General features: G+C 41.8%; 49 protein-coding genes, 4 tRNA genes, 1 rRNA gene, 2 pseudogenes and 1 other annotated feature. Of the genes and pseudogenes, 24 read left to right on the plus strand and 32 right to left on the minus strand.

From position 1 onward, the window contains the following. The 4 genes from D3222_RS14615 to rluD form a co-directional block, all read right to left on the minus strand. Positions 1-79, minus strand: a 16S ribosomal RNA gene (locus D3222_RS14615); the annotation flags it as partial. A gap of 453 nt (positions 80-532) precedes the next feature. Continuing rightward, positions 533-3106 carry an ATP-dependent chaperone ClpB gene (gene clpB / locus D3222_RS14620; RefSeq protein ID WP_118986812.1) on the minus strand — a complete coding sequence of 858 codons (2574 nt, stop codon included), beginning with the start codon at positions 3104-3106 and terminating at the stop codon, positions 533-535. Between the two features lie 133 nt (positions 3107-3239). Beyond that, positions 3240-3971: a purine nucleoside phosphorylase YfiH gene (gene yfiH, locus D3222_RS14625; RefSeq protein WP_118986813.1), complete on the minus strand. Its 732-nt coding sequence runs from the start codon at positions 3969-3971 to the stop codon at positions 3240-3242. After that, entirely contained in the window at positions 3972-4949 is a 978-nt protein-coding gene (gene rluD / locus D3222_RS14630) for a 23S rRNA pseudouridine(1911/1915/1917) synthase RluD (protein ID WP_118986814.1), read from the minus strand. It lies immediately after the preceding gene. A 138-nt stretch (positions 4950-5087) separates the two neighbouring features. Between rluD and bamD the strand changes: the two genes are divergently transcribed. The 4 genes from bamD (at position 5088) to D3222_RS14650 (ending at position 8950) form a co-directional block, all read left to right on the plus strand. Beyond that, a complete protein-coding gene (gene bamD, locus D3222_RS14635; RefSeq protein ID WP_118986861.1) occupies positions 5088-5819 on the plus strand; it encodes an outer membrane protein assembly factor BamD in 732 nt (243 codons plus the stop codon). A 285-nt stretch (positions 5820-6104) separates the two neighbouring features. Continuing rightward, entirely contained in the window at positions 6105-6455 is a 351-nt protein-coding gene (gene raiA / locus D3222_RS14640) for a ribosome-associated translation inhibitor RaiA (protein ID WP_118986862.1), read from the plus strand. A 245-nt stretch (positions 6456-6700) separates the two neighbouring features. Further along, positions 6701-6820 (plus strand) — a sequence feature (Phe leader region). A 56-nt stretch (positions 6821-6876) separates the two neighbouring features. After that, positions 6877-8034 (plus strand): bifunctional chorismate mutase/prephenate dehydratase, encoded by a 1158-nt coding sequence (gene pheA, locus D3222_RS14645; protein WP_118986815.1) that lies wholly within the window; start codon positions 6877-6879, stop codon positions 8032-8034. Between the two features lie 469 nt (positions 8035-8503). Next, entirely contained in the window at positions 8504-8950 is a 447-nt protein-coding gene (locus D3222_RS14650; RefSeq protein ID WP_118986816.1) for an H-NS histone family protein, read from the plus strand. Positions 8951-10205: 1255 nt separating this feature from the next. On the opposite strand, the gene tyrA is transcribed toward D3222_RS14650, so the two are convergent. The 8 genes from tyrA to ffh all read right to left on the minus strand — a co-directional run bounded on the left by tyrA (position 10206) and on the right by ffh (position 17784). After that, entirely contained in the window at positions 10206-11327 is a 1122-nt protein-coding gene (gene tyrA / locus D3222_RS14655) for a bifunctional chorismate mutase/prephenate dehydrogenase (protein ID WP_118986817.1), read from the minus strand. A 5-nt stretch (positions 11328-11332) separates the two neighbouring features. Then, positions 11333-12427 carry a 3-deoxy-7-phosphoheptulonate synthase gene (locus D3222_RS14660; RefSeq protein ID WP_304598673.1) on the minus strand — a complete coding sequence of 365 codons (1095 nt, stop codon included), beginning with the start codon at positions 12425-12427 and terminating at the stop codon, positions 11333-11335. A 671-nt stretch (positions 12428-13098) separates the two neighbouring features. Next, the gene (locus D3222_RS14670) at positions 13099-13905 is read right to left on the minus strand and encodes an alpha/beta fold hydrolase (protein WP_118986819.1); all 807 of its coding nucleotides are present in this window, start codon (positions 13903-13905) and stop codon (positions 13099-13101) included. Between the two features lie 355 nt (positions 13906-14260). Continuing rightward, positions 14261-14614, minus strand: coding sequence for a 50S ribosomal protein L19 (gene rplS / locus D3222_RS14675; RefSeq protein ID WP_112878363.1), 354 nt, complete (start codon positions 14612-14614; stop codon positions 14261-14263). 64 nt (positions 14615-14678) lie between these two features. After that, positions 14679-15431: a tRNA (guanosine(37)-N1)-methyltransferase TrmD gene (gene trmD, locus D3222_RS14680; protein ID WP_118986820.1), complete on the minus strand. Its 753-nt coding sequence runs from the start codon at positions 15429-15431 to the stop codon at positions 14679-14681. 39 nt (positions 15432-15470) lie between these two features. Then, a complete protein-coding gene (rimM, locus tag D3222_RS14685) occupies positions 15471-16019 on the minus strand; it encodes a ribosome maturation factor RimM (protein ID WP_118986821.1) in 549 nt (182 codons plus the stop codon). Between the two features lie 18 nt (positions 16020-16037). Next, positions 16038-16286, minus strand: coding sequence for a 30S ribosomal protein S16 (rpsP, locus tag D3222_RS14690; RefSeq protein ID WP_011145581.1), 249 nt, complete (start codon positions 16284-16286; stop codon positions 16038-16040). Between the two features lie 136 nt (positions 16287-16422). Then, positions 16423-17784 (minus strand): signal recognition particle protein, encoded by a 1362-nt coding sequence (gene ffh, locus D3222_RS14695; protein ID WP_049583027.1) that lies wholly within the window; start codon positions 17782-17784, stop codon positions 16423-16425. 184 nt (positions 17785-17968) lie between these two features. On the opposite strand from ffh, the gene D3222_RS14700 reads away from it, so the two are divergent. Both D3222_RS14700 and D3222_RS14705 read left to right on the plus strand, forming a co-directional pair. Next, positions 17969-18760: a cytochrome C assembly family protein gene (locus tag D3222_RS14700; protein ID WP_118986822.1), complete on the plus strand. Its 792-nt coding sequence runs from the start codon at positions 17969-17971 to the stop codon at positions 18758-18760. Positions 18761-18808: 48 nt separating this feature from the next. Continuing rightward, positions 18809-20101, plus strand: a complete 1293-nt coding sequence (locus D3222_RS14705) for an HlyC/CorC family transporter (RefSeq protein ID WP_157975339.1) — start codon at positions 18809-18811, stop codon at positions 20099-20101. Positions 20102-20203: 102 nt separating this feature from the next. Here the strand turns inward: D3222_RS14705 and luxS are convergent, their stop codons facing one another. The 17 genes and pseudogenes from luxS to gpt form a co-directional block, all read right to left on the minus strand. Further along, entirely contained in the window at positions 20204-20719 is a 516-nt protein-coding gene (gene luxS / locus D3222_RS14710; protein WP_036814109.1) for an S-ribosylhomocysteine lyase, read from the minus strand. A gap of 152 nt (positions 20720-20871) precedes the next feature. Next, the gene (gene gshA, locus D3222_RS14715) at positions 20872-22431 is read right to left on the minus strand and encodes a glutamate--cysteine ligase (RefSeq protein ID WP_118986823.1); all 1560 of its coding nucleotides are present in this window, start codon (positions 22429-22431) and stop codon (positions 20872-20874) included. Positions 22432-22611: 180 nt separating this feature from the next. Beyond that, positions 22612-22688, minus strand: a tRNA-Arg gene (locus tag D3222_RS14720). Positions 22689-22774: 86 nt separating this feature from the next. Then, positions 22775-22851 (minus strand) — tRNA-Arg (locus tag D3222_RS14725). An 87-nt stretch (positions 22852-22938) separates the two neighbouring features. After that, a tRNA-Arg gene (locus D3222_RS14730) sits at positions 22939-23015 on the minus strand. A gap of 10 nt (positions 23016-23025) precedes the next feature. Beyond that, positions 23026-23118, minus strand: a tRNA-Ser gene (locus D3222_RS14735). Positions 23119-23511: 393 nt separating this feature from the next. After that, complete coding sequence (csrA, locus tag D3222_RS14740) at positions 23512-23697, minus strand: carbon storage regulator CsrA (protein WP_002209449.1); 186 nt, start codon at positions 23695-23697, stop codon at positions 23512-23514. A gap of 246 nt (positions 23698-23943) precedes the next feature. Continuing rightward, complete coding sequence (alaS, locus tag D3222_RS14745; RefSeq protein WP_118986824.1) at positions 23944-26574, minus strand: alanine--tRNA ligase; 2631 nt, start codon at positions 26572-26574, stop codon at positions 23944-23946. A 441-nt stretch (positions 26575-27015) separates the two neighbouring features. Further along, positions 27016-28083 carry a recombinase RecA gene (recA, locus tag D3222_RS14750; RefSeq protein WP_118986825.1) on the minus strand — a complete coding sequence of 356 codons (1068 nt, stop codon included), beginning with the start codon at positions 28081-28083 and terminating at the stop codon, positions 27016-27018. Positions 28084-28188: 105 nt separating this feature from the next. Next, complete coding sequence (gene pncC, locus D3222_RS14755) at positions 28189-28692, minus strand: nicotinamide-nucleotide amidase (protein WP_118986826.1); 504 nt, start codon at positions 28690-28692, stop codon at positions 28189-28191. A 25-nt stretch (positions 28693-28717) separates the two neighbouring features. After that, positions 28718-29872, minus strand: a complete 1155-nt coding sequence (lplT, locus tag D3222_RS14760) for a lysophospholipid transporter LplT (RefSeq protein WP_118986865.1) — start codon at positions 29870-29872, stop codon at positions 28718-28720. 62 nt (positions 29873-29934) lie between these two features. Further along, positions 29935-31824, minus strand: a pseudogene (aas, locus tag D3222_RS14765) (bifunctional acyl-ACP--phospholipid O-acyltransferase/long-chain-fatty-acid--ACP ligase); the annotation flags it as partial. Between the two features lie 99 nt (positions 31825-31923). Beyond that, positions 31924-32448: a shikimate kinase AroL gene (gene aroL / locus D3222_RS14770; protein WP_118986828.1), complete on the minus strand. Its 525-nt coding sequence runs from the start codon at positions 32446-32448 to the stop codon at positions 31924-31926. Positions 32449-32623: 175 nt separating this feature from the next. Then, positions 32624-33877: a glutamate-5-semialdehyde dehydrogenase gene (gene proA, locus D3222_RS14775; RefSeq protein WP_118986829.1), complete on the minus strand. Its 1254-nt coding sequence runs from the start codon at positions 33875-33877 to the stop codon at positions 32624-32626. 9 nt (positions 33878-33886) lie between these two features. Continuing rightward, positions 33887-34990 carry a glutamate 5-kinase gene (proB, locus tag D3222_RS14780; protein WP_118986866.1) on the minus strand — a complete coding sequence of 368 codons (1104 nt, stop codon included), beginning with the start codon at positions 34988-34990 and terminating at the stop codon, positions 33887-33889. Between the two features lie 254 nt (positions 34991-35244). Further along, on the minus strand, positions 35245-36492 hold the full coding sequence (gene frsA, locus D3222_RS14785) for an esterase FrsA (protein ID WP_118986830.1): 1248 nt from the start codon (positions 36490-36492) through the stop codon (positions 35245-35247). A gap of 14 nt (positions 36493-36506) precedes the next feature. Beyond that, positions 36507-36968, minus strand: coding sequence for a xanthine phosphoribosyltransferase (gpt, locus tag D3222_RS14790; RefSeq protein ID WP_118986831.1), 462 nt, complete (start codon positions 36966-36968; stop codon positions 36507-36509). Between the two features lie 255 nt (positions 36969-37223). Here gpt and pepD point away from each other — a divergent pair, with 255 nt between their 5' ends. Beyond that, positions 37224-38684 (plus strand): beta-Ala-His dipeptidase, encoded by a 1461-nt coding sequence (gene pepD / locus D3222_RS14795; protein WP_118986832.1) that lies wholly within the window; start codon positions 37224-37226, stop codon positions 38682-38684. 36 nt (positions 38685-38720) lie between these two features. On the opposite strand, the gene dinB is transcribed toward pepD, so the two are convergent. Continuing rightward, positions 38721-39776 carry a DNA polymerase IV gene (gene dinB / locus D3222_RS14800; RefSeq protein WP_118986867.1) on the minus strand — a complete coding sequence of 352 codons (1056 nt, stop codon included), beginning with the start codon at positions 39774-39776 and terminating at the stop codon, positions 38721-38723. A gap of 176 nt (positions 39777-39952) precedes the next feature. Between dinB and D3222_RS14805 the strand changes: the two genes are divergently transcribed. The 5 genes from D3222_RS14805 to D3222_RS14830 all read left to right on the plus strand — a co-directional run bounded on the left by D3222_RS14805 (position 39953) and on the right by D3222_RS14830 (position 45944). Then, on the plus strand, positions 39953-42253 hold the full coding sequence (locus D3222_RS14805; RefSeq protein WP_232832536.1) for a TonB-dependent hemoglobin/transferrin/lactoferrin family receptor: 2301 nt from the start codon (positions 39953-39955) through the stop codon (positions 42251-42253). A 590-nt stretch (positions 42254-42843) separates the two neighbouring features. Further along, complete coding sequence (locus tag D3222_RS14810; protein WP_112878347.1) at positions 42844-43158, plus strand: antitoxin of toxin-antitoxin stability system; 315 nt, start codon at positions 42844-42846, stop codon at positions 43156-43158. 231 nt (positions 43159-43389) lie between these two features. Continuing rightward, positions 43390-43725: a type II toxin-antitoxin system YafO family toxin gene (locus D3222_RS14815; protein WP_198672821.1), complete on the plus strand. Its 336-nt coding sequence runs from the start codon at positions 43390-43392 to the stop codon at positions 43723-43725. Between the two features lie 1037 nt (positions 43726-44762). Continuing rightward, on the plus strand, positions 44763-44966 hold the full coding sequence (locus D3222_RS14825) for a sigma factor-like helix-turn-helix DNA-binding protein (RefSeq protein ID WP_232832537.1): 204 nt from the start codon (positions 44763-44765) through the stop codon (positions 44964-44966). Positions 44967-45068: 102 nt separating this feature from the next. Continuing rightward, positions 45069-45944 (plus strand): glycerophosphodiester phosphodiesterase family protein, encoded by an 876-nt coding sequence (locus D3222_RS14830; protein WP_198672822.1) that lies wholly within the window; start codon positions 45069-45071, stop codon positions 45942-45944. A 159-nt stretch (positions 45945-46103) separates the two neighbouring features. Here D3222_RS14830 and D3222_RS14835 read toward each other — a convergent pair whose 3' ends face one another. After that, the gene (locus D3222_RS14835; RefSeq protein WP_198672823.1) at positions 46104-48029 is read right to left on the minus strand and encodes a sigma 54-interacting transcriptional regulator; all 1926 of its coding nucleotides are present in this window, start codon (positions 48027-48029) and stop codon (positions 46104-46106) included. Positions 48030-48267: 238 nt separating this feature from the next. On the opposite strand from D3222_RS14835, the gene D3222_RS14840 reads away from it, so the two are divergent. From D3222_RS14840 to D3222_RS14885, 9 genes are all read left to right on the plus strand, one after another. Next, positions 48268-48750, plus strand: coding sequence for an MSMEG_0572/Sll0783 family nitrogen starvation response protein (locus tag D3222_RS14840; RefSeq protein ID WP_118986837.1), 483 nt, complete (start codon positions 48268-48270; stop codon positions 48748-48750). Positions 48751-48780: 30 nt separating this feature from the next. Continuing rightward, positions 48781-49788, plus strand: coding sequence for a Nit6803 family nitrilase (locus tag D3222_RS14845; RefSeq protein ID WP_118986838.1), 1008 nt, complete (start codon positions 48781-48783; stop codon positions 49786-49788). A gap of 22 nt (positions 49789-49810) precedes the next feature. Beyond that, positions 49811-50890: an MSMEG_0568 family radical SAM protein gene (locus D3222_RS14850; protein ID WP_118986839.1), complete on the plus strand. Its 1080-nt coding sequence runs from the start codon at positions 49811-49813 to the stop codon at positions 50888-50890. Between the two features lie 12 nt (positions 50891-50902). Continuing rightward, entirely contained in the window at positions 50903-51466 is a 564-nt protein-coding gene (locus D3222_RS14855; RefSeq protein WP_118986840.1) for an MSMEG_0567/Sll0786 family nitrogen starvation N-acetyltransferase, read from the plus strand. Next, complete coding sequence (locus tag D3222_RS14860) at positions 51463-52518, plus strand: sll0787 family AIR synthase-like protein (protein ID WP_118986841.1); 1056 nt, start codon at positions 51463-51465, stop codon at positions 52516-52518. The genes D3222_RS14855 and D3222_RS14860 overlap by 4 nt, the downstream gene beginning before the upstream one ends. Continuing rightward, the gene (locus tag D3222_RS14865; RefSeq protein ID WP_118986842.1) at positions 52506-52796 is read left to right on the plus strand and encodes an MSMEG_0570 family nitrogen starvation response protein; all 291 of its coding nucleotides are present in this window, start codon (positions 52506-52508) and stop codon (positions 52794-52796) included. The genes D3222_RS14860 and D3222_RS14865 overlap by 13 nt, the downstream gene beginning before the upstream one ends. A gap of 12 nt (positions 52797-52808) precedes the next feature. Then, positions 52809-54146, plus strand: a complete 1338-nt coding sequence (locus tag D3222_RS14870; RefSeq protein ID WP_118986843.1) for an MSMEG_0569 family flavin-dependent oxidoreductase — start codon at positions 52809-52811, stop codon at positions 54144-54146. A gap of 652 nt (positions 54147-54798) precedes the next feature. Then, positions 54799-55134, plus strand: a complete 336-nt coding sequence (locus D3222_RS14880) for a type II toxin-antitoxin system RelE/ParE family toxin (RefSeq protein ID WP_118986845.1) — start codon at positions 54799-54801, stop codon at positions 55132-55134. Between the two features lie 2 nt (positions 55135-55136). Continuing rightward, positions 55137-55430, plus strand: a complete 294-nt coding sequence (locus tag D3222_RS14885; RefSeq protein ID WP_118986868.1) for a helix-turn-helix domain-containing protein — start codon at positions 55137-55139, stop codon at positions 55428-55430. Between the two features lie 116 nt (positions 55431-55546). Here D3222_RS14885 and D3222_RS14890 read toward each other — a convergent pair. After that, a pseudogene (locus D3222_RS14890) lies at positions 55547-56019 on the minus strand (transposase); the annotation flags it as partial. A 459-nt stretch (positions 56020-56478) separates the two neighbouring features. On the opposite strand from D3222_RS14890, the gene D3222_RS26775 reads away from it, so the two are divergent. The 3 genes from D3222_RS26775 to D3222_RS26785 all read left to right on the plus strand — a co-directional run bounded on the left by D3222_RS26775 (position 56479) and on the right by D3222_RS26785 (position 57335). Further along, positions 56479-56676, plus strand: coding sequence for a hypothetical protein (locus D3222_RS26775; RefSeq protein WP_198672824.1), 198 nt, complete (start codon positions 56479-56481; stop codon positions 56674-56676). Positions 56677-56710: 34 nt separating this feature from the next. Continuing rightward, entirely contained in the window at positions 56711-57004 is a 294-nt protein-coding gene (locus D3222_RS26780) for a hypothetical protein (protein WP_338089237.1), read from the plus strand. 148 nt (positions 57005-57152) lie between these two features. Further along, positions 57153-57335, plus strand: coding sequence for a hypothetical protein (locus D3222_RS26785; RefSeq protein ID WP_339367469.1), 183 nt, complete (start codon positions 57153-57155; stop codon positions 57333-57335). Positions 57336-57671: the final 336 nt, after the last annotated feature.

Here is a 57671-nt window from a genome sequence, read left to right on the forward strand (position 1 = left end):
TTTCCTGTTACCGCTCGACTTGCATGTGTTAGGCCTGCCGCCAGCGTTCAATCTGAGCCATGATCAAACTCTTCAATTTAAAGTTTGATGCTCAAAGAAACTGACCGTTCATTCGTAATGAATTCACTGTTGTTCACTCTTCAAGACTTTAAAACGTATTTTTTGGTGATACGGTCTTGTGAGTGCCCACACAGATTGTCTGATTAATTGTTAAAGAGCAGGCTGAATTAAAAAATGACATTCTCGTTCAGCCGGGCTGCGTATATTACGCTTTTCGCCCGCAGAGTCAAGCGCTTATTTGCTTTTTCTCTGCCTGACCCCACAATGTTTATCAGCGTTGTGTCGGTCAGTGGGGGCGCATTATAGGGCGTTCTTCGGCGCTGGCAAGCATTTAATTACAAAAAGAATCCGTTCGAACACCAATTAAGCAAAAACAATGCTAAATTGCGATTTAATGTGCAAAATGATAAAAAAAGAGGCAGTTTCCTGCCCCTTATCTCTCGTTAACTTTACTCTCTCGTTAAATATAACGTTATTGCTTTGCTACGATATGGCTATTTTCCACATCCAGAGTAATTGGTTTTCCTGGCAATAGTTGGCCGGAAAGTATCTTTTGAGCTAATGGGTTTTCAATTTCCTGCTGGATAGCTCGCTTCAATGGCCGTGCACCGTAAACAGGATCGAACCCGGCTTCTGCCAACATTTCCAACGCTTGCTGAGTAATCGTAACCTGATAACCACGTTCTTCCAGACGCTTGTATAAACGTTGCAATTGGATATCTGCAATCGCTGACAAATGCCGACGCCCTAATGGATGGAACACAACAACTTCATCAATACGGTTAATAAATTCAGGTCTGAAATTATGGCTAACAATTCCCATCACTATATCTTTCATTTCATCATAATTTAGACTACCAAAACGCTCCTGGATCATGTCCGACCCAAGATTAGAAGTCATGATTACAACCGTGTTACGGAAATCGACAGTACGACCTTGCCCATCAGTCAATCGACCATCATCCAGCACCTGTAATAAGATATTGAATACATCTGGGTGCGCTTTTTCCACCTCATCAAGCAAAATAACGGAATAAGGTCGACGACGAACAGCTTCTGTTAGATAGCCACCTTCTTCATAACCAACATATCCCGGCGGTGCTCCTACTAACCGTGATACGGCATGTTTTTCCATAAATTCAGACATATCGATACGTACCATTGCATCATCTCTGTCAAACAGGAAATTCGCTAACGCCTTGCACAACTCAGTTTTACCAACGCCAGTCGGACCAAGGAACAGAAATGAGCCAATCGGACGGTTTGGATCAGCTAATCCAGCACGACTACGGCGAATCGCATTAGAGATTGCATCGACTGCCTCATCCTGACCAATAACACGTTTATGCAGCTCTTGCTCCATGCGCAACAGTTTATCTTTTTCACTCTCCAGCATTCTGGCAACAGGAATACCCGTCCAACGAGCAAGAATTTCTCCAATTTCCGCATCAGTAACTTTGTTACGAAGCAATTTCATATGTTTACCTTCAGCTTGTGTGGCTGCGGCAAGTTGTTTTTCCAATCCAGGTATTTTTCCATACTGAATTTCAGACATCTTCGCTAAATCACCACTGCGGCGTGCCTGTTCCAGACTGATACGGGTATTTTCCAATTCCGCTTTTATGTACTGAGTACCCGTAAGGGCTGCTTTTTCAGCTTTCCATTCTTCTTCTAGTTCAGAATATTCTCGCTCTTTTACGAGCAGCTCTTCATTAAGCATTTCAAGCCGTTTTTTACTGGCATCATCAGACTCTTTTTTCAGCGCTTGCTGTTCCAACTTCAATTGGATAACCCGACGTTCCAGACGGTCCAGCGTTTCCGGTTTTGAATCCATTTGCATACGTAAACTGGCACCCGCTTCATCGATCAAGTCGATAGCTTTATCCGGCAACATACGGTCTGAGATATAACGATGAGATAATGTTGCTGCCGCGACAATTGCAGGGTCGGTAATTTGTACATGATGATGTAACTCATAACGTTCTTTCAGGCCACGCAAAATAGCGATAGTGTCCTCTACGGAAGGTTCTGCAACGTAGACTTTTTGGAAACGGCGTTCCAGCGCTGCATCTTTTTCAATATATTGACGATATTCATCCAGTGTTGTTGCACCAACACAGTGAAGTTCACCACGGGCCAAGGCGGGTTTTAACATATTACCAGCATCCATTGCCCCATCAGCCTTACCTGCACCAACCATAGTATGCAATTCGTCAATAAACAGAATGACATTACCTTCCTGTTTAGCAAGGTCGTTCAGCACACCTTTCAAACGCTCTTCAAATTCACCACGATATTTAGCCCCTGCTAACAGCGCTCCCATATCAAGGGAAAGGACTCGCTTATTTTTAAGCCCCTCAGGAACTTCACCATTAATGATCCGTTGAGCAAGCCCTTCAACAATGGCGGTTTTGCCAACCCCGGGTTCACCAATTAAGACGGGGTTATTTTTGGTACGGCGTTGTAATACCTGAATGGTGCGGCGAATTTCTTCATCACGGCCAATCACCGGATCAAGTTTGCCTTGTTCAGCGCGTTCAGTCAGATCAATAGTATATTTTTTCAGGGCTTGGCGTTGATCTTCCGCTCCCTGATCATCAACTTTTTCACCACCACGCATTTGTTCTATTGCTCTAGTGATTTTTTCTTTCGTTGCGCCAACAGCTTTCAATATGTCACTTAATGTGCCACGTTCTTCCAATGCCGCCAGAACAAATAATTCAGAGGAGATAAAATTATCCCCGGCTTTTTGTGCTAGTTTGTCACACAGATTTAAATGACGAACTAAGTCATTGGATGGCTGTACATCACCACCAACACCCTGTACCCGCGGCAAACGCTCTAAAGCCAGCTCAAGCTGATTGCTGAAACGGCCCGCATCGATTCCAATTGACGTTAATAATGGGCGAATAGAGCCACCCTCTTGTTTTAACAGTGAACTCATTAAGTGAATTGGTTCGATGAACTGATTATCATGCCCAAGTGCAAGGGACTGGGCGTCAGCGAGAGCAAGCTGGAATTTATTAGTAAGACGATCCAGACGCATAACACCTCCAATACTGTTCAGAATTTTGCTACTGGAGATTAAATGAGGCCATTCCTCAAATATTCAAGGTTATTCTGAAAAGCAAATTGTAAGATATTCTCTTATGCGCCAACGGATCGCCCTACTGGATAGGTTATATCAGCCAGATTAAAGTTGCCATACGTCCGGTGATCCCATCACGACGATAAGAGAAAAATTTCTCTTTATTACTGACAGTACACTCACTCCCACCAAAAATCGCTTTCACACCTACAGATTGCAATTTTAATTTTGCCAACAAATAGATATCCGCTAAATACTTTTCACCAAAAGGTGTAAAAGCTTGACTCAAATCAGCATGCTGGATAGTGAATGCTTCCAAAACTTCATTACCAACTTCAAATTTTTTCGCGCCAATTGCCGGCCCTAACCACACTTGGATCTGATTAGGTTTAGCTTTAAATTGAGTGATCGTATTCTCCAATACACCAGCGCATAAACCTCGCCAGCCCGCATGGGCAGCCGCAACCTCATCACCAGCAGAACTGCAAAATAGTACAGGCAAGCAATCTGCTGTCATCACAGCACAAACCTGCCCAAGAATATTGGTATAAACAGCATCAGCTCTATTATTTTCCAGTGGCTGGTCATTGAGTCTCACAACACGCGTACCATGAACTTGTTCTAGCCAGACCGGCTGCTGAGGCAGTTCCGCCATTTTCGCTAAAATATGCCTGTTTTGTTCAACAATATCAGGTTTATCACCAACATGCTTACCCAGATTCAAGCTATCATAAGGTGACAAGCCAATTCCCCCTAAGCGGGTAGAACTACAAGCTTTTACTGTCATCGGTTGTGACCAGTTTGGCAAAATAAGCGAAGTCATTTACCAATCCATTTCGTCTTTAAACGCTTCCGCATCTGCTTTTAATGCCTTAATCAGCATAACCATATCTTTAGGTAATTCCGCATGCCATTCCATTTCAATACCGGTTATCGGATGATAAAGACGCAGCATCGTGGCGTGCAATGCCTGACGATCAAAGTTACGCATTACCTCGCGGAACTCATCAGAAGCCCCTTTCAAAGGACGAGGACGACCACCATATAAAGGATCGCCCACCAATGGATGACTAATATGGGCCATGTGAACACGTATCTGGTGTGTTCTGCCGGTTTCCAGTCTCAGCCGCAGACGAGTATGTGCCCTAAAATGTTCCATTACCCGATAACGGGTAATAGCCGGTTTGCCCATTGGATGTACTGCCATATGTGTTCGTTTTGTTGGATGACGAGAAATTGGCTCTTCAACAATTCCACCCGCCGTCATACGACCTGTCGCCACCGCTTCATATTCACGGGTAATTTCGCGTAGTTGGAGTGATTCGACTAAACGAGTTTGAGCGGGAACCGTTTTAGCAATGACCATCAGCCCTGTCGTATCTTTATCAAGACGGTGAACAATGCCTGCCCGAGGGACATCGGCGATTTCAGGATAATGATATAACAGTGCATTCAATATCGTACCATCTGGATTTCCTGCTCCTGGATGGACGACCAAATCACGCGATTTGTTTATTACTAGAATGTCATCATCTTCATAAACAATATTTAACGCAATATCCTGAGGTTCCCAACGCGCATCTTCTTCAATGATGGCATCAATTGCAATTTCTTCACCTCCCAGCACTTTTTCTTTTGGCTTATTGATTAATTTGCCATTAACCTGAACTCTGTCATCCAAGATCCAATCTTTTATGCGTGATCTTGAATAATCAGGGAACAATTCAGCCAAAGCCTGATCTAAACGTTGACCGAGCTGAGATTCGGCGACTGTTGTATTAAGTCGTATTTGTTGTGCCATATATTGTTTCTACACTTACGTTGAGTTTTGACGGCAGAGCCGTTTAATTTAATATAGTGTGCTATTGTAACTCGATCTTTTGCCGGGAGCTTCATGGATAGTCTCCCAGAAAAACACTCAGAGGATAATCAACACGTGATGATACGCATGAAATATCTGGTGGCTGCCGCCACATTGAGCCTGGTACTTTCCGGGTGCGCTGGTAATAAAAATGCTGTCCCCGACAGCCCACCTGCGGAAATTTACTCTAAGGGTCAGGAAAAGCTGCAAAACGGTAGCTATGGAGATGCGATCAAACAATTGGAAACCCTCGATAATCGCTATCCATTTGGCCCCTATTCGCAGCAAGTACAACTCGATCTGATTTATGCTTATTATAAATCCTCTGACTTGCCAATGGCTCTCGCGTCCATTGATCGCTTTATACGCCTAAATCCAACTCACCCCAACATCGATTATGTTCTGTACATGCGGGGATTAACTTCACAAGCCTTGGATAACAGTCTATTGCAAAGTTTCTTCGGCATTGACCGCTCAGATCGTGATCCTGAACACGCCAGGGTAGCATTCAAGGATTTTAGCCAATTAGTACGCTATCATCCTAACAGCTTGTATACCGCCGATGCGATTAAGCGTTTAATGTTTACCAAAGAGCGCCTGGCAAAATATGAACTTTCTGTTGTGGAATATTATAACAAACGTGGTGCCTATGTCGCGGTGGTAAATCGAATTGAACAAATGTTACGTGATTACCCTGATACGCAATCAACTCTGGAAGCACTACCTTATATGAAAAAAGCTTATATACGCTTGGGTTTGACAACCCAGGCAGAGAAAGTAGCAAAACTCATTGCTGCTAATCCTGTATAAAGAAGCAGATAAACAAAACAGCGGCACCAGCCGCTGTTTTGCTTTTACTTATAAAATCCAAAAAAGACTACTTATCAGCAGAGTTGAGAAAGGCTCAACTTGTCAATAGTGTCTCATTAGACTCAATCCTGCAATAAATATTCTTCGTATTTTTATCACTAATCACAATTACTTCAACTAGTTGCCCCACGTCTGGTTAAAAGTGATTTAGATCACCTTTTTCATGGAAAAGAAATGTATGCTGAAATTATTGAAGGTGGATAATCAATAATGAGAGGTAACTATATGATAGTGAATATTACCAGCAAACAAATGGAGATTACCCCGGCAATTCGCAACCACGTAGAAAAGCGTCTAAGCAAACTAAATAAATGGCAAGTAAATCTGATAAATCCTCATATTATTCTATCAAAAGGGCCTCAAATTTTTAGAGCTGATGCAACCATAAGTATACCAAATGGTATGCTAGTTGCCGGTGCAAAGCATGAAGATATGTATATTGCTATCAATGAATTGTTAGCAAAACTGGAACGCCAGTTGAATAAAGTACAGCATAAGGGAGAAGCACGCCGGACTTACAACAGTGTTAAAGAATCAAATCTTGACCTAGAAACAGAACCAGAAATATCACAATAAAATAACAATGACTTGCCTCTAACGCGCCCAATTTGGACGCGTTTTTTGTTGACAGAAACAACAACATAAGGTTAATTAACAAAAACCACCATAAACCCTTGTCCAGTGCGGAAGGGGATATAAAGCGAAAAGTCCAAAGGACTTTACAAGGTATTGACGAATTCAAAGCAGCGAGACTCGTCGTTTCTGCCCACTGGGCTAGTGTCACAGTATATCGTTTACACAAACCATGGATAAGAAAATATAATGAATACAAGCCTGTTTTTCTTTTCTTTCTTTTTTACTTTCTCCTGAGGGAGGCTTTTGTCGTTGGAAAAAGAATGAGAAGACGAACAGCAAGCCTCCCCACCGGGAGGCTTTTTTCTGTCCATTGCAAACCTATTATTATCAGAATGTGAATAACCCATTTAGGAACTCATTTATGGATCAAAATAATTTGCTGAACATACGGAAAAAAGTCAGCGAACTTGATTTAAAGTTGCTGATTTTACTAGCAGAGCGTCGCCAATTAGCTTCTGATATTGCACAAACTAAGTTACAAGATAATCGCCCCATCAGAGACAAGGATCGCGAACGAGAATTATTAGATATTCTAATCAAAACAGGAAAAAGCTACGGACTTGATGGTTTTTATATTTCTCGTCTCTTTCAGATGATCATCGAAGATTCCGTACTCACTCAACAAGCATTATTGCAGCAACACCTAAACCAAACACCTCACGATTCAGCGCGTATTGCATTCCTCGGTCCTAGAGGTTCCTACTCTCATATCGCAGCCCGTCAATATGCTGCACGCCATTTCAATCAACTAGTTGAATGTAGCTGCCATAAATTCCAGGATATCTTCTCCCTGGTTGAAACAGGACAAGCGGATTACGGAATATTACCCATTGAAAATACTAGCTCTGGTTCCATCAATGATGTTTATGACTTGTTGCAACATACCAATTTGTCAATTGTGGGAGAAATAACTATTCCTATTGACCATTGCCTACTCATTGCAAGAGGCACAACGCTATCAGAGATCAAAACGGTTTACAGTCACCCTCAACCATTCCAACAATGTAGCCAATATATTAATCAACTCCCACATTGGAAAATTAAATATTGCGAAAGCACTGCCGCAGCGATGCAAGAAGTCGCTGAACAGAATTCACCAGAAATTGCAGCCTTAGGTAGTGAAGCGGGCGGTGCACTTTATCAGTTACAGGTTCTGGAACAGAATCTAGCAAACCAATCACATAATATTACTCGTTTCATTATTGTTGCCCGTCAGCCGATTGACGTTACAGAACAGGTACCGGCCAAAACGACATTTATTATGGCAACCGGACAGCAGGCAGGAGCACTGGTAGATGCGTTAATGGTGCTGAAAAAACATAATATTATTATGAGTAAACTGGAATCCCGCCCGATTAACGGAAATCCGTGGGAAGAGATGTTTTATATTGATGTACAAGCTAATATTCGTTCAATCAATATGCAACACGTCCTGAAAGCATTGGCGAAAATCACTCATTCATTAAAGGTATTGGGATGTTACCCAACAGAAAGTGTGATACCGGTTAACCCCTCCTGATTAAAAAGAACCGGATATTTTAATATCCGGTTCAGATTAGTAGCTTTTAGCGTTTTAACTACCAATGAAAAAATTTTTACTGGCTTTAACCTTTCGGTTTAAAGCTCTTTATCTATTCCGTAAATCCCGACTTACTCAGATTAAAGAATATGGATTATCGCTTTTCGTGCCATCCGAAAACAAGGGATTAAAAAATTTCCACTTATCCACGTAGGATTAAATACGTTTTATTTGAATGTGATAAAACCGGTGTTAATAAAAACCACATTTTATCTGTCACCACGGGTTTAAAATCCGGAAAAAAGCAGCAAACATATCACGAAAAAGAAGGCAAAAACTTTAATCATTAAAAGTAAAACAGAAATGATTAAAGCTTTTTTAAAGCAAGTAAAAAATTCGGTGTTATACTGACTTTGGAAGAGAAAACATCAGAAAAGACAAGTTTTAAATTTATTAACAAGGTGACAAAATGACAGAATTAACCATAGAACAAGAATATGAGATTGTATCAAAACACTTATCAAGAATGTCCACATTAAGAAGATTTGCTCAAACAAAAGATGTTGAATGGTTAGAAGATGTTTACAAAGCATTAGAGGTAGTCGTTCAAGACAGCAAAGAAACCTTCAGATTAATGAGTTTAGAAGTGGAACAAAAAGAACAAAAACGTTTAGAAATATTAAGACTGATTGAAGAAACCGGCCTTAATCTTAATACTATTAACATACCTATTACCCTCTCTGATTTTAAACCTAAAAAATCAAATGCAGGAAAAAGAAAGACGAGAAAACCTAAGTATCAGTTTAATGAAAATGGAGAAATTAAATACTGGTCAGGAAACGGTAAAAAACCATCAGGTTTACAAAAATTACTCAATGAAGGCCATTCATTAAATGAATTTTTAATTAAAAAATAAAAAACCTCGGAATGAGAATAGCCTCACAGGTTTAATGTCCGTTTAATATCTGTTTAATATTATTTATTTTCCTTTTTTGCTTGCATTTGCTTTTTGGGGCGATCGCAAGCGCCTTTTTATTGGTGATTAACTCGGTTATTAATCAAATAAGTGTTAAAAAAACAAGGGTAAAAAGGGGTAAAACAACTATTAAAACCTATACTATCTCAGCTCTAACAATTACCGGTTATTTATAAAAGCATCTATCAGATTAAATCCGATTCAGATTTTCTCCACCCAGATTCACTTATCATCTAAAAAGCAAGCGTTAAAGGGGGTAAAAACACGATTAAAACCTTATACCAATTAAACCCAAAAGTTAACACCATAACTTTTAATAACAATTTGAAAACTGCCCATCATAAAACTATCAGTGAAAAATAAGAAATAAAAATTGGTTTTATTAATGCTTAAAACGAATATGATTAATGCTCATTGAATGTAAAACACGACATGCCATGATGGTTAAACTTAATAAAAAATGGCATTAAAAGAGGGGAAAACAACTATTAAAATCTATACTATCTCAGCTCTAACAATTACCGGTTATTTATAAAAGCATCTGTCAGATTAAATCCGATTCAGATTTTCTCCACCCAGGTTCACTTATCATCTAAAAAGCAAGCGTTAAAGGGGGTAAAAACACGATTAAAACCTTATACCAATTAAACCCAAAAGTTAACACCATAACTTTTAATAACAATTTGAAAACTGCCCATCATAAAACTATCAGTGAAAAATAAGAAATAAAAATTAGTTTTATTAATGCTTACGCACCCCGAAAAAAAAGATAAATATGAATAGGTTTATCCGTTTACCAGAAAACACCCCTCCCAAAAAAGCCATCTTTAATAACGTTTTCAACCGGGGAGTAAACTTTTTTTTAAGCCAGTTAAATAACCAATGATAAAAACCGACGTAATAAAATCCGAAAATAAATAATTTAACCACATAAGAACTCAGTTACTTGCAGCATTATTATGTCGCACATTTACTATTACAATGCAAAGCGGCGATACCTTAAATACGCCAGTTTAAACTTGCTTTACACGATTTTAATCCGTTCAATAGCATGGCTTTTCTACGGTTTGGTTTAAGCCATTCCTCTATTTTATGCCTTTAATGTGATCTAATTTGCAAAGCCTTTCACCCTCATTGATAAAATTAAACTTATCAGCAATTTAAGCCGGATATTGTCATACCCGGTTCTTTTTAATTATTGGCGACTATCATTCGCTTGTTGAAGCAATACCCTGCTCTCTCTCATAAAATGAGGTGCATAATCCCCAAACCATTCACTAACATCTTCAAAATTGCTGACAAAAGCCCGTTTGTCTTGGTTTTCCAATATCTCTAGCGCTTGCCCAAAACTTTGATGATAACGGCGTATAAGATCAATATTCTCTGGTGATGACATAATAATATCCGCGTAAAGCTGAGGATCTTGCGCAAATAACCGCCCGACCATGATCAGTTCCAAACGGTAAATAGGTGAGGATATTGATAACAGTTGTTGTAAATCAGCACCTTCCTGTGCGAGATATTGCCCATAAGCAAATGTCGTGAAATGACGCAACGCCTGAATAAAGCTCATGTTTTTATCATGCTGTTCAGGGCTCATCTGATGCAAGCAAGCCCCCCAAATCAACAACTGTTCTAAAAACCATTGATAAGCTTCCTCTTGACGTCCGTCACAGTAAACAACAACTTGTTTTACCAAACTACCAACATCCGGCCCAAACATAGGATGTAATCCCAGCACTGGACCTTTATGCACATCAAGCATAGCTTGTAATGGTTGCTGTTTAACCGATGCCAAATCCACCAAAATGCAATGGTCAGGTAATGACGGTAAACGGCGAATAACCTCTTCTGTCAAATGAATAGGTACACTGATAATCACCATGCCCACACCCGCCAGAATCTGCTCCGCGTTAGGCCAATCTTGCGATTCCAGATTTCTGACTTCATAACCAGACAACGTTAACAAACGGCCAAATAGTTTCCCCATTTTGCCCAAGCCACCAACAATGACTATCGGCCCCAATTGAGGGCAAAGCGTTTTAAACCCTTTGTTATTCTCACTGGTGTAGGATTCCCGCATAATACGGCGCAGAATATCCTCAATTAAATCCGGTGGAACACCAAACTCTTCAGCCTCCTGCCGACGTGAAGCAAGCATCGCCATTTCTCTGTCAGGCGCATAAATTGACAACCCATTCTGACTTTTTACCTCACCAATCTCTGCAACCAATTCCAGACGTTTTGCCAGCAAACCCAGCAAAGCTTTATCCACTTCATCAATCTTATCCCGCAATTGAGATAATTCAGCCGCCATATTTATTATCCCGCTTTTTTCAGCACTGTCATTCTTTGCGACAATTGCATGCTAATTTGCTGATGTAATTTTCTTAGAACTGCCTCTGTCGTCTGCCAACTAATACACGCGTCAGTGACTGATACACCATATTTCATTTCACTACGCGGTTGCTCAGAAGATTGGTTACCTTCATTAATATGGCTCTCCAACATAATGCCAATAATAGATTGATTACCTGAAATGATCTGATCTGCGACAGAATCCACAACCAAACTTTGGCGACGAAAATCCTTATTAGAGTTACCATGACTACAATCAATCATCAAGGATGGCAATATTCCAGACTGCATCATTTGCTGCTCACATTCCATTACATGTTGGGCGCTGTAATTAGGGGTTTTACCACCACGCAAGATAATATGCCCATTGGGGTTTCCTTGCGTTTGTAATAAACACACCTGCCCCGACTGATTTATTCCTACAAAACGGTGTGGCATAGCGGCTGCGCACATCGCATTAATTGCAGTGCTCAAGCTACCATCAGTCCCATTTTTGAAACCAACAGGCATAGATAAACCTGAAGCCATTTCCCGGTGTGTCTGAGATTCTGTGGTTCTCGCACCAATTGCAGACCAACTAAATAAATCCCCCAAATATTGTGGGCTATTCGGATCTAAAGCTTCTGTTGCAAGAGGTAATCCCATTTTAACCAAACTAAGTAGTAAGCAACGAGCAATATGCAAGCCAGCTTCCACATCAAATGAACCATCCATGAATGGATCATTAATAAGACCTTTCCAACCCACTGTTGTACGAGGCTTTTCAAAATAGACACGCATGACGATGTACAAGCTATCACTCAATTCAGCAGAAAGGGCGGCCAGACGGTGAGCATAATCCAGAGCCGCATCCACGTCATGAATAGAGCAAGGACCACACACTACCAGTAAACGGGGATCACGGCGCTGAATAATGTCAGCAATTGTTTTACGTGCATTTGCAATAGCATGCAGATCATCATCACTCAGTGGGTATTGTTGCTTTAATTCTTTTGGAGTGATAAGAATTTGCTCACCACTGATGTGAACGTTATTAAGTGCATCTCTTTGCATGAACATTTTGATTTTCTCCTCAAGTTATCATTCTGTACTTATTTGTTTGTTTTTATGCATTTGACTAATAACATATCACGCATCGTAAAGAATACAATCCAAAAGTGTAAACAAACCCAAAACACTGTAAATTATTATTTACAAAAGAATGGAAAAGGCGTCAATTCAACGATAAACCTATTCTAGAACTAATTAATAAGACCAAAATTATTTCATATAGAAAAATATTAGAAATGGTTATCTTAAAATAAGATTAATATCAATAATCGCAGTTTATATTTCATATAAAGTTACCGAATGCACCCATAAAACATTAAACTATATCCAACTCGTTTTTTCATTAATTTATTAAGAGAAATAATGATATGACTACAGCTGGCTATGGAATAATTGGATGCGGATTATTTAGCACTCATCATGAAAAGAATCTGTGCCATCAGCTTCTATTATATATACCCTTCATCTTTCAAGCTGCTGCTTTGTTGGCTGCTTTCACTCACCCCAGTCACATCGTTATCTATGCTCCTGGGGATTCGTTCACTTGCCGCCTCGCTGCAACTCGAAATCTATTAGGTATAGATGAAAAAGTTTATATCGTTCTTTTAAACTCAATACACTAGAAGCCGGAAAATCCGGCCTCTTTATTAAAATATCTGTTACAAAGACTAAAATAATTATTACAAAGCTTGCTGTAAAAAAGCAATTAATTCCTGATTAACTTTATAGGGTTGCTCCAATGTGGAAATATGCCCTGCATCCTGGATAATAATATGCTCACAGTGCAATATTTCAGCCATCAAATAACCCTCCAGAGGCGGGCGAGGCGTATCTTGTTCACCCGTAATAACAAGCGAGGGAATATCTAATTTTTCCAACAAATGAGTTCTATCCTCACGCCCAAATATTATTCTCCCTAACGGAACAATACTATTACACAATATTTCCGCAGGAATGGCGACCAGACGCTGAATTAATTCATCAACCAAATGCTGAGCAGGTTGCTGGCTAAAGAAAGCGGGCACTATCTGCTGTTGCAAAACAGATTGAGGAATTGCACCAGCCTGCTCTATCACATCCAACATCGCAAAATATTTTGTATGAGTCACTTCAGGTTCTAATCCGACAAAGGTATCCATCAAAACCAGTGCCTTAACTCTGTCCGGTGCCATAGCTGCCAATTCAGTTCCCCACATGCCGCCAGCAGATAAGCCAATGATAGCAAATTCTTTAATGCCAAGTTGATCCATCAACGCCAGGTAATCCCGAGCTAAATCAACCAAAGTGCTATGCTGTTCTGGTAGCGCTGCCGAGTTTCCATGCCCCCAGAGATCAGGAGCAATCACCCGGTATTGTTTACTTAATGCCTCGATCTGAGGCTCCCACATAGTAGAATCAAACAAATAGCTATGCCCCAGTAATAACGGGAAACCTTCACCTTCATCTCGGTAAGCCATGGTTTTGTTATGTATTTGAAAAGTTTTCAAAGCAAATCCTTATAGTCAGTTAATCATGTTTAAAATTATTCTAAAACTCTCAAAATAATTGTCTTTAAGATTATTACGATCTAACAATAATATATTGTCGAATAATTTATCGATGAGTAAAAATCCCCCTTCATAAAAGGCGGCATTAATTACACGCCTAAAAGCGTAATCAAAGATCCTCTAAAAACCTGCCCGTATTTAGCCTGATTCTTCATTACAATAATCAAAAATACAGCAGAGCCAAAACCAAATTGATGACCACGCACGCAAAACGCGGTTTTAAGTTGACAATAAAAAAAGAGGCCAGCAATTGCTGACCTCTTTAACGATAACTTTCGGATGTAACGAAAGCGTATTATTTGCTGTTCAGACGCTCTTTAATACGAGCAGCTTTACCAGAACGCTCACGCAGATAGTACAATTTAGCTCTACGAACAGCACCACGACGTTTAACGCTAATGCTGTCTACGACTGGGGAGTGAGTCTGGAATACACGCTCAACACCTTCGCCGTTAGAAACTTTGCGAACAGTGAATGCAGAGTGCAGACCGCGGTTACGGATAGCGATAACCACGCCCTCGAATGCCTGCAGACGTTTCTTAGCACCTTCTACGACCCATACCTTAACTTCCACGGTGTCACCCGGACGGAATGAAGGTACGTCTTGCTTCATCTGCTCTTGTTCAAGTTGTTTAATAATGTTGCTCATAATAATTCTCTTACCCTAGGTAAACTGATATATCAGAGACATTCCCTTCGGGGATATGTCTGGATTAATGAGTTGCTTCAGTTAGATGTTCCCGTTGGAACTCTGTTAGCAATATCCTTTGCTCGTCAGTCAGAGCTAGGTTTTCCAGAAGTTCAGGTCTTCTAAGCCAGGTCCGGCCAAGCGATTGTTTCATCCGCCAGCGATTAATTTCAGCATGATTTCCAGACAGCAGAACTGGTGGAACTTCCATACCATCTAATACCTCCGGACGAGTATAGTGCGGACAATCCAGCAATCCATCAGCAAAAGAGTCCTCCTCCGCTGATGCTTGATGCCCCAGAACGCCCGGAATAAACCGAGAAACTGAGTCGATCATCGTCATTGCAGGGATTTCACCACCACTGAGCACGTAATCGCCGATAGACCATTCTTCGTCAATCTCAGTTTGAATCACCCGCTCATCTATCCCTTCATAGCGGCCACAAATCAAAATCAATTTTTCATTTGTTGCCAGATCACAAACCCCTTGTTGGTTGAGTTTGCGCCCCTGAGGTGAAAGATAAATCACTTTTGCACCTTCGCCCGCCGCAGTTTTTGCTGCATGAATAGCTTCCCGTAAAGGCTGAACCATCATCAACATGCCTGGACCACCGCCATAAGGCCGATCGTCAACGGTACGATGCCGGTCATAGGTAAAATCCCGTGGATTCCAGCATTCAATACTTAACAGGCCATTTTTCACTGCCCGGCTAGTTACCCCATAATCGGTTATTGCGCGGAACATTTCAGGAAACAGGCTAATAACCCCAATCCACATTATCGCGTCCCACTCATTTAAACCGTTTATAACCGGAGTTTAAAAACCAGGATCCCAATCTACTTCAATAGTTTTAGTAGCGAGATCGACTTTCTTGATAACCTGCCCATCAAGAAACGGAATTAGCCGCTCCTTGATACCGAATGCATCTTTCAGGTTTGCTTTAATTACCATTACGTCGTTAGAACCAGTTTCCATCATGTCATTGACAGTCCCCAAGCTATAACCTGCTGTGCTGATTACCTGGCAGCCTATTAAGTCTTTCCAGTAGTAATCACCCGTATCCAGCTCTGGCAATTGTTCTGAATCTACAATAATTTCGCAATTAGTCAGTAAATTCGCAGCATCCAGATCATCAATACCTTTAATTTTGATGATCATATCCTGATTGTGGTGTTTCCAAGCTTCCAGTTCAATGTGTTGCCACCGACCTGCCCGTTGAATAAACCACGGTTGATACTCAAAAATGTCTTCGGCATGTTCGGTGGAAGAAAAAACTCTGAGCCAACCACGAATACCATAAGTTGAACCTAGTTTTCCCAATACAATTGGGTGTTCAGGAAGTTCAAAACAGGTTTGCTTGCTCATAGTTACCACCGTGACAGATTAAGCTACTTTTTTGGCGTCTTTGATCAGTGTAGAAACACGATCAGACACAGTTGCACCCAGACCAATCCAATGTTCAATACGGTCCAGATCTAAACGCAGTGCTTCTGCTTTCCCTGTTGCAATAGGGTTGAAGAAGCCAACGCGCTCGATAAAGCGACCATCACGCGGGCTGCGGCTATCGGTCACGACTACTTGGTAAAACGGACGCTTTTTGGCGCCGCCACGAGCTAAACGAATTGTTACCATAACATCCTCATTAGTTAACAAAACAACCAGACTTCATCGAGGAACGAAGTCCGGTTGTCAGATAAAAAGCCCGAAAAGTTTACTCACTTTGGCGCAAAAAGCAATCCAAAGTGGATATTCTTCGAGACTTTATCGATTAACGGCCCATAAATCCGGGTGGCATCATGCCTTTCATACCACGCATCATTTTTGCCAGACCGCCTTTCTTCATTTTTTTCATCATGCGCTGCATTTCGTCAAATTGTTTAAGCAAGCGGTTAACATCTTGAACCTGAGTGCCAGAACCATTGGCAATACGACGTTTACGAGAACCTTTGATTATTTCTGGTTTTTGCCGCTCTTTACGCGTCATGGAATTGATAATCGCTTCCATTTTAACCAAAATTTTATCATCCATCTGGGATTTCACCGCATCTGGCACTTGAGACATCCCCGGCATTTTGCTTAACATGCTGGCCATTCCCCCCATGTTACGCATCTGCTTTAGCTGATCTAGGAAATCATTTAAATCGAAGCCGTCACCTTTTTTTAGTTTAGAAGCCAATTTTTCGGCCTGAGTGCGATCGACTTTACTTTCAATCTCTTCAATCAGGGAAAGAACATCTCCCATTCCAAGGATTCGAGAGGCAATACGATCCGGGTGGAATGGCTCCAGTGCATCCGTTTTTTCACCAACCCCCAGAAATTTAATCGGCTTACCGGTAATATGACGAATAGATAGCGCGGCACCGCCACGGGCATCACCATCGACTTTAGTTAACACCACACCCGTCAGTGGCAATGCTTCATTGAAAGCTTTCGCGGTATTAGCAGCATCCTGCCCCGTCATCGCATCAACAACAAACAGGGTTTCCACTGGATTAATGGCTTTATGAACCTGTTTGATTTCATCCATCATTGCTTCGTCAACATGTAGACGACCCGCAGTATCCACCAAAAGCACATCATAGAATTTCAATTTGGCGTGCTGTACCGCTTGAGTCACGATATCAACGGGTTTTTCCTGGGCATCGGAAGGGTAGAAATCAATACCCACTGCCTGCGCCAAGGTTTCAAGCTGTTTGATAGCGGCTGGACGATAGACGTCAGCAGATACCACCAAAACTTTTTTCTTCTGTTTTCCTTTCAGAAAGCTACCCAGCTTGGCAACGCTGGTTGTTTTACCTGCACCTTGTAGACCCGCCATCAATACGACAGCAGGCGGCTGAGTAGAAAGATTCAGTTCACTGTTAACTTCCCCCATCGCCTTAACGAGTTCATTCTGAACAATTTTGACAAACTCTTGGCCGGGAGTAAGGCTTTTATTAACCTCGTGGCCTACCGCGCTCTCTTTAACACATGAAATAAAATCACGCACTACAGGCAATGCGACGTCAGCTTCAAGTAAAGCCATGCGAACTTCGCGCAGTGTCTCTTTAATATTATCTTCGGTCAGTCGCCCACGGCCACTGATATTGCGCAATGTGCGCGATAGTCTGTCGGTTAAATTATCAAACATTGTCTCTGCTCAATTTTTAAAAATGGGCTACCTGTAAGGCGTATTCCGCAAATTATAACACGATGGAAAGGGATCTCTGCACAGAGATTCACACCGATGATTAACAACGGTTGGAGGCTATCCTTGCTGGCGGTATACTTAAGCTTTAATTCAACCTAAGACTATCGCTAAAACGACTAATGCCATGCCAGTATTTTCTATAATTTCTTCATTCGCTTATTTATTCAGCCTAGTACTGATTATTCCCGGCTTACTGCGGAAACCGAAAGGATACCGCAGGCTGGCATTACTTTCCGCGATTGTCGCTTTAATTTGTCATGCTATTGCACTTAAACACCAGATCTTCCATGTCAGCAGCGGGCAAAACCTCACTCTCCTAAACCTAGGTTCTATTGTCAGTTTACTTACTTGTATCATAATGACAATTGTTGCTTCTCACGGCCGAGCTTGGTTTCTGCTACCCATTGTTTACAGTTTTTCCATGATAAATTTGGTTTTAGCGAGTCTTATGCCAGGTGAATTCATTACCCATCTAGAGGCCAGCATTGAATTATCTATCCATATTGGGTTGGCGCTTCTGGGTTATGCGACTTTGCTTATCGCTGCATTATATGCATTACAGCTTGGGTGGTTGGATCATCAGCTTAAAAATAAAAAACTCACTTTTACGCCAGATATGCCCCCATTAATGTTCATTGAACGCAAAATGTTTCATATCACTCAGCTTGGCGTAATATTGCTAACGCTGACGCTCTGTACCGGCATCCTCTACATGGATAATATTTTCAGTCGCGAAAACATCCATAAAGCAATTTTATCTATTATCGCGTGGTTTGTTTACATTGTTTTATTATGGGGCCACTACCATGATGGATGGCGCGGTAAACGAGTTATCTGGTTTAACCTGATCGGTGCATTTACCCTGACACTCGCCTATTTTGGCAATCGATTATTACAGGAAATCATGATTTACTAAGAACATGATGTCCAATCAGTATCATCAATATTTGAAAGGAATTCCGCGTTGGAGCATGTCTCAACAAGCACATTAATTATTATTTTAATCACTATGGTCATTATCTCAGCCTATTTCTCTGCTTCAGAGACAGGTATGATGACAATGAATCGCTATCGCTTACGTCATCTGGCAAAGCAAGGGGATCGTTCCGCCCGCAGAGTTGAAGCATTACTTCGCCATCCTGAGCGGCTCATCAGCCTGATTCTTATCGGCAATAATCTGGTTAATATTCTTGCCTCAGCACTCGCGACTATCATTGGTATGCGCCTTTATGGTGATGCCGGAGTTGCTATCGCAACGGGCATTTTGACCTTTATTGTGCTGATATTTTCTGAAATTATGCCAAAGACGATAGCAGCCCTCTATCCTGAAAGGGTCGCTTTTCCGAGCAGTTTCCTGCTACGCCCATTACAGAAAATCATGCTGCCGTTAGTTTGGATGCTAAATAAAATTACCTTATCGTTAATGCGTTGTCTTGGTATCAAACACCCTACTGGCCCTAATCATGCAATTAGTAAAGATGAACTTCGCACTATTGTGAATGAATCAAATGCTAAGCTATCACAGCAAAATCAGGATATGCTGATTTCGATTTTAGACTTGGAGAAGGTCACAATCGGCGACATTATGGTTCCCCGTAATGAAATTGTTGGCATTGATATTAATGATGACTGGAAATCCATCATACGGCAGTTGACCCATTCACCTCATGGTCGGATCGTGCTTTATCGTGATTCACTTGATGACGCCATTGGTATGCTCCGTGTACGTGAAGCTTACCGGCTGATGACAGAAAAAAAAGAGTTCACCAAAAGAAATTTAATTAAAGCAGCAGATAAAATTTATTATGTCCCCGTCAGCACGCCACTTAATATCCAGTTAGTGAATTTCCAACGCAACAAGGAGAAAGCCGGGCTCATCGTTGATGAATACGGTGATATTCAAGGACTGGTCACTGTCGAAGATATTCTCGAAGAGATTGTCGGTGATTTTACAACATCAATGTCTCCTTCTCTGGCTGAAGAAGTTTCACCACAAAGCGATGGGACTATTTTAGTTGATGGGACAGCCAATATCCGCGAATTAAATAAAGCCTTTAACTGGGCACTGCCTGTTGATGGACCACGAACGGTTAATGGTATGGTGCTTGAAGAGTTAGGCGAAATACCCGCTCTTAATGTACAAGTGCAAATTAGTAAATATAATTTTGAAGTACTTTCAGTGAACGATAATGTCATTAAACAAGTTCGAGTCACTCCCATTAGCCAACTTTCTGAGCAAAAAGCACAAACAGTTTAAATCGCCACTGAAGATCAATACCGTTGGAGGCATACCACCAACCTCCAACGGCAGATTCCTGTTAATATCTCAGGAACCCGAAATACCATCACGGCTATGGAACTACACTTTCAATTCTGTCAGTTTTTCTTCTGGCAATGCCAACTCATCATTCTTATTAACGAGGACATCTGAATCAAGAATATGACGCGCAATATCCTGAGCTTCTGTCAGTGAATGCATGTGATAAGTACCGCATTGATAAATATTTAGCTCTGGGATTTGGCTCTGATCTTTCACTTTCAAGACATCAGCCATAGCCGCTTTCCACGCGTCCGCAACGCGTATTTCCGCCGGTGCGCCAATCAGGCTCATATAAAAACCTGTTCGACATCCCATTGGCGATATATCAATAATTTCAACACCCTCACCATTGAGGTGATTACGCATAAAACCAGCAAACAAATGTTCAAGTGTATGAATACCCTTTTCAGGCATAACCTGTTTATTGGGTATACAGAAACGTAAGTCAAAAACTGTGATGGTGTCGCCATGAGGCGTTTTCATAGTTTTAGCAACTCTTACGGCTGGCGCATTCATACGAGTATGGTCAACAGTAAAACTATCCAGTAAAGGCATTTCTTCATCTCCACAAAAAATTCAGATTTTTCTTCAAGCAAATGAAACCTTTTCATCTGCCGCCGGTCGTAAAGAATGAAAGACGCGTAATTATTATCCCTAATTCTCTAGAAGATCTCATTTGGCCACTTTTATTGTGGCCATTTTCTTCTCTAGCATCCTGTCTGTTGTTTCAGATACTCATCAAAACTCATCGTATCCTCACGTTCCAACGCGTCTTGTCGCTCTACGGAGGTCCTGCGTTCTATAGCGAACTGCTCGTCGCTAATAACCTCATATTCCTCATTGATCAGTTGCTGACGGTATTCATCTGCTAGTTCCAGTCCAAAACCACCAATGCCCTGACTCTTCACTTTTTCCAGCACACGGGCCGATAAAGTCAGTGATGAATCATCAAACATAGCAATTAATTCTTCGCAAACCTTTTGATACTGTGTGCCAGAACAACTATCCAATATTGTGGCAACCCGTTTCAAGTCACTAAATAACTTTTTGCCAACGTTTACTAGCGGCTCCTCCACACTTCCACAACCAAGGCCAATCATTTGCTCTGGTTTACGCCCTTCAAGGATCACTCTATTCCAATTCTTACGGCAACAATCTAATTCATCACTGCCCATTTCCGGTGCTTCGGCAAGCACACACCATATTAAGAATAGGTCAAGAAAACGAATTTGTGTTTCATTGACACCAATCGCGGCAAATGGATTAATATCCAATGAACGAACTTCGATATATTCCACTCCCCCACGCAACAAAGCATCAGAAGGCGATTCATTCCCTCTAGTGACACGCTTAGGTCGGATTGGCGCATACAACTCATTTTCAATTTGTAAGACGTTGGTATTGAGCTGAATATGTTTATCACCTTGCTTAGTGCCCAACTTAGCAAACTCGTCAGATGGCTTGTGAATCGCTTTTTTCAATCCTTCAATATAGGTATGTAGGTTATTAAACGTAATATTCAGATCGCTCTGTGATTTATTGGTGTACCCCAAATTACTCATTCTTAGTGAAGTCGCATAAGGTAGATAACAAGTTCCATCTTCTGTTCGATCAAAAAGAAAAGAAGTCTCTCTTCCACGTAAGAACGAGGAACAAATTGCCGGAGAAGCACCAAACAAGTATGGGATCACCCATCCAAAGCGATAATAGTTACGGATCAAGCGGAAATAGCCATTAGAGATCTGCTCTTTACCACTCTCTGCATCTTCAATACCAGCCCAGGCTCGCCAAAACTCAATTGGCAATGAAAAATTATAATGAACCCCGGATATGGTCTGCATCAACGCGCCATAACGATTTTTCAGTCCTTCACGGTATAAGGTCTTATAGCGACCAACATTCGATGTACCATATTGAGCCAAAGTAATGCTCTCTTCCGCATCAATAAAGCATGGCATACTTAATGGCCACATTTTTTCTTTGTCCAGCACACGCGCCGTGTGACGATGAATATCGTTAAGAAAAGAAATCGTATATTTTATATCATCACCAACTGGTGTTATGAATTCCAACAATGACTCAGCAAAGTCAGTAGTAATCCATTTATGCGTAAGCGCTGCACCAAGTGCTTTAGGATGTTCCGTTATAGCTAAACTACCATCTGAAGTAATACGCAATGTTTCACGTTCAACACCGCGACGAATTCCCTTTAAAATTGTCGGATGCGCCTCTAGCCATGATAGAGCCTTTGATACGTCCGGGATCAATTCGACCTCCCGTAGTGTTTTAGAAGAATTTTTATAAGGGTTTACTTTATCTTAAACAAGCCAAATTGTCGCTGATTAGATAGATAAGCAAAAATATTTCAGCGTCATACAGAGGGCAGGTTGGTTACGGCAACAGAAAGTAGAAAGGAAAAAGCCCTGCTGTTTAAGCAAGGCTTTAAATGGTGCATCCAGGAGGATTCGAACCTCCGACCGCTCGGTTCGTAGCCGAGTACTCTATCCAGCTGAGCTATGGATGCATGTTCAGTTTTTTACTCTGGTAAAATATAGCGGTTGCTTCGATTACCTGAATAGTACCTCGAATGGTTTCATCTCAAGGTTAAATTGGTGCATCCAGGAGGATTCGAACCTCCGACCGCTCGGTTCGTAGCCGAGTACTCTATCCAGCTGAGCTATGGATGCGTGTTCAGTTTTTTACTCTGGTAAAATATAGCGGTTGCTTCGATTACCTGAATAGTACCTCGGATGGTTTCATCTCAAGGTTAAATATGGCGCATCCAGAAGGATTCGAACCTCCGACCGCTCGGTTCGTAGCCGAGTACTCTATCCAGCTGAGCTATGGATGCGTGGTTTAAATGGCGGTGAGAGAGGGATTCGAACCCTCGATGCAGCTTTTGACCGCATACTCCCTTAGCAGGGGAGCGCCTTCAGCCTCTCGGCCATCTCACCGTACGCTTTCTTTCGAACTGTGACTCAGAACTTTTGTTTAAGCTCCTCGTCACTGCGTGGCGCACATATTACTTTCCCAGACTTATAAGTCAAACAATTTTTCTAAACCTGTGTTTGTTTGAACACTTCACACACAAGATGTTTAGTTTGACATCAAAAAGTGTACTTTGTCAGCAGCAAACTATTACACCTTCAATTAAAGTGCATGCAAATCATTATTCGCCACAATAACATAATAGGAACACGCTGTTCTTACGATAGAAAAACAAAAAAGATGGGAAAATAGACAAGAGTTTAAGAAATTAGCAAAATAAAAAATAAAAAACACCAACAGAGGTGAGATCCCTCAAAAATGGCGTCCGGTTCTGACAGAGATAGGACGCCAACTTAGAGTCAATAAGTTGTTGGCTGAGATTTTTCGGCCTGAATCCGCTGATAAATTTCTTCACGGTGAACAGAAACTTCTTTAGGGGCATTTACACCAATACGAACTTGGTTACCTTTAACCCCTAGTACTGTAACTGTTACCTCATCGCCTATCATGAGCGTTTCACCAACTCGACGAGTCAGAATAAGCATTCTTTGCTCCTTGAAAATTTAAAAGAGTCGGGTCTTTCGGTTTCCCCGCTATTATCCATCAAACACCGTGAAAACGTAAAACAATGGTATATGCTTAAAGTATAAGCAATTTTAAGCGCATTTCCTACCTATATAGTTTAGCCAAAATAAATAAATATGCGCTCAACCTTTTAACAATTTCACAACAAGATTTCAAGACACCATAAAAACAACTCTATGGTGCCCTCTAAACTCAGGTAATACCGCTTATAGCCGCGATGCTACCCACTCTTCCACGCTATCCAAAGCAGAAGGCAACGCTTCAATATCAGAACCACCTGCTTGGGCCATATCAGGGCGACCACCGCCTTTACCACCGATTTGTTGAGCTACAGAAGAAATTAACTCACCTGCTTTTATTTTAGCAGTCAGATCCTTTGTGACACCAACAATTAAGCTGATTTTATCATCACTTATAGTGGAAAGCACAATAATTGCTGAACCTAGTTGATTTTTCAGATCATCAACCATCGTTCTCAACATCTTAGGTTCTGTATTGCTTAACTGACTGACCAGCAACTTCACACCCTTTACTTCTTTCGCTTTGCTTGCTAAAGAAGAGCTTTCTTGTGCAGCCTGTTGATCTTTAAGCTGTTTAAGCTCTTTTTCCAACACTTTGGTTCTATCCAATGTCACCCGTACTTTTTCACTCAGGCTATGAATATCACTTTTCACCAATTGAGCAATATCCTGAAGTAAATCAACCTGTTGATGTACAGATTCCAACGCTTTTTTACCTGTAATTGCTTCGATCCTACGGATACCCGCAGCCGTTCCAGATTCAGCAACAATACGGAACAAGCCAATATCACCGGTACGATTTGCATGAGTCCCTCCACATAATTCAGTGGAAAAACCCCTTATTGACAGTACACGGACTTGCTCTTCGTATTTTTCACCAAACAGTGCCATCGCGCCTTTGGCTTTTGCTGTTTCCAGATCCATCAATTCAGTAACAACAGGTGAATTTTGACGAACTTCGGTATTAACCAAATCCTCAACCTGACGAATCTGTTCTGGTTTCATCGCTTCAAAGTGAGAAAAATCAAAGCGAAGGTATTTATCGTTAACCAGAGAGCCTTTCTGTGATACGTGCTCACCCAAAATTTGACGTAATGCAGCATGTAACAGATGGGTTGCCGAGTGATTCAAACGAATTGCATCACGACGCTCAATATCAATAACCGCATTAATTTTATGGTTTACACTTAAGGTACCTTTTTCAAGCTTACCAATATGACCAATAGCCTGACCATATTTTTGTGTATCAATAACACAAAAAGCACAATCAGTATTACTCAGAATACCCGAGTCACCAACTTGTCCGCCGGATTCAGCATAAAAAGCGGTCTTATCCAGTATAACAATCGCTTCTTCACCCGCTTGAATTTGATTGACTGATTCACCATTACGGAAGATAGCAGTTACTGTTGCCTGCTGTTCGTTATGATCGTAACCAGAGAAATCGCTGCGTTCATCAACTTTGATCAATTCATTATAATCAGTGCCGAAACCACTTGATTCACGAGCACGACGACGCTGATTTTCCATTGCCACTGCAAATTCTGCTTCATCAACGCTAATATTACGCTCACGGCAAACATCAGCGGTTAAATCCACAGGGAAACCATAGGTATCATACAAACGGAAAGCCGTTTCGCCATCCAGAATATCACCGGACAGTTTTGCCAGTTCATCGTCTAATAACTGAAGACCACGTTCCAGAGTACGAGCAAACTGCTCCTCTTCTGTTTTCAAAATCTGCTCAACAATGGCTTGCTGGCGTTTAAGCCCTTCTCCCGCAGCGCCCATCACTTCTATCAGTGGCGCAACCAGTTTGTAGAAGAAGGTATCTTTAGCCCCCAACATGTTACCGTGACGGATAGCTCGGCGGATAATACGACGCAGAACATAACCACGGTTTTCATTAGAGGGAACAACACCATCACAAATCAAAAATGCACATGAACGAATGTGATCAGCAATAACCCTCAGAGACTTATTACTCAGATCATCTGTAGCACCAGTGACATTAGCAACAACTGTAATCAAATCACGGAACAGATCGATCTCATAATTAGAATTGACGTGCTGCAATACAGCGGCGATACGCTCCAGCCCCATACCCGTATCTACTGATGGTTTTGGCAACGGCTCCATCGTGCCATCAGCATGACGATTGAACTGCATAAAGACGATATTCCAGATTTCAATATATCTGTCACCATCTTCCTCTGGGCTTCCTGGCGGCCCACCCCAGATATGCTCACCATGATCATAAAAAATTTCAGTGCAAGGGCCACAAGGACCGGTATCACCCATTTGCCAGAAATTATCTGACGCATAAGGTGCACCTTTGTTATCACCAATGCGGATAATTCTTTCTGCTGGTATTCCGACTTCATTCTTCCAGATATCATAGGCTTCATTATCTGTCTGATAGACAGTCACCCATAATTTTTCTTTAGGCAAATTAAACCAATCTTTGCCAGTCAGAAGCTCCCAAGCATAACTAATAGCATCATGTTTGAAATAGTCACCAAAACTAAAATTACCCAGCATCTCAAAGAACGTATGATGACGTGCGGTGTAACCTACATTTTCTAAATCATTATGTTTACCACCGGCACGAACACAACGCTGAGCCGTTGTTGCTCTGGAATAAGATCTTTTGTCCTGTCCAAGAAAAACATCCTTAAACTGGTTCATCCCTGCGTTGGTAAACAGCAGTGTTGGGTCATTATTTGGCACCAAAGAACTACTTGGTACGATTTGATGCCCTTTAGTATGAAAAAAGTCGAGAAACGCTTGACGGATCTCAGCGGTGCTTTTGCTCATAATTGTCCCGAAATCAAGCTGGAAAAAACAGATTTATGAATTGGTTAGGTGGGATATTCCATCACCTATTTTCAACTCACGAATAAACAAAGTGGGGATAAGATAAAAGTTCTTCTATACCCTTCATCTTTCAAGCTGCTGCTTTGTTGGCTGCTTTCACTCACCCCAATCACATAGTTATCTATGCTCCTGGGGATTCGTTCACTTGCCGCCGCGCTGCAACTCGAAATCTATTAGGTATATTAGAAGTAAAATCCCAGATACATCCATTCGCTGGCAGCATTGTAAATCGTCTGGGTATTTTCTGAAAGCATGATCGCATAATATGGATAATACTCGCTTTCTGAGAGAAGAAACCGCGTCATTATTAACGCGGTATAAGTTTGATGACAAAACTTTTACAGCTTTAATACAAGAATACAGACTATCGATATTATTAGATTAGAATTCTTCGTTATTCATCTCTTCGTTTTCATTATCTTCATAATCAGAAGCAGCACTATTGAACTCGCCGGCATTGTGCAACAGCATTTCACGTAATTTTTTATCCAGCTCAGTAGCAATTTCAAGATGTTCTTTCAGGTAGATGGTAGCATTCGCTTTGCCTTGACCAATTTTATCGCCATTATAGCTGTACCATGCGCCTGCTTTTTCCACCAGTTTATGCTTCACACCTAAATCGATTAATTCACCATAAGTGTTAATGCCTTCGCCATACATAATCTGGAATTCTGCTTGCTTAAATGGCGCTGCCACTTTGTTTTTTACCACCTTAACACGGGTCTCGCTACCAACGACCTCTTCGCCATTTTTCACAGAACCAATGCGGCGAATATCCAGACGAACAGAAGCATAGAATTTCAGCGCGTTACCACCGGTGGTTGTTTCAGGGTTACCGAACATGACACCAATTTTCATACGAATCTGGTTGATAAAGATCAACAATGTATTGGAGCTTTTCAAGTTACCGGCCAGTTTGCGCATTGCCTGACTCATCATTCGAGCTGCCAGCCCCATATGAGAATCACCAATTTCCCCTTCTATTTCGGCTTTTGGTGTTAAAGCAGCAACGGAGTCTACGATAATGACATCAACAGCGCCGGAACGTGTCAACGCATCACAGATCTCAAGAGCCTGTTCCCCCGTATCGGGTTGAGAACACAGCAGATTATCAATATCAACACCCAGTTTCTTCGCATAAACAGGATCAAGGGCGTGTTCAGCATCAATAAACGCACAGGTTTTACCTTCACGCTGTGCCGCGGCAATAACCTGTAATGTCAGTGTTGTCTTGCCAGAAGATTCCGGGCCATAAATTTCAACAATACGCCCCATCGGCAGGCCACCAGCACCTAATGCAATATCCAGTGACAATGAACCCGTGGAGATAGTTTCAACGTCCATTGAACGGTCTTCGCCCAGACGCATGATGGAACCTTTACCAAACTGTTTTTCAATTTGACCCAGTGCCGCTGCCAGTGCTTTTTGTTTATTTTCATCAATAGCCATTTTTACTCCCTCGTAAGCAATGAAAGGGTTCTCTCACTGCCGATGAATAATTTTTAATACCAAAATGTCGCCAACAATTATACTGTATAATCATACAGCATCAAGCTAATTTTTTATAATCTCTGATAACAATGTTTTCAGAGAATAAATGACAGATTGAAGGCGTACTTCATTCCGATCACCGTTAAAACAACAATGGCGGGACACAACTTCTACCCCATTTACCGTTCGATATGCAAACCCAAACCATACTGTACCAACAGGTTTTTCTTCGCTGCCCCCATCAGGCCCGGCAATGCCACTGACCGAAACCGCTAGATCCGCCTGTGCTGCTTTCAGTGCCCCTGCGGCCATCTCTCTCACAACCTGTTCACTGACAGCGCCATATTGCTGTAAAACGGCTTCTGATACACCCAGCATCTGATGCTTAGCTTTATTACTGTATGTCACAAAACTTCGGTCAAAATAAGCAGAGCTACCCGCAATATCTGAAATCGTTTTCGCCAACCAGCCACCAGTGCAAGATTCAGCACAAGTCACCCACAGTTTTTGCTGTCTCAGTTTCTCTCCCAGTTCAATACTAAGCTGAATCAGAATTTTTTCATTCATAACACACTCTTTATCCGGTAAAAGATCAATTTCTTTGAAACCGGTTCCAAATCCACAAACTCATGATTGTCAACGCCAACAGAGTACCAAAGCCTATCCCTGTTGTAACAACCGGGACGCCTATTTTAATCACCAATGAGTACAGGCCAAGCATCAATAACATAGCGATATTCTCACCCAAATTCTGTACTGCGATTGCATAACCGGCCCCAATCGTTTGTCTGCCACTTTCCTGCAATAATGCATTCAGTGGAACAATAAACAAACCGCCAAAAATACCGAGAATGATTAATAAGACGTAGGAAGCCCAAATACTTTGCTGAACAGCAAAAATGACCACCATCACGCCGATTAAAACGCCAGCGGGCATACAACGGTGGACTGTTTTCAGGGTGATGAAACGGGCAGCAGCACCTGCACCAATAATAATGCCGACAGCAACCATCACATTAAGTATTGTCGGCGTGCTATTGTCAGAAACTCCCAGCACAACAGGTACCCATAAGACTAATAGGAATCTCAGTGTTATACCCGCTCCCCAGAACAGACTTGTGCCAATTAAGGAAAATCGAGCTCCTTTGTTATGCCAAAGAATACAACAAGATGAAGCAAAGTCTGTCAGCATCTTTTTCAGATTCCAGCCCTTATCCCGACGTATGGCCGATAATCGAGGGATAAAGCAATTAGCGACAACAGCGATACCATACATCAACGCACAAACAAGCAGTGCGACAGCCAAGTTCCAATCAGACAAAAAACCGCCAGCAACAGAGCCCGTAAGAATAGCAATTATCGTTGAAGCCTCCATCAAACCATTAGCCTTTACTAAACGATCGCCATCGGTCAGTTCAACCAAGATTCCGTATTTAGCCGGTGAATATGATGCAGCCCCCACTCCCACCAAGGCATAACCCAGAAATGGATCATATCCCAGGCAGATAGCAAATGCGCCCAACAACTTGAGACTATTAGCAAACAACATCACACGATCTTTCGGGAAACGATCGGCAATTTGCCCCACAAAAGGCGCCAATAGGATATATGCCAAGACAAACACTATCTGTAATATTGGCTGGCTCCAGTCAGGATAAAACTGAGCTTTCAACTGTGCCAAGATCGCAAACAACAGCGCATTATCGGCAAAAGCCGAAAAAAACTGTGACACCAATACGGCTTTCATGCCACGGGTTAATAGCGGTTGAACAACGGAGGATGTATTCACGATGATTATTCCTGTTCAGCTTCCGCTATTTTCAGTGACACGCTTTCGTCTGACAGTTGGGCAAAACGTTTCCCCCGACCAAGAATAGTACAGAATCCCTGTTCATCAATTGAAACCATGTCTCCAGTATCGAACCAATCAAACTGAATATTCCCATACTTATCTTTTGCCGCGGGTGGTTCTAAATGATTTGGATCTTCAATTCTCAGATACCCTTTCATCATATTCGGGCCACGTAGCTGCAAACGCCCCCCCGCCTTAATTCCTGCTACTGGAATTAAACGGGATTCCATTGCTGGCAAAATCCGCCCAACAGTACCGACCTTAGCCATCATCGGCACATTCAATGCAATGACTGGCGCGCATTCTGTCATGCCATATCCTTCTAAAATGCGAATGCCGAATTTGTCTTGCCAAATCTGTTTAGTATTTTCAGCGAGCTTTCCAACACCGGCTATAACACAGCGAAGGCGTGCAAAATCATATGGATGAGCAAAATAGGCATAATTCTCCAGGAAAGTGGATGTGCCCAATAATACGGTACAGTTATGTTCATATACCAGTTCTGGCACTACCCGATAATGCAATGGGTTTGGGTAAAGAAATATCCGGCTACCAGACAACAACGGAGTGAATAAGCCAACAGTCAACCCAAATGCATGAAATAGCGGTAAAGAAGACATAAAACGGTCAAGTGGATTGAAATCAGTAATGGTTTTTATCTGTTCCACATTGGCTAACAAACTAGCATGACTGTGAACTACACCTTTTAATACAGCTTCTGAACCGGACGTAAATAGCACCAAAGCATCATCATCTGGTTTTTGTGTCACCATCGCTTGCTTCGGAAAAAAGAGGTGCCACAAGATCCATAATTTATCCAGAAAAGTCACTGTACCTTCAAAATCCTCAAGATAAACCCAATTAACCTCAGTGACCTGCTCCGATAAATGAGTTAATTGCTCCTTTTTTAGAAACTGCCGAGAAGTCACAATAGTTTTAACACTGGCGACGGCGACCGCATTCTTTAATCCATGACTGCCGGCTGTATAGTTTAGTAAAGCCGGTATTCTTCCCCTCAAAGATGCCCCGAATATCGCAGCTATCAGAATAGTGGCATTGGGTAAAAGAAAACCAATCCGTTCCCCCTGGCGGGTAAAACGCTGCAAAATACGGCTAGCACCCAGTACTTTTTTAAGCAGACTGTTATAACTGTCTTCTTTAAAAGAAACATCTTCAATACAGGGCTTAAAACGACCAAATTGTTTTCGTGCAACCAGTAAAGATTCAAATATTGTTTCTTGCGGCCGAGTCGCCATTCGGGCACTCATCATTATTTCATGCAAACGCTCACCGGCTAAACGACGACGTCGCTCCGAACTAGACGCATCCGGTATCGGCAATCGTGTCGCAGGCAGGATTTTCATTGTCACCTTCGGAAAAAGGTGAAGTTTGAAAATACCTTTTAATCGGCTGAATAGGGTTCTTTCTAATCCTTCAAGGCGAACAGGAACCACAACGGCTTCGGATATCGCCGCAATAAAAGCTGCCCCATCATAGATTTTCATCAAAGAACCGGTAACGGTAATTCTCCCCTCTGGAAAAACAACTATTGGTCGTCCTTTTTCTATTTCCTTAACCAGTATCCTGACCGCCATTGGATTTATTGGGTCTAAGGGAACTATTTCAACATAGCGCCTTACTAGTTTCATAAAACCACGATTTGCGATGTTGGAATAGACAGCAAATACTGGCCTGACAGGCAAGAAAAGTGTTAGCAAAACACCATCAAGAAAAGAGACATGATTAGGTGTGATAAGGCATTTGGGGTGGTTAAATTGTTTAATATCTCCTTCTATTGTTAAACGAAACATTAAACGAAAAACAAACCTTAGAAATTTAAATAACATATTCGTATCCCAACCCATTTGAAGAAATAAATAGAAGATACTATTTATCATTCGACACTGTAATATTCTTATTTCTTTATAAAAAATACTAAAATAGTGTCAGGAGACTATCCCAGAGAGAATAATTTCTTTCACATAAGTTGTAATTTTTTCCGGTGAAAATTGCGCATTAATAATATGATTTGCACACTCACAGTAGAGATTTTCTCTGGCAGCAAGCACTTCTTCCATTTCTTCAACAATAGATTTTCCCGTTAAACTAGGGCGTTGGGTATTTTCTGGTTGCTGCATTAATCGTTCGGCCAAGATGCTCGCTGAAGCTTGAAGATAAATCACCATGCCATTTTGTCGCATATATTGGCGATTTTCAGCGGAAAGAATGATCCCTCCACCGGTGGAAATAACGTGATTTCTTTGACTAACTTGTTGTAAAGCTTGACTTTCTAATTGCCGAAATTGTTGCCACCCTTGCTGGTTAACAATATCCGCAATGGTCATATTGCTGGTTTGTTGGATATGGTGATCAGTGTCAATAAATGTGTACGATAATTCATTGGCCAATAATTTTCCAACCGTCGTTTTTCCTGCTCCACGTGCACCTACAATAAACAATATTTGGTTCACTGCCTGATATCCTTGGTAAATTTCATCGTTAAAAATATATTAACGCCTATAGTAACCAGAACTTTACATCAACGTAAAATCAAAAGTTAATATATACGGTAAAAGCTACCCCAAAGCATGATCTTATCGAAACTTCAATATAATCAGATACGCTTCCGGGGTAACAATAAACAAATTAATTACGGATTAAATCATCTCCATAACCAATCCATTTATACGTAGTCAGCGCATCTAATCCCATTGGGCCACGGGAATGCAGTTTCTGCGTGCTAACGGCAACTTCAGCCCCCAGGCCAAACTGACCACCATCAGTAAAGCGAGTGCTAGCATTCACATAAACCGCGGCAGAATCAACCTGACGAACAAAATAGTCAGCATTGTGCAAAGATTGAGTCAAAATAGCATCAGAATGGGCGGTACCGTATGTCCGAATATGATCAATGGCCTGCCCCATATCACTGACAATTTCCACATTCATATCCAGAGATAACCACTCATCACGGTAATCTGCTTCTGTGATATCCACGACCTTAGCCGGCCCATCTTTCAAAAATGCCATTGCTGATTTACCCGCATGCAGAGTAACCCCCTGCTCTTTCATGCTCTTGCTCAATACGGGCAGAAAATCAGCCGCAATCTTCTGATGTACCAGCAAAGTTTCCAAGGAGTTACAGGCACTTGGACGTTGCACCTTAGCATTAGTGATTATAGTTAATGCCTTATCAAAATCAGCACTTTCATCGACAAAAGTATGACAAACGCCAATTCCACCCGTAATAACTGGAATAGTCGATTGCTCACGGCACAGCTTATGCAACCCTGCACCACCACGTGGAATCAACATATCCACATAGCGATCCATTTTCAGTAGCTGAATGACTAACTCACGATCCGGTTTATCTATCGCTTGTACTGCTGCGGTAGGTAATCCGCTCTGTTCAAGTGCCTGCTGAATGACTTTCGCTGTCGCTTGATTAGTATTGTGAGTCTCTTTACCACCGCGCAAAATAACCGCATTACCGGTTTTCAAGCACAGAGATGCAACGTCGACGGTGACATTAGGGCGTGCTTCATAAATCACCCCGACCACACCTAGTGGTACACGGCGACGCTCCAACCTTAAGCCACTGTCAAGCAAACTGCCATCAATGACTTGCCCTACCGGGTCAGATAAACGGCATACCTGACGAACATCATTCGCTATCGCTATCAAACGTTCTGGCGTCAATAACAGACGGTCCAACAATGCTTCGTTCATGCCCTGTTCACGGGCCTGAATCATATCAAGCTGATTAGCTTCAAGAATGATTGCACTTTCCTGCTCTAGTAAATCTGCAATGTGGATTAATGCCTGATTTTTCTGTTTTGTACTTAGCTGTGCCAGTTGCCATGCAGCTTCCCTGGCAGCCTTTCCCATTTGTTCTAACATTATGAATCCTTAACTCACGATCATGTCGTCACGATGAACCGCAACAGCACCATATTCATAACCGAGGATTTGGCTTATCTGTTGTGAATGGTGGCCTGCAATCAAACGTAGAGCATCACTGTTATAACGGCAAACACCATGCGCCAAATCCTTACCAGACAGACTACGAATGCGGATAACCTCTCCACGGGAGAAATCACCTTTAATATTTTTAATCCCTTTCGGTAATAGAGAACTGCCTTTTTCGCAGATTGCGGTTTCAGCACCATGATCAACAATAATTTCACCCGCCGGAGGGGCGCCAAAAATCCAACGCTTGCGATTTTCCATCGGGCTTTCCAACCCATGAAAGCGAGTACCTGTTGGATTACCTTCAATGACATTAGAGATAACACCAAGTTTATTACCCGCGGCAATAATGACATCAATACCAGCGCGACCTGCAATCCCCGCAGCCTGAAGTTTAGTTGCCATTCCCCCCGTCCCTAAGCCAGAAACGCTATCACCAGCAACCATACGTAATTCATCACTGATGTCATAAACTTCCGGGATAAGTTTTGCGTCTGGATTGCTACGCGGATCAGCGGTATACAGCCCTTCAATATCCGTCAGCAATAGCAATTTATCTGCTCCCCCCAGAATGGCTGCTAGCGCAGATAAATTATCATTATCACCAACTTTAATTTCCGCTGTCGCAACCGCATCATTTTCATTAATTACAGGCACAATGCGATTATCAAGTAAAGCATGTAAGGTATCTCTGGCATTTAAAAAACGTTCGCGATCTTCTAAATCCGCTCGAGTCAGTAACATTTGCCCAATATGGATACCATAAATAGAAAAGAGCTGCTCCCATAACTGAATCAACCGACTTTGACCGACCGCCGCCAGCAATTGCTTGGATGCGATCGTTGCTGGTAGATCCGGATAGCCCAAATGCTCCCTCCCTGCCGCAATAGCACCGGAAGTCACAATAATAATGCGATGACCTTTTTCATGCTGCTGTGCACATTGCCTTACCAGTTCTACAATATGAGCTCGGTTCAGGCGACGAGAGCCGCCTGTCAGTACACTCGTCCCCAGTTTCACAACCAATGTTTGGCTGCTATTCATCATATTTTTGCCATTAGATTTAAATTAAAAAAACAGTGCTCAGTTTTAACAGGAGAGAAGCGTTATGCCAACAGGCATAATGCTAAATTGAAAAAATAGGAGTTCAAAACAAACCCATGCTATTTACTTCATTCGAAACTACTTGAAATCTTTATAAAATGTCAATTTTAATTCGAAAGAATCAACAGCACCGATAAGACATGGGTAAAAATCCTGTAAAGTATTTAAAAAATCAATAGGTAATAGAAACTCTATTAACAGATTTTATTTTTCAACCACCTGCTAATTTCCTGTAACGCTTTATTGAAACTGCTATAAACAGGCGTTGTCGGAATAGCCAGTAATTTACTCTCCATTGATGACATTGCTATCAGCCTGGATTCTTCTTTCGGGCTGAAAATATCATTCTGCCAGTAACCCGCTAGCATAGGAACGGAACAACGCCGGCCTAACAAACCTTGTTTTTTAAGGGAGTAACAACCGAGTTCGAGGCGAAATGCATTTTCATCCACATTATAAATACCCAATCTGCTAGCAAACATATCAAGATACATCGAAGGTGAACTTTGTTGATGTTCAACGCTACTAAGCCACTCATGAACGATAGCACCAAGAGTCGCAACACCTTTGATACGTTTAGATTCCAAATAGGCCAACCGGACGGCAATATTGGCGCCAAAGCGAAAACCAAACAAGCCAATTCTGGTGTGATCAATCCAGGGAATTTCAGCCAGTTGATGGATTATTTGTTGATGGAGAATACAGGTATCCTGTGTCAGCCTCAGGCGTGAAGAGTAACCCATCGAAGGCATATCTACCGTTAACATAGCAAATCCAAGCGGCGCCAGGTAATCACGGAATAACCGATAATAATCATTTTGCAAATTATCTAAGCTGCCACAAACCAAAATAGTTGGAGAGGGCCTTTGCAATTGCTGAGGCAGATGAAGGAAGCCGGTCACACAACCACCGTCTTTCAGTTTGAACTCTATTTTCCTCAACTGATAGTCAAAGCAACGAGCCGCATTTTCATAAGCTTTATTGGCTAAAACAACGGCTTGTTGAGACAATTCATCCCCTTTAAGATGGGGATAACCGGCAATGCTATACAAATTAGCCGCTTTCAACCAGAAACTACCCGCTTCTAGGGTCTGTTCTGCTTGTAATGCTTTCTGTTGCCATAACATTGCCTGATGTGACCATTCAAAAATCCAGTTACCTTTACGATACCCAACCACAGTATCCAGTAAATTATCATCACTGCGCTGAGCGTTTGTCATGGCAATCCGGCACAACACTTCTTCTATTTCAAACGGATCAATGCCGCGCCAAATCCACATCAGCCGGTTAATCATACGATACCAACCACCATGACTATTACCATCCAATGTACTGTAATTACCCGCAATTAACCTGGGATGGCGGTGTTTTACCAGCGTGGAAGTTTCCTGATGTTTTTGTCTTGGCTTAAAAAGTGATTCTGAAAGGTTCTGGTTTGCCATAACAAATGCTGATCTTATTTACCTTCACAAATTGGTGGAACGAATACTACTCCCATATCCCAGGGTTGTTCGATCCAAGTATCTTGAGGAATATCAACAATATAATCATCAACCAGAGGTCGGCCTGCCGGTTTTGCAAAAATAGTCACAAAATGGGCTTTTGGATACATTTCACGGATGGCTTGAGCGGTTCCTCCGGTATCAACCAGATCATCCACAACGATGAAACCTTCACCATCACCTTCTGCTTTTTTCAGAACTTGTAGCTCACGTTGATTATTATGGTCATAGCTGGAAACACAGACTGTATCTACATGACGGATACCCAATTCTCGCGCCAAAAGCGCCCCAGGTACAAGACCACCCCGGCTAACGGCAATGATACCTTTCCACTGTTCGACAGGGAGTAAACGTTGTGCCAATTTACGGGCATGTATTTGCAACATATCCCAAGTTACGACATATTTTTCGCTCATAAAAATCGATCCCGACAACTTAAAAATACTTTAGAAAAGCATCTCGCAGAAAAAGTTGCGCGAATTATAGTGACTTAGGTCTGTAAAAACTAGCGGAAACAGGGAATCGATGAATCGTATTATTCTTAACAAAAGTAAAGTGGTATTCTGAGCCCAATAACATCATGGCGTTAAGCGCTCATCATATAAAAACTACTTCTCAGGTAGAGAGTAGTATTTCCACCTTAATTGAGATGCAGTCATAGGAGATTCGTCGTGTCAGAACTATCACAATTATCCCCTCAACCTCTATGGGACATCTTTGCCAAAATCTGCTCTATTCCTCACCCTTCTTACCATGAAGAAGCCCTGGCAACCCACATTGTTCAATGGGCGCAAGAAAAAGAGTTGCACGTTGAACGTGATCAAGTCAGCAATATTCTGATCAGAAAGCCCCCCAGTAAAGGGTTGGAAAATCGTAAAGCGGTTGTTCTGCAAGCACATCTTGATATGGTGCCGCAGAAAAACAGCGATACAGTGCACGATTTCATTAAAGATCCTATCCGTCCTTATATTGATGGTGAATGGGTTACCGCACAAGGTACAACACTGGGGGCCGATAATGGTATTGGCCTGGCATCAGCGTTGGCTGTATTGGCTGATGACAATGTAAAACATGGCCCGCTAGAAGTTTTATTAACCATGACGGAAGAAGCCGGAATGGATGGTGCTTTTGGCCTACAACCGGACTGGCTGCAAGCGGATATCTTAATCAATACCGATTCAGAGGAAGAAGGGGAAATCTACATGGGTTGTGCTGGAGGTATCGATTTTACCACCACTTTAGCATTGACTCGTGAAGCTGTTCCGGCTAACTACAAAACAGTAAAACTGATAATCAAAGGTCTAAAGGGCGGGCATTCCGGTTGTGATATTCATTTAGGACTGGGTAATGCCAACAAACTACTGGCACGCTTCCTTGCCGCCCATACTCAGGAATTGGGGCTAAAACTGCTTGACTTCCAAGGCGGTACTCTGCGTAATGCCATTCCACGTGAAGGCCATGTTATTGTCGCCATACCCGCCGATAAAGCAGCACGGCTGACTCAACTGAAAGATAAATACCTGGGGATCCTGAAAAATGAATATGTCATGGTCGAGAAAAACCTGACTGTATTGCTGGAAGAGGTTGAAACCGATCTTCAAGCACTGACGGATGATTGCCAGAACCGTTTTATCTCATTGCTGAACAGTACACCCAACGGTGTTATCCGTATGAGTGACATCATCAAAGGCGTAGTAGAAACTTCGCTCAACGTGGGCGTTGTGGCGATGGAACAGGATAAAGTCAATATTATTTGTCTGATCCGTTCGCTTATCGACAGCGGCAAATCCTATATTATAGGTATGCTCGGTTCCCTGGCCAAACTATCAAGCGCTGAAATTACTGCCAAAGGCGATTACCCAGGCTGGCAGCCGGATGCAAATTCTCCGGTGATGCACCTGGTACGTGAAACTTATCAACAGTTGTTCGATAAAACACCCAATATTATGGTGATCCACGCAGGGCTGGAATGTGGTCTATTTAAGAAACCTTATCCTGATATGGATATGGTCTCTATCGGGCCAACTATCACAGGTGCTCACTCCCCTGACGAACAGGTTCACATCAAAAGTGTTGGACAATATTGGAAACTATTGACCGCAGTCCTGAAAGCTATTCCTGAAAAGTCTTAATCAAATCTCCCCTGCTCCGATATCGTCGCGGGGGAACTACCATTCAAGCGACAGTTGCCGATCAATTTCTGGATCCAGCAAAGTCACGTGCAGGCCCACTAAACGAACGCCACGCCCTTCCCGGCGAGATGTCCATGTTTTCTGGGCCAGTTGGAGTAAATCCGGTTTATCCAATAGTGGATGAACATGTTCCTGAGTTGTCAGTTGAAAATCATCAAATTTCAGCTTAACCCCCTGACGGGCAATCCGCAGATCAGGTTTAACATTACTCAATCGTTTTTCTAATTCCAGATATAAACTTTCTATAAGTTCAGTGCACTGTTCCCATTGATGAATATCCCTCGCAAGTGTCCGCTCCACACCAATTGATTTTCGCAGACGGTCTGGATTCACCAATCGTTCATCAATACCGTGACAACGATCCCAAAGTACCTGACCAAATTTCCCCAACTGTTTCACCAAAACAATGACGTCATATTTTCGTACATCAGCACAGGTTTCCAACCCCATATTAGCCAGCCGTTGCACCATGACTTTGCCAACACCAGGAATTTTTTTCAGAGGTAAAGTTTTAACAAACTCAGACACTTGATCAGGTGAAATCACATATTGCCCATTCGGTTTATTAATATCAGAAGCGATTTTTGCCAGAAATTTTACCGGAGCAATACCAGCCGATGCCGTCAGTTGCAGTTCATCAAAAATGGATTTACGGATTTCATGGGCGATAAGTGTGGCAGATCCATAACAATGGTGGCTATCAGTGACATCCAGATAAGCTTCATCCAATGACAGAGGCTCTATCCACTCGGTATAACGAGAAAATATCTGATGGATATGCCGGGAAACCTCCCTATACAGTGCCATACGCCCCGGAAGAACTTTGAGTTGAGGGCACAGTTTCAGCGCCATTGCAGTGGACATTGCACTACGTACCCCAAAACGACGGGCAGGATAATTAGCCGTGCTGATAACACCTCGTTTATCGGCATCACCACCAACAGCTACCGGAATATGACGGAGTGACGGATTATCCCGCATTTCAATAGCGGCAAAGAAACAATCCATATCCACATGAATAATCTTTCGCATTTTGCTTTGACCAATCATCACAAACTGTACAAACATACAGTTATTCATTATTAAGATCAATCAGAAAAAAAAGTTAATCCCGTTATTAACTTTTTACTGCCCGATTCCTTGCGTTAAGTGGCCTATCCTGTAAGTGCAACTTTTCTATTTAACGATATTCCAGGATGCTTATAACAATGAAAAATAGCGGGAAACCACAAAAAACCTCAGCTACAGCGACGACACAGCCAATTAATCGTACCCTTCATTATGCTTTATCGAGCATGATTATACTGAGTACTGGCCTGCCAGGTTATCTGGCTGCACAGGAAAATGGAGCTCAAAAAGCAAAAGAAAAACCGGAAAAATCAGAGAAAGTGATCACACTTTCTACACTTTCTGTTATTGGCGGATTGAATAATAGCGTCAGTGCTGGAAGCTCAGTATTGAAAAAAGAGGATATTGAACGTACCCAGGCAGATAATATTGCCGAGCTGCTCGATCAACTTCCCGGCGTTTCTATGTCAGGATCGCCTCGTCCAGGCGGCCAAACCCTGAATATCTGGGGAATGGGTGATACAGAAGACGTTAAAGTCACCCTGGATGACGCACCGAAAGGCTTCGAGAAATATCGCCAAGGCTCTATCTTTATTGAGCCGGAATTAATCAAACGAGTCGATGTCGATAAAGGCCCACATAATCTACTTGATGGTAATGGCGGATTTGGTGGAACAGTTAAAATTGTCACTAAAGATGCAAGTGATCTATTACAGCCTGGAGAAGATTTTGGTGGATTACTGAAATACAGCTATCACACCAATGACCGCCAAAATATTTATAGCAGCGCAATCTATGGCCGGACAATAGAAGGCTTTGCCGACGGCTTGTTATATATGAGTAAACGGGATGGCGGCAACATTAAACGGCCAGATGGTACCCGTTTTGCTTTCTCTAAAAGTGATCAGGCATCCTACTTACTGAAAACTAATTTTTACCTGAATGATACTCATACATTGACACTTTCTGCTATGCATTCTGATTCTGCTGGTTGGCAGCCATGGGCAGCAAAACGCAATGAAATAGTCGTCCCGTCAGAAGCCGAGGTTGAGAAATATGGTTGGAATGAAGCCTGGCGCCGTAAGTTGGTTTATCGTGATCAGACAGATCAAAACTACACCGCCAAGTGGAATATCGCACCGGAAGACAATCCGTTACTTAATCTGACAGTAACCTATGCCTATTCGAAAACAGAGCAGCATGATAAGCGCTCTAAAAAAGCCCACAGCGGTTTTATTGGTTCATTGGGAAATGAAAGCTGGATCGACTATGTCGATAACTTAGCAGATATAAATAACAAAAGTGCTTTTATAACCGGGCCAATAGAACACACATTACTCGTTGGAACTCGTTGGCATAAAAATCAACGTAATACCCTTATGCATGATAAAAGCAAAGACAAAAAACCTGAATATAATTATGGTTATTTTCAGCCAACCTACATGCCTTCAGGAGAGCAAAAAACGCGTAGTTTCTATTTGCAGGATGAAATGATTATCGGCAGCGTTACTGTGACGCCCGGTGTTCGCTATGACCATATCACCAATACCGGCAAACCCAATATCGCGGCAATCTACAATAATAGCTCACCAAATGTAGGCCATGACTACAGCAGCGTCACCTATACCGGCTGGTCTCCACATTTAGGTATCATGTGGAAAGCAACACAAAACCTGTCACTATTTTCGGATGTCAGCCGGACATGGCGTGCGCCACTCGTGGATGAACAGTATGAAATGCAATATGCACAAGCGAGTGTCACGGCCACCAGCCGTAATTTAGATGTAGAAAGAGTGACGGGTTTACGCTTCGGTGCGATTCTGAATTTCAGTAACCTGCTGGCAGACCAAGATAGTTTGCAAATCCGTACGACTTTATTCCGTAACAGAGGCAAGGATGAAATATTTGTCCGTCGTGGAGTCGTGTGTAAATCACCGGATTGCGGAAAGCCTTTATCCAACTACCGTAATTTACCGGGATACACCATTCAGGGGCTGGAAATCGAGACTTTCTACGACAGCGATTACCTGTTTGGAAAACTTTCTTACTCAACTATCCGTGGTCAGAGGGATGCTTCACCACGCGATCCTTGGGGTAAAAAAACCTGGATTGCGGAAATTCCACCCACCGCTGCCCACACCATGTTAGGCATAAAAATCCCTCAATGGCAGATGTCTATGGGCTGGACCGGCGATTTTGTCCGTAAGCAAGATAGATCGCCTAAAGATGGCGATCCCATGGCGGTACTTTGGTCAATACCTAAAAGCCAAGGTTACGTTCTGCACGGTTTGTTCGCCAGCTGGCAACCTGATTTCCAACAAGGTCTTGAAGCCCGTGTAACGGTAAATAACCTGTTTAATCATGATTATTACCCATATCTCAGTGAATCTGTTTCCGGGGTTGGGCGTAACATTAAATTCAGTATCTCCCAGAAATTCTAATTTCTCACCTGATAGTTCCCTCTTTTTGAGGGAACTCAGACTGCTAACCAACCCATTTAAAATTTCGTTTTATCGGAAACTCTTGATAGCGTGTTATCGGCTGATTCGTTTTCTCTAATGCTTTAATACATCAACGATGGTAAAAGTCTGGCAGATTAATCAGCCAGAACGGTTAAACGGGCATTTAAACGTTTAAACAAAACCGTGGAAAAACAACGTTATTGGAATGATTAAATCAATGTAAAAAAAATTTAAACCCGCGTATTTAAGGTGTTGGTTTTGCATAATAAATGCAACATAATAATGCCGCAAATAATCTGGTTAATATTCATTTAAATCATTTGTTTGCGGATTTTGTTACCCCTATTTTTAATGATTTAATCGGTTTATGAAAAAGTTTATTCCCCGGTTGAAAACGTTATTAAAATCGGTTTCTTGAAACTCTTTATCTATGGGAACCTCAAAGATTGCCAAACAGCTAAAGATAGGCCGATAAACGGTCTACAAGATACTGGTTTCAGATTAAATATAGAGCTATATTTAGCCCTATATTTAGTATATTTTATAATTTTTCTGAACGGAGGTTTACCATGTTGCAGAAAGTCATGTGTGGCTACACAACAGCTATCAGTAAGTTTAAATCCAATCCCAGTGCAGCACTGGCAGAAGCCCAGGGAGATGCTATTGCTGTTTCATCTAACAATCAGATCCAGTTTTACGCCGTTCCTGCCGCACTTTTTGAAGAAATGAGCACACTTTGTGAATATGCACAACGGGGAAGTACGGAATTGAAAAGCATCCCGGCCAATTTCACCGGAGAAGGGCTAAATATGAATAAAATAACCACTAAGATGGCTGCAAAAATCAAAGAAGGGATGGCCGGGGACTACGAAGAATGGTCGTAAGATATGGACCTATCTCTCCGAAGAAAGGACACGACCAATCTTTAGTGATCTGCTGGTGATGAACAACGCCCTTCGTCTCCAGCAGATCATTTTCACCTTAGTGAAAATGAAATAAAGAAAATAACGGAAAAGTCAATAAGCAATTAAAAGGAAACTCTGCGGTGATAAGAATATTCACGCACAGTGTTTTAAAAGAGGCTTTAGGCGAACAGAAAACCAAGGCACTGGTTGATGACTTTCGGGCCTATAAAAGAGGGAAAAGGCTTACCCATTACCTTTGGTCGAGACGTTCCCTACCGGTTTACGCATAATCGATCTTACCTTGAATTGCAGCACCTGCATTTCAAAGACGAAGGATTTCCACTCAAACTGGTGCAATTTAAACGAACCAGTGGTTATGTTTTGGTTTATTGCCTTGGTTTTTTCGACGCCAACACCTATCTGTTAATCGCGATTATCAAACACTGGGATCACAACAAGCCCAATGATGTAGCTGAAACGGACAGGGATATCCATTTAATGAACGAGCTGGAAAAAATTGCCGAAGGCTTTCGGGAAAAATACTAGTCTGACGGTAACAAGTGAACATTTGTTACTCCGATTTTTCATGATTGATGATTTAATTGGTTTAATTGGTTTAATTGGTTTAATTGGTTTAATTGGTTTAATAAGGTTTTAATCGTTGCTTTTACTACTCTTAATACCTGTTTTATATTAAGTTTAATCATCATGGTATATTGTGTTTCACGTTTAATCAACGTTAATTATACTTGCTTTTTATCTTTGTCAATGCTGTTTTACTGGCAATTTTAAACAGTTTTCATAAGTTACCCTCCTTTCTTTTATCTTCATAAATCAACCAGTAAATAGCTTGACGGTATAAATATGCCCCTTTATATTTTTTCGGATAATATTATTTTTTTCGCTGATTTATTTTCAATTTTCTGTTAATGGTTAATGGATTTCGATTAAATTTGATTAACGCCTTTTTAAAAAAACGCACTTATAGTTAAATCTGCCGCCGTCTTTTATACCTAATAGATTTCGAGTTGCAGCGCGGCGGCAAGTGAACGAATCCCCAGTCACATAGATAACTATGTGACTGGGGTGAGTGAAAGTAGCCAACAAAGCAGCAGCTTGAAAGATGAAGGGTATATTACCGGTATTAAAATCAAAGCCCATTTCTTTAATAGTTTTTAATACTGCTAAATGTTTTTGTGCTCTTTTTCTGCCAATCAGGTTTAATCAAAAGGCTTATCGGCTTTTTTTAACAATTATCTTTGATTTTTCGAAAGCCTCTTGTAATCATGCAAAAATGTAAAATCTTTTTTTGAGAAAACTTTTTAATGCGGCTAATCCTGTTAAATGTTTTTATATAATATTCCTGTTATTTGGTTAACCCAGTTATTTCGTCACCTTATTAATCAATTTAAAACCCATTTTTTCTGATGTTTTCTCTTTCAATGCCAGTATAGCATCGAATTTTTTACCCGATTTAAAAAATCTTTAATCATTGATTTTCACCTTTAATGATTAAAGTTTTATCTGTTTTTTCATAACACACTTACGCTTTTTTCCCGATTTTAAAACCACATTGACAGCCAATGGTTACATTTGAACAGCTTGAAAAGCTCGCCATCACTCTTGATAAATTGCCAGTCCAAGTAAAAAGAGCTTTTTTGCTGGCACAGCTACAAGGACTGCGTTATAGCGAAATAGCTAATCAACTTCAGGTTTCTTCCAGTTCAGTAAAACAGTATTTGCAACGAGCACATAACAAATGTAAAAAAATTCAAATTCTCACTTAAAATTCAAAAAACCGTGTTACATTCAAAATTGATTTCATTAAGAAATCATTAATAAAGTTAATTATTTTAATTTAACTATAATTGGATATTATGGAGAAAACGATGCGACACGGAATTACCGCTACAATCCTACTTTGCTGCTCTGCCAGCGCTTTCGCAACAACACCACAAATTATCGCTCATCGTGCTGGTACAGGCGATGCACCTGAAAATACCGAGTACGCAATTTCCAAATCCTTAGAAAATAAAGCCGATGCTATTTGGATCACTGTTCAGCTTTCAAAGGATGGTATTCCAGTACTCTATCGTCCATCAGACCTAAATAGCTTGACCAATAAAAGTGGACTCGTTTCTGGTTATAAAGCAAGTCAGTTGGCTAAATTTGATGCCGGTTACAAATTTGGCTCTGATAGTGATCATCCATTCCGTAATAAAGGGTTAGGTATTCCAACACTGGAACAAGTCTTAAAAAAATATCCAGATACTTTCTTCTATATTGATCTGAAATCACCGGATGCAGACCCAACACAGCAAGCCAAAACACTAGAAAAAGTACTGACCAAACAAAAAGCGCTTGCCCGTACCCGTTTCTATTCCACTAACGAAACTTACCTTAACGCATTGCCAACAACAATTCAGCGTTTTGAAAACCGTGATAAAACCCGCACCATGCTGGCAAATATCACAATGGCTCACCAATGTGACATCCCTACCAATACCGACACCGCTCGCTGGTATGGTTTGGAAATGCGCCGTAACGTAGAAGTTGTTGAGAAATATACTCTCGGTGAAGCACGTTCTAAATCAGTATTGTCATGGGATAAGGAAGCAATGAAGTGTTTCCGGGCTAAAGGTGGTGCAAACATCATTTTATTTGGCATTAAAACCAAAGAAGATTTCAAACAGGCTAAAGAGCTCGGTGCCGATGGTGTGCTGGTGGATTCTCCCAAGCTGTTCAGTGCCTTTAAAACAAAATAAGAATTGGCGATTCCCAGAAAAAAACTCCCCCAGTCATTATGTTGAAGGAACACTTTTCCCTATCAGATAAAACCCTATATAGACAGAACAAAACAGAACCCGCAATTTTTTGCGGGTTTTTGCTGCTGAGGCGCATTTTCCAAGTTCAAAATGAGATTTTCAGTAATCAACCCCCAATTTCTTTAAACGTGAGATCAATGTCGTTGGGTTCATTCCCAACAATTTTGCTGCACCGTCATCACCAAAAATTTTCCCTTTGCATTGTTTAACGGCAAGAGAGAGATTTTTAATTTCCAACTCTTTCAGCTGTTGCATGGTCAGCACGTCTTCGATTTGTTGAAGTTCATTGTAAATATTCTGGGGCGTAGTTTCATTTTGCGGTTGATCTTGTTCCAGCAAATATTTAAAGGAAACAGCGCCTTGTTTTGCGGTAATGAGTGCGCGTTCAATGACATTTTGCAGCTCACGGATATTGCCAGGCCAGTCATATTGCTGTAGCCCCAAAATATGCTTTTGTGAAAATGGTAGATAATTAATTTTACGCTTGTCACAAATCAACTTAGTAAAATGTGTAACCAAAAGTGGAATATCTTCTTTACGGTCACGTAAGGCAGGTGCATAAATCGGGAATACATTTAAACGGAAATACAGGTCTTCACGAAAGCATTTGTGTTTAACTTCTTCTTTTAAATTGCGGTTAGTGGCGGCAATAATCCGCACATCCACAAGCCGCGTTTTTTCTTCGCCGACCCGCTCAAAAGTGCCTTCTTGCAATACACGCAGCAGTTTACTTTGTAGCTCGATAGGAATTTCACCAATTTCATCTAAAAACAATGTGCCTTGGTCTGCCAATTCAAAACGCCCGACACGGTCACGCACAGCCCCAGTAAATGCACCTTTGACATGTCCGAAAAATTCACTTTCAAACAGTTCCGAAGGAATAGCGGCACAATTAACCCGAATAAGTGGTTGCTGTTTACGGTGACTGGATTGGTGAATGGCACGGGCAATCAGTTCTTTGCCTGTACCTGATTCACCATAAATCATCACGTTGGCATCAGTTGAGGCGACCACCTCGATTTTTTCAATAATCTGTAAAATGGATGCACTGCTGCCAATAATTTCATGATATTGATTTTCTTGTAAAATTTCTTCTTGCAGATATTCATTTTGCTGTTCCAGGCGGCTTTTTAAATCTTGCAGTTCTTCAAGAGCATGGGTCAGTTGCCTTTCGGTATTCAGCCGATCGGTAATATCGCGGAACACCACTACCGCGCCAATAATTTCACTGTCACGAATCACTGGGGTACTGGTAAATTCCACCGGAAAGCAACTGCCATCACGGCGCCAAAAAATTTCCTGAATACCTTCATGTACAATACCATCATGTACCGCCGCATAAATCGGGCACTCTTCTTCAGGATAGGGTTCGCCATTTTCATGAGTATGGTGATGAATCCTATGGATATTGTCACTCAATACATCTTCTGGTTGCAGTCCCAACATTTTAGCCCCGACAGGGTTAATAAAGGTACATAAGCCTTGTTTGTTAATACTGTAAATACCGTCACCGACTGAACTCAGTAATAAATGCTTGCCTGTGTCGGAGTCAATAAACAGTTCTTGCAAGGCTTGCGATTCTTTTAAACCTGTGCCAATGACTTTATCAGCATTTGTATTGAGTTGGCGCAGCTCTAAATCTTTGACATCCACCAGCGACCATATCAGCAAGGTTTTGTTTTTATAGGGCAATGAAATGGAAGTAATATCCAACTGGATTTTTTCACCATTTTTATCAAAGACATACAACTCATTGTTCCAGGCCCAACCTTTTGCCAAAGCGCCTTCGGTAAATGCCATAAGGTATGGCAGTTGTCTGAAATGACCAAAAATGGAAGTCACCGTTTTTTGAATAATTTCATGACGTTCATAGCGTAATAGTTGGGTGGCACTGATATTCACATCAATAAACTGGTTTTGATGTGGGTCTAGCACAATTAATGCCTGTGACGTGTGTTCAAATACCAACGGGCGAATCGAATCTTCAGAAACTACCCAGTCCGAGATAAAGTCAGTTGTATTCATACTATGAATTTTCATAATTTAAGTTATGGAATTTCATAATACTACGAAAAATCGTAACTGCCCAGCAGTTCAATTTATCTCCAAAAAAATATTTTTATAGAAATTAAATGTTATTTTTCAATTTGATAGTAATTAACCTCCGCCAAAAAGTATAACTTGGCACAACTCTCGCATTAATACAGTCAGACTAGACTACATGTTGGTTCATTCCCAAATAACATTGAACTAGGAGGCTGCTATGCCAAACATTGATATCGAACAATATAAAGATGGTGATTTTCTCGTTGATTATGAAGAAAAAGTGTTTGAGGAAGTCAAAGCCCTGCCAGGTGAAAAAGCATTGGTGACTTTCCATACTGTTGCATTTGAGGGATCAATTGGACTGGTCAATGTGTTACAGGCAAAACGTTTATTGCGCAAAGGCTTTGAAACCAAAATCTTGCTTTACGGCCCAGGCGTGCAGTTGGGTGTACAACGTGGTTTTCCAACTTTAGGGGCAGAAGCTTTTCCGGGTCTCTTAGCCGTCAATAATCAGTTGAAAGCCTTTATGGAAGAGGGTGGCGAAGTCTATGCTTGCCGTTTTGCATTGCAAGCGATGTATGGTCAAACCGAAAAAGCACTTATTCCAGGGATTCGTCCTATTAATCCACTGGATGTGATGGACTTAAAACTGCTAATGCGTCGTGACAATGCCTTAATCATTGATACTTGGACTGTCTAAGTAAACATAAACTATGAGGGGGATAAGGTTATGAACCGAATAATTAAAGCTGCCGCAGTACAATGTAGCCCAGTGCTTTATAGTCAAGCCGCCACGGTAAAAAAAATCTGTGACATTATTTTAGAGCTTGGAAAACAAGGAGTACAATTTGCAGTCTTTCCTGAAACCGTCGTGCCTTATTACCCTTATTTTTCCTTCGTACAACCGCCATTCGCCATGGGTAAAGAACATTTAAAACTGTTGAATGAATCGGTGGTTGTACCTTCCGAGGCAACCTTAGCAATTGGTCAAGCCTGTCTTGAGGCCAGCATGGTGGTGTCGATTGGCATTAATGAACGTGCGGGCAGTACAATTTATAACGCCCAACTGTTATTTGATGCCGATGGTTCAATCATTCAGCATCGCCGCAAAATTACCCCAACTTACCATGAACGCATGGTGTGGGGGCAAGGTGATGGCAATGGTTTACGTGCCATTAATTCTGCGGTGGGACGTATTGGGTCGCTGGCATGTTGGGAACATTACAACCCGTTGGCACGTTTTGCCTTAATGGCAGATGGTGAGCAAATTCATGCTTCCATGTTTCCTGGTTCGTTGGTAGGACAAGTCTTTGCCGATCAAATCAACGCAACCATTCAACACCATGCTTTAGAGTCTGGCTGTTTTGTGGTCAATGCCACCGCATGGCTGCATCCCGAACAACAACAACAAATTATGCAGGATACTGGCTGTGAGATCGGTCCAATTTCAGGAGGATGTTTTACCGCCATTGTTTCCCCCGAAGGCAAGTTCCTGGCTAAACCGATCACGCAAGGTGAAGGTTATTGCATTGCCGATCTGGATTTCAGCCTGATTGATAAACGCAAACGCATGATGGATTCGATTGGGCATTACAGTCGTCCTGAATTGCTCAGTTTATTGATTGATCGTCGTCCAACACAGGTATTACACGAACTGAAAGTTGAACCATCCGATCAAAGTCATCCCGAAAAGCGCTCAAAATTTAATGAAGAACATGTCGAAACCGTATTGATGTAAACCCAATCGATAGGGGGTAAAAATGTCTGCAATACAACTATTGACCGATTTGCAATGTAATGGTCTGAAATGGGAAGGCGATTTTGGCTTATCCCGTAGAGGTGGCGCCGGGCCAAGCGATCATAAGGCGCTAAGCCTTGACGGGCAGACCATGATGATTCCTGTGCTGAACCTTGCAGCACAAGATTCTCCCTATACCGCAAAGCCTGAACCGCACTCTGACAAGGTGATCGTCTTTAAAAACCGGATTCCGGTGGCGACCTTAACTGCGCCTGCACGACCCCGTTTTTATGATTTAAAAACCGCCGAAGGCATTGCCTATGAACAAATTGCGACCTTACATAGCCATGATGTGTTGGCGACAACGGTGTTACAGCATTGCATTCGTATGAAGGACAAGGCAACTGCATGCCAATTTTGCTCGATTGATCAGTCTCTAAAAGAGAGTCGAACCTTGATCCGTAAACGCCCGGATCAATTGGCGGAGGTCGCAAAAGCCGCCGTTGAACTGGATGGTGTCAAGCAAATGGTGATCACCACCGGTACGCCAAATACGGGAGATCGTGGGGCAAAAATTTTATATGACTCAGTTAAAGCAATTAAGGCGCAAGTAGATTTGCCGATACAGGTACAGTGCGAACCACCCGATGATTTTGCCTGGTTTCAACGTTTAAAAGATGCAGGCGCTGTGTCGATTGGGATGCACCTTGAGGCAGTGAGCGAGCGTATACGGCAGAAAATTATGCCGGGCAAAGCCGAAGTCTCGTTGGAAAAATATTTTGCGGCATTTGAGGCAGCCGTTGCGGTGTTCGGTCGGGGACAGGTCAGTACCTACATTTTGGCCGGTTTGGGTGACACCGAACTGGAAATCGTGGAGATGACCGCCAAACTGACGGAAATTGGCGTGTATCCATTTGTGGTGCCATTTGTACCGATCCAAGGTACGCCATTAGAGCATCATCCTAAACCTGATCACGCTTTTATGCAGTCGCTCTATCCGAAAGTTGGACAGCAACTTAAACAACATGGTTTGCACTCGGAAAAGACTCAAGCCGGCTGTGCCAAATGTGGCGCTTGCTCTTCGCTGAAAGCGTATGAATAAGGAGAATGTGATATGGAACTTTCTCACTATCCTTGGCTGCTTGAGCTAAATGATGGGCTGAAACCATTTGTTAGCGATGACATTGCCATCAAAATTGTGTCGGAAGATTGGGAGCGTCGCCAATATTATCGTCTGCGTGAAGTAACCTTTCGCGATGAACAAAAAATCTTGCAAGAAGATCGTGACGAGCACGATGTTGAAGCATTAGGCATTGTTGCCATTGGGAAAATGTTTGGTGAGCATGACCGGGTGATTGGTGCAGTGCGGATTTTCCCTGATGGCGAACAGACATGGTATGGCGGGCGTTTATGCGTAGAGCCTTTATATCGACGTCGCCATACCATTGGTAAAGCATTAATCAATACTGCGGTATCGACCGCCAAGAACTTGGGATGCCGTACTTTTTTAGCCACTGTGCAAAGTCAAAATGAACGCTATTTCAAAAGGTTATGTTGGGATAGTTTGCGTCAGTTGACCGTTGCCAATATTCCACATGTGTTGATGCAGGCACGGATTGAAAACTATCCTTTACAGCATATCCCGCTGCAAGCCTATATGCAGAAGGAGGCGCAATGATGGAACTCAATCAACTACTCGACATGTTAAAACAGACACCCGCAATGCAATCCAAGCAGGCGATTGCTCACACGGTTTCAGTCAATACAACTTGCCCTGTGGATTCATTGGATAGCTTATATGCCTATCCCGGAGATGACACGGCAGCACTGCCGCTAAATGGTCAATATGTGTTGCACGCCTGTGAAGGCATGCTACCTAGTTTTGTGACCAATCACCCTTATTTTGCCGGATGGTCAGCGGTGATGGCGAACATTAGTGATATTGCCGCCATGGGTGGCCGGGCATTGTCCGTAGTAAATAGTTTTTGGCATACCAGTAGCGAACATGCCCAGTTGTTAATGCAAGGTATGCAAGATGCTTGTCGTGCTTATGATGTGCCATTGGTCGGTGGGCATACCAATCTTGCCGTCGTTTATCAGCCCACTTTATCCGTTGCGATTCAAGGCATAGCGCGAAAATTACTCTCGGTGTTGCATGTCAAACCACAACAAAAAATTCTGATTGCGTTAAATTTGCAAGGGCAATTCCACGCCAATACCACTTATTGGAAATGCTTTGAACGGGTGCCTGACCACATTTTACAGTCACAAATTGCCTTATTGCCTCAATTGGCAGAGGCAAATCGGGTTCATGCCGCCCGTGATATTAGCAATGCCGGCATTTTAGGCAGTTTGTTGATGCTGCTCGAAGCTACGGCATCGGGGGCACATATCAACTTAGACGCCATTCCTAAACCTGACGATGTGGACTGGTTTAAATGGCTACAAATTTTCCCCAGTTTTGGTTTTTTACTGACTGCCGATGCAAATGAATGTGAAGAAATTATCGAGCTGTTTCACTGTCAGAACATTGCCTGCGCGGTGATTGGTGAAACCAATGTCAGTGGTGAGATTGCCGTGCAGCAACAGCAGCAATACGACATATTTTGGGATTTTAACAACCGAATGTTTACCGGTTTTTGTTATGCCGACGTTTTAACAAAGTTACAGACTCAATCCATACAGATTGAGGCTAAAAATCAGCAGGAGTCGATGTTATGCCCAGTGTGAATTTTACCGTGAAATGGCCTGATGGGAAGCTGATTCAATATTACTCACCCTCAACGGTGATTTATGAATATCTGTCCATTGGTCAACGTTACCCAAGTACGCAGTTCTTACATCAAGTTGAAAATGGCCTGAATGCCGCATCGGAAAGAGTACAGGCACGTTATGGCTTTGTCTGTAGTTCGGCCATGGATACTCTGGCAATGATCAAACGCCAAGCCAAATTCTTCGGGCCAAGCCCGGAAGATCAAATTGAAGTTATTGAAATGACGAATCAATGAGAGGGATGTTCCATGTTAAATATCCAAAATCAAATGTTACAGCCACATTATGATGTGGTGATTATTGGTGGTGGTCAGGCAGGTTTATCTATCAGCCATTATTTGCAAAAAGCAGGCATTGACCATGTGGTATTGGAAAAAGAATCCGAGTTAACCCATAGCTGGCGCCGTAAACGTTGGGATAATTTTACCTTGGTGACACCGAACTGGCAGTGTCTATTACCTGAACATCCTTATCAGGGAAAAGATCCTGACGGCTTTATGACTAAGCCTGAGATTGAGGCGTATCTTGATGAGTTTATTGAAAAAACAAATCCTCCTGCCATTTTAAATATTCAGGTAGAACAGGTGAAAAAAGTGGCAGCGCATGAGTTTGTCATTAAAACCAATCACGGTACCACTACAGCCAAACAGCTTGTCATTGCCGCAGGTGGGTATCACACTCCGATTTATCCAAAACTAAGCGATGCCTTGCCTAAGCATGTGAAAGTGATGCATTCGGAAGAGTATTTAAATGCGGATCAACTGCCTGAAGGAGCGGTGTTGGTGGTCGGGTCAGGGCAGTCTGGTGCACAGATTGCCGAAGATTTACATCTGGCAGGCAAAAAAGTCTATCTATCGACGGGCAATGCACCACGTTGCGCCCGATTTTATCGCGGTAAAGATGTGGTGAAATGGCTGTTTGATATGGGTTATTACGAAACTACTGTCAACAATCATCGTTATAGTGAAGAAGTACGTAACAGCACCAACCACTATGTCACAGGGCGTGACGGCGGGCGTGATATTGACCTGCGTAAATTTGCCTTAGAAGGTATGCAACTGTTCGGACATTTTGATGACTTTAAAGAGAGTCAATTCTGGTTTAGTCCAAATTTATCAGAAAACCTGGACCGTGCCGATGACACTTATAATCGCATTAATGCCTCGATTGATGAGTATTTAGAGAAAAACAGTATTGCAACCGATGAACCTGCATCGGTTTATCAACCTGTTTGGCAGCCTGAGCAGGAAATCACCCACATTGATTTAGCAAAAGAAAATATTACTTCCGTGATTTGGTGTATTGGTTTTAGACCAGATTATTCATGGCTTGATTTAGATATTTTTCAAGCCAATGGTTATCCAAAACATGACCGAGGTATTACCCTCGATCCGAATGTCACATTTATTGGTTTGCCATGGTTATATACATGGGGTTCTGGACGTTTTCTGGGGATTAATCAGGATGCCGCCTATGTGGTGCAGCATATTGAGCAACAAATAAGTCAGCAAAATATACCTATATTACCTACTTTAATTAAAGGTGCTAAATCTGAAATCAAAGATAAGCGAATATCTCAAATGTGAGATTCCTAATTTCACCTGACGGAATATTTTTAAACTCTTATTTTTTTCAATAAGAGTCTCATAAGGCATTTTACTTTTCAAATCACCATGTGGTTTGTCGTCGTTGTAAAATGCCTCCCATCCAACCCATTTGAATAGTGAATTTTAAACCGATAATACTTATAAGGGAGTTTTTTAGATACTTATAGCATAGGCGTTATTGAAAATATTTTACGGATAATGGCAGGTTTCAGTTTTCTTTTTAACGAATTTTACGTTTCATAAAATACAGTTTCATTCTTAGCAATGAAATTGTGAAAAAAACCAAATGCCAAATAAAAAACCAGTATTTTGTCAGCACGTGTGGTTTTAAAATCTAGAAAAAAATCAAGCATATCATTAATCAAAATCAGTGTTGCAAAAACGGGGATGACCATAGATTTTATGTTCTCGAGCTGGACTGGTTGCGTTATGGCGGCAAATCATTATTCACCATTGTGTTGAACCTGGCGGCGATTGTTCGGAATACACCCGAGGTTATCCGGGCCCGTGAACGTCTCTATGTACCAAACAAACTGGGGAATATCAGATAAGTCATGTTTGAAAGTAATCATTGTTGATTGCTTTGTTTTGATGGAGTAAAGTCATCGTATATGATTACAAGGATGCTGATATGAAATTTACCGTAACGGTAATTGGCGCCGCCCGTAAGGAGTTAGGGAAACTTCCTGTAGGGTTACAGGTCACGCTTGTTGATGCAATGGAAGAACTCGAAAATTCAGGACCGGAGCTCAGGGAACCAAGAGTGAGGGATGTAGGCAATGGACTGAAAGAGTTGAGAGTAAGTGCCCGTGAAGGTATTGCGCGTGGATTTTTCTTCTTTCATACGGGCAGACAAATTTTTGTAGTACATGTTCTGCAGAAAAAGACCCAGAAGACACCTAAAACGTCACTGGAACTGGAACTGTCCCGGGAACGAATGAAAGTGGTAAAGAGGATGCTGGAATGAAAATGAACAGAGATGATTACGATTTCGTTACGCTGTCTGATGTTAAGGCTGAGCTCCTGGCAACAACTGAAGGGCTGGAGGCATGGGATGATCTTCAGGCTCGCAAGGCTCTTGTCCAGCAACTCAAACTGGCGCGCAAAGCCTGCAAAATGACTCAGGAAGATGTTGCCTGTCGGATGGGAACCCAGAAACAGAATATCAGCCGACTGGAAAGAGGGGAGGTTGATCCTCAGTTGGGAACACTCAATCGCTATGCTGCTATTTTAGGCGGACGATTTGTTTTTCAGGCCGGTTGAATTCACTCACATGCTGGTAAGAGCAACCTGGTGGTTGCTCTCAGACCGCTGACAAACCTCGCTGAAAATCACGAGGCGTGTTTCTTTCATGATGAAGGATCATGCCACCCATTTTCTCATTTATCCGGTTTTATCACCCCGCAGGGGAGTATTTTGGCTCCTGCTGCATTGACTCTACTCGCCCTCCAGAGATAAAAATAACATAGCATTGCGACCAGCAAGGCTATCTTCTTGATATTTTAGGCCGTTGCCGCCAAAAGACACTTATTTGCACTTTCAGCAACCCCCGAAAACGGGCATAATGGTGCCCATGATGCTGCTTCGCATCCGCAAAACTGCGTTCTATCGTCTCCTTTCGCCGTTTGTAGGTCTTTTTACCCCACAGCGTTAGCCGGTTTTCCCTGGCCTGCTCTTTACTGTCCTCCCAGACATGACGGGTGATCGTTTTGCCCCCTTTGGCCTGCGTACAAGACGCGCGTTTCGGGCAATACTCGCAGATATCCATCGCAGCTTGATAATGCCGGTATCCCTCCCGACCGGTCGTTTTATAAATCAACTTTTCTCCCTGGGGACACACATAGCAGTCCTGCTGGAGAGCATCCCGTTTGCAAGACAAAAATATGAAATTATATTAAAACATTTAATAGGGTTAACCTCATGACGGAAAAAGAACAATAATGTTTAACAGAATTAAAACCATAATGATTAGATTTAATAAACAAAATTTAAAGCATTTTTTCATTTTCACACTTATATATTCATTCCCGTCTTGTCAGGTTAAATCAGATTTTGGGGCTTCGTTCTGTTACTCAGTTTTAAGCATTATAGAAATCCGAGCTTTTAAAAGGGCTTAAGTCTAAGGGATGATTTGAGCCATTATGATGCAGGAATAAAACGGCTGACACATTGCTCTTATCCAGCATTTTGCTATTATGCAACCGATGTGGCTTTTTTTTACACAATGATGTTATACTCAAATTGAAAACTCCATCCGTTAAATACCGATGTAACGATTTTTGATTTTAAGAATATTAAAGGAAACTTCACAATGACATATAAAAGATACAGGCCCTCTTGGGAAGGCTATATGGGGGATTTTCTAAGAGATCATGTTGGGATTAATCAGTTAAAACCTGAACACCCGTTCTTTGATGCTATTGGTCTTGAGAAACAGTTAAACGAGAATACAACATACTATTGCGCTACTGTCCTTAGAGGAAGCGAAAAATGTTTTAGAGGATATTGATTCTCCAAAACCAAAAAGCCCATTTATAAAGAAAGTGTTTTCGATTTCCGATCCTATATCACCCTATGCAGGTAATATACGTGACGCTTTTGACTTTGTAAACGTAGTAGGAGAATTTAAAAGAATAGGAATTAAAGCCACAGAATATGTTGGTAAAAATGGGCAAAGATATATCAAAATCTCAGGTCATGCGGGGCTTAGAAAAATCATCACCGCTTCAAGATACAGCGCTTCTAACATGAAGATGATATCTATGGGGATAGAGCAACAAGGAATAAATAGTGGCATAATTCAATATATTATTTTCCTCAGCTTATCGAGCGGTTGAATACATCTTTAAGGATGAATACACACTGGCTGATTTCTTAGGCAATATTGCAGTAGATCTGGCTAAGGCGGCAGTAGCGGCTTTTGCTTCTTGGGTTATAGGAACTGTCCTTTCAGCTTTCTTTGTAACAGGTGGTAGTGTAATTGCTGTGGCTGGTATTATGCTTGCTATAGGTGTTTTAGCGGTATCTATACTTGATTCATTAGATAAAAAATTTAAAATTAGTAAAATTGTGATTAATTTAGTCAAAAAAGAAATAGAAAGAAAACCAAGAACACCAGAAGCTGATTTCAAACAATTTCTTCATAACTGGGGGAATTATGGTAAATAAAAAATAGCTTATACATACCCGATTAAACTTGCTTTACACTGTTTTAATCGGTCACATTTAAATGCACTAGACCAAATTTGATCTGACATCCATTCTTGATCGCTGTCAGCTTAGCTAAACGTGGTTTCGTATACGCTTTAATAGCTCTGCATACTCAGACTCACTTGCCCAAATCTTGATGATTTTTGTTCTATCTGATATAACTTGTTCCACCTCAAAATATGACGTCATTTTGTCACAACCATTGACTTTTGTTAAAATGTTGTTAAATTAATCAATGAAGAAAATTTAGCATTTCACCAAATAATATGTTCTGCCATCTCCAATAAGTAGTGC

Source organism: Photorhabdus sp. CRCIA-P01 (genome assembly GCF_003545805.1).
GTDB classification, from domain to species: Bacteria; Pseudomonadota; Gammaproteobacteria; order Enterobacterales; family Enterobacteriaceae; genus Photorhabdus; species Photorhabdus antumapuensis.

Bases quoted from the DNA above. Each gene is read 5' to 3' on its own strand.
- clpB (WP_118986812.1), bottom strand. From the start codon at position 3,106: ATGCGTCTGGATCGTCTTACTAATAAATTCCAGCTTGCTCTCGCTGAC.
- yfiH (WP_118986813.1), bottom strand. From the start codon at position 3,971: ATGACTTCGCTTATTTTGCCAAACTGGTCACAACCGATGACAGTAAAA.
- rluD (WP_118986814.1), bottom strand. From the start codon at position 4,949: ATGGCACAACAAATACGACTTAATACAACAGTCGCCGAATCTCAGCTC.
- bamD (WP_118986861.1), top strand. From the start codon at position 5,088: ATGATACGCATGAAATATCTGGTGGCTGCCGCCACATTGAGCCTGGTA.
- raiA (WP_118986862.1), top strand. From the start codon at position 6,105: ATGATAGTGAATATTACCAGCAAACAAATGGAGATTACCCCGGCAATT.
- pheA (WP_118986815.1), top strand. From the start codon at position 6,877: ATGGATCAAAATAATTTGCTGAACATACGGAAAAAAGTCAGCGAACTT.
- D3222_RS14650 (WP_118986816.1), top strand. From the start codon at position 8,504: ATGACAGAATTAACCATAGAACAAGAATATGAGATTGTATCAAAACAC.
- tyrA (WP_118986817.1), bottom strand. From the start codon at position 11,327: ATGGCGGCTGAATTATCTCAATTGCGGGATAAGATTGATGAAGTGGAT.
- D3222_RS14660 (WP_304598673.1), bottom strand. From the start codon at position 12,427: ATGTTCATGCAAAGAGATGCACTTAATAACGTTCACATCAGTGGTGAG.
- rplS (WP_112878363.1), bottom strand. From the start codon at position 14,614: ATGAGCAACATTATTAAACAACTTGAACAAGAGCAGATGAAGCAAGAC.
- trmD (WP_118986820.1), bottom strand. From the start codon at position 15,431: ATGTGGATTGGGGTTATTAGCCTGTTTCCTGAAATGTTCCGCGCAATA.
- rimM (WP_118986821.1), bottom strand. From the start codon at position 16,019: ATGAGCAAGCAAACCTGTTTTGAACTTCCTGAACACCCAATTGTATTG.
- rpsP (WP_011145581.1), bottom strand. From the start codon at position 16,286: ATGGTAACAATTCGTTTAGCTCGTGGCGGCGCCAAAAAGCGTCCGTTT.
- ffh (WP_049583027.1), bottom strand. From the start codon at position 17,784: ATGTTTGATAATTTAACCGACAGACTATCGCGCACATTGCGCAATATC.
- D3222_RS14700 (WP_118986822.1), top strand. From the start codon at position 17,969: ATGCCAGTATTTTCTATAATTTCTTCATTCGCTTATTTATTCAGCCTA.
- luxS (WP_036814109.1), bottom strand. From the start codon at position 20,719: ATGCCTTTACTGGATAGTTTTACTGTTGACCATACTCGTATGAATGCG.
- csrA (WP_002209449.1), bottom strand. From the start codon at position 23,697: ATGCTTATTCTGACTCGTCGAGTTGGTGAAACGCTCATGATAGGCGAT.
- alaS (WP_118986824.1), bottom strand. From the start codon at position 26,574: ATGAGCAAAAGCACCGCTGAGATCCGTCAAGCGTTTCTCGACTTTTTT.
- recA (WP_118986825.1), bottom strand. From the start codon at position 28,083: ATGGCTATTGATGAAAATAAACAAAAAGCACTGGCAGCGGCACTGGGT.
- pncC (WP_118986826.1), bottom strand. From the start codon at position 28,692: ATGAATGAAAAAATTCTGATTCAGCTTAGTATTGAACTGGGAGAGAAA.
- lplT (WP_118986865.1), bottom strand. From the start codon at position 29,872: ATGAAAGCCGTATTGGTGTCACAGTTTTTTTCGGCTTTTGCCGATAAT.
- proA (WP_118986829.1), bottom strand. From the start codon at position 33,877: ATGTTAGAACAAATGGGAAAGGCTGCCAGGGAAGCTGCATGGCAACTG.
- proB (WP_118986866.1), bottom strand. From the start codon at position 34,990: ATGAATAGCAGCCAAACATTGGTTGTGAAACTGGGGACGAGTGTACTG.
- frsA (WP_118986830.1), bottom strand. From the start codon at position 36,492: ATGGCAAACCAGAACCTTTCAGAATCACTTTTTAAGCCAAGACAAAAA.
- gpt (WP_118986831.1), bottom strand. From the start codon at position 36,968: ATGAGCGAAAAATATGTCGTAACTTGGGATATGTTGCAAATACATGCC.
- dinB (WP_118986867.1), bottom strand. From the start codon at position 39,776: ATGCGAAAGATTATTCATGTGGATATGGATTGTTTCTTTGCCGCTATT.
- D3222_RS14805 (WP_232832536.1), top strand. From the start codon at position 39,953: ATGAAAAATAGCGGGAAACCACAAAAAACCTCAGCTACAGCGACGACA.
- D3222_RS14810 (WP_112878347.1), top strand. From the start codon at position 42,844: ATGTTGCAGAAAGTCATGTGTGGCTACACAACAGCTATCAGTAAGTTT.
- D3222_RS14815 (WP_198672821.1), top strand. From the start codon at position 43,390: ATGACTTTCGGGCCTATAAAAGAGGGAAAAGGCTTACCCATTACCTTT.
- D3222_RS14825 (WP_232832537.1), top strand. From the start codon at position 44,763: ATGGTTACATTTGAACAGCTTGAAAAGCTCGCCATCACTCTTGATAAA.
- D3222_RS14830 (WP_198672822.1), top strand. From the start codon at position 45,069: ATGCGACACGGAATTACCGCTACAATCCTACTTTGCTGCTCTGCCAGC.
- D3222_RS14835 (WP_198672823.1), bottom strand. From the start codon at position 48,029: ATGAATACAACTGACTTTATCTCGGACTGGGTAGTTTCTGAAGATTCG.
- D3222_RS14840 (WP_118986837.1), top strand. From the start codon at position 48,268: ATGCCAAACATTGATATCGAACAATATAAAGATGGTGATTTTCTCGTT.
- D3222_RS14845 (WP_118986838.1), top strand. From the start codon at position 48,781: ATGAACCGAATAATTAAAGCTGCCGCAGTACAATGTAGCCCAGTGCTT.
- D3222_RS14850 (WP_118986839.1), top strand. From the start codon at position 49,811: ATGTCTGCAATACAACTATTGACCGATTTGCAATGTAATGGTCTGAAA.
- D3222_RS14855 (WP_118986840.1), top strand. From the start codon at position 50,903: ATGGAACTTTCTCACTATCCTTGGCTGCTTGAGCTAAATGATGGGCTG.
- D3222_RS14860 (WP_118986841.1), top strand. From the start codon at position 51,463: ATGATGGAACTCAATCAACTACTCGACATGTTAAAACAGACACCCGCA.
- D3222_RS14865 (WP_118986842.1), top strand. From the start codon at position 52,506: ATGCCCAGTGTGAATTTTACCGTGAAATGGCCTGATGGGAAGCTGATT.
- D3222_RS14870 (WP_118986843.1), top strand. From the start codon at position 52,809: ATGTTAAATATCCAAAATCAAATGTTACAGCCACATTATGATGTGGTG.
- D3222_RS14880 (WP_118986845.1), top strand. From the start codon at position 54,799: ATGAAATTTACCGTAACGGTAATTGGCGCCGCCCGTAAGGAGTTAGGG.
- D3222_RS14885 (WP_118986868.1), top strand. From the start codon at position 55,137: ATGAACAGAGATGATTACGATTTCGTTACGCTGTCTGATGTTAAGGCT.
- D3222_RS26775 (WP_198672824.1), top strand. From the start codon at position 56,479: ATGACATATAAAAGATACAGGCCCTCTTGGGAAGGCTATATGGGGGAT.